Origin of the sequence: Leptospira wolffii serovar Khorat str. Khorat-H2, assembly GCF_000306115.2 — a bacterium.
GTDB lineage: Bacteria > Spirochaetota > Leptospiria > Leptospirales > Leptospiraceae > Leptospira_B > Leptospira_B wolffii.
On record NZ_AKWX02000007.1, the window covers coordinates 1 to 57,671 of the forward strand.

Annotated in this window: 51 protein-coding genes (1 of these 51 running past the window's edge); 18 read left to right on the forward strand and 33 right to left on the reverse strand. The window is 45.8% G+C overall.

The window, feature by feature from the left end; genetic code table 11:
* The first annotated feature begins 971 nt into the window (after positions 1-971).
* On the forward strand, positions 972-1,733 hold the full coding sequence (locus LEP1GSC061_RS04305) for a sterol desaturase family protein (protein WP_016544814.1): 762 nt from the start codon (positions 972-974) through the stop codon (positions 1,731-1,733).
* Positions 1,734-1,920: 187 nt separating this feature from the next.
* Here the strand turns inward: LEP1GSC061_RS04305 and LEP1GSC061_RS04310 are convergent, their stop codons facing one another.
* A complete protein-coding gene (locus LEP1GSC061_RS04310; protein ID WP_052006493.1) occupies positions 1,921-3,528 on the reverse strand; it encodes an FAD-dependent oxidoreductase in 1,608 nt (535 codons plus the stop codon).
* Between the two features lie 141 nt (positions 3,529-3,669).
* Between LEP1GSC061_RS04310 and LEP1GSC061_RS04315 the strand changes: the two genes are divergently transcribed.
* Positions 3,670-4,230, forward strand: a complete 561-nt coding sequence (locus tag LEP1GSC061_RS04315) for a TetR/AcrR family transcriptional regulator (protein ID WP_016544523.1) — start codon at positions 3,670-3,672, stop codon at positions 4,228-4,230.
* Positions 4,231-4,291: 61 nt separating this feature from the next.
* Here LEP1GSC061_RS04315 and LEP1GSC061_RS04320 read toward each other — a convergent pair whose 3' ends face one another.
* Positions 4,292-5,149, reverse strand: a complete 858-nt coding sequence (locus tag LEP1GSC061_RS04320; protein ID WP_016544544.1) for a metal-dependent hydrolase — start codon at positions 5,147-5,149, stop codon at positions 4,292-4,294.
* 444 nt (positions 5,150-5,593) lie between these two features.
* Between LEP1GSC061_RS04320 and LEP1GSC061_RS04325 the strand changes: the two genes are divergently transcribed.
* The 4 genes from LEP1GSC061_RS04325 to LEP1GSC061_RS04340 all read left to right on the forward strand — a co-directional run bounded on the left by LEP1GSC061_RS04325 (position 5,594) and on the right by LEP1GSC061_RS04340 (position 9,072).
* A complete protein-coding gene (locus LEP1GSC061_RS04325) occupies positions 5,594-6,001 on the forward strand; it encodes a GFA family protein (protein ID WP_016544360.1) in 408 nt (135 codons plus the stop codon).
* Between the two features lie 75 nt (positions 6,002-6,076).
* Complete coding sequence (locus LEP1GSC061_RS04330) at positions 6,077-7,168, forward strand: serine hydrolase domain-containing protein (RefSeq protein WP_016544443.1); 1,092 nt, start codon at positions 6,077-6,079, stop codon at positions 7,166-7,168.
* Positions 7,168-7,494 (forward strand): hypothetical protein, encoded by a 327-nt coding sequence (locus tag LEP1GSC061_RS04335; RefSeq protein ID WP_016545055.1) that lies wholly within the window; start codon positions 7,168-7,170, stop codon positions 7,492-7,494. The genes LEP1GSC061_RS04330 and LEP1GSC061_RS04335 overlap by 1 nt, the downstream gene beginning before the upstream one ends.
* 81 nt (positions 7,495-7,575) lie before the next feature.
* Positions 7,576-9,072: an ABC-F family ATP-binding cassette domain-containing protein gene (locus LEP1GSC061_RS04340; RefSeq protein WP_016544987.1), complete on the forward strand. Its 1,497-nt coding sequence runs from the start codon at positions 7,576-7,578 to the stop codon at positions 9,070-9,072.
* Here LEP1GSC061_RS04340 and LEP1GSC061_RS04345 read toward each other — a convergent pair.
* The 3 genes from LEP1GSC061_RS04345 to LEP1GSC061_RS04355 all read right to left on the reverse strand — a co-directional run bounded on the left by LEP1GSC061_RS04345 (position 9,069) and on the right by LEP1GSC061_RS04355 (position 10,850).
* Entirely contained in the window at positions 9,069-9,491 is a 423-nt protein-coding gene (locus LEP1GSC061_RS04345; protein ID WP_016544248.1) for an acyl-CoA thioesterase, read from the reverse strand. The two genes, LEP1GSC061_RS04340 and LEP1GSC061_RS04345, sit on opposite strands and share 4 nt — an antisense overlap.
* A 187-nt stretch (positions 9,492-9,678) precedes the next feature.
* Complete coding sequence (locus LEP1GSC061_RS04350) at positions 9,679-10,137, reverse strand: DMT family transporter (protein WP_040508058.1); 459 nt, start codon at positions 10,135-10,137, stop codon at positions 9,679-9,681.
* A gap of 62 nt (positions 10,138-10,199) precedes the next feature.
* Positions 10,200-10,850 carry a TetR/AcrR family transcriptional regulator gene (locus tag LEP1GSC061_RS04355; protein ID WP_016544549.1) on the reverse strand — a complete coding sequence of 217 codons (651 nt, stop codon included), beginning with the start codon at positions 10,848-10,850 and terminating at the stop codon, positions 10,200-10,202.
* Between the two features lie 150 nt (positions 10,851-11,000).
* On the opposite strand from LEP1GSC061_RS04355, the gene LEP1GSC061_RS04360 reads away from it, so the two are divergent.
* Entirely contained in the window at positions 11,001-12,386 is a 1,386-nt protein-coding gene (locus LEP1GSC061_RS04360; protein WP_016544855.1) for a flavin-containing monooxygenase, read from the forward strand.
* Positions 12,387-12,468: 82 nt separating this feature from the next.
* Here LEP1GSC061_RS04360 and LEP1GSC061_RS04365 read toward each other — a convergent pair whose 3' ends face one another.
* From LEP1GSC061_RS04365 to LEP1GSC061_RS04375, 3 genes are all read right to left on the reverse strand, one after another.
* Positions 12,469-13,128: an START domain-containing protein gene (locus LEP1GSC061_RS04365; RefSeq protein ID WP_016544575.1), complete on the reverse strand. Its 660-nt coding sequence runs from the start codon at positions 13,126-13,128 to the stop codon at positions 12,469-12,471.
* 63 nt (positions 13,129-13,191) lie between these two features.
* On the reverse strand, positions 13,192-16,173 hold the full coding sequence (locus LEP1GSC061_RS04370; RefSeq protein WP_016544647.1) for a SpoIIE family protein phosphatase: 2,982 nt from the start codon (positions 16,171-16,173) through the stop codon (positions 13,192-13,194).
* Between the two features lie 292 nt (positions 16,174-16,465).
* The gene (locus LEP1GSC061_RS04375; protein WP_016544470.1) at positions 16,466-17,317 is read right to left on the reverse strand and encodes an NmrA family NAD(P)-binding protein; all 852 of its coding nucleotides are present in this window, start codon (positions 17,315-17,317) and stop codon (positions 16,466-16,468) included.
* Positions 17,318-17,447: 130 nt separating this feature from the next.
* Between LEP1GSC061_RS04375 and LEP1GSC061_RS04380 the strand changes: the two genes are divergently transcribed.
* Positions 17,448-18,359: an AraC family transcriptional regulator gene (locus LEP1GSC061_RS04380; protein ID WP_016544609.1), complete on the forward strand. Its 912-nt coding sequence runs from the start codon at positions 17,448-17,450 to the stop codon at positions 18,357-18,359.
* A gap of 65 nt (positions 18,360-18,424) precedes the next feature.
* Positions 18,425-21,583 (forward strand): SpoIIE family protein phosphatase, encoded by a 3,159-nt coding sequence (locus LEP1GSC061_RS04385; RefSeq protein WP_016545048.1) that lies wholly within the window; start codon positions 18,425-18,427, stop codon positions 21,581-21,583.
* Between the two features lie 26 nt (positions 21,584-21,609).
* Here the strand turns inward: LEP1GSC061_RS04385 and LEP1GSC061_RS04390 are convergent, their stop codons facing one another.
* The 3 genes from LEP1GSC061_RS04390 to LEP1GSC061_RS04400 form a co-directional block, all read right to left on the reverse strand.
* A complete protein-coding gene (locus LEP1GSC061_RS04390; protein ID WP_016544342.1) occupies positions 21,610-22,371 on the reverse strand; it encodes an ABC transporter permease in 762 nt (253 codons plus the stop codon).
* Positions 22,368-23,309 carry an ABC transporter ATP-binding protein gene (locus LEP1GSC061_RS04395; RefSeq protein ID WP_016544946.1) on the reverse strand — a complete coding sequence of 314 codons (942 nt, stop codon included), beginning with the start codon at positions 23,307-23,309 and terminating at the stop codon, positions 22,368-22,370. The genes LEP1GSC061_RS04390 and LEP1GSC061_RS04395 overlap by 4 nt, the downstream gene beginning before the upstream one ends.
* Before the next feature lie 146 nt (positions 23,310-23,455).
* Positions 23,456-23,785 carry a DUF2834 domain-containing protein gene (locus LEP1GSC061_RS04400; RefSeq protein ID WP_016544729.1) on the reverse strand — a complete coding sequence of 110 codons (330 nt, stop codon included), beginning with the start codon at positions 23,783-23,785 and terminating at the stop codon, positions 23,456-23,458.
* Positions 23,786-24,061: 276 nt separating this feature from the next.
* On the opposite strand from LEP1GSC061_RS04400, the gene LEP1GSC061_RS04405 reads away from it, so the two are divergent.
* Both LEP1GSC061_RS04405 and LEP1GSC061_RS04410 read left to right on the forward strand, forming a co-directional pair.
* Complete coding sequence (locus LEP1GSC061_RS04405) at positions 24,062-27,232, forward strand: fibronectin type III domain-containing protein (RefSeq protein ID WP_016544235.1); 3,171 nt, start codon at positions 24,062-24,064, stop codon at positions 27,230-27,232.
* A gap of 152 nt (positions 27,233-27,384) precedes the next feature.
* Positions 27,385-28,827 carry a RecQ family ATP-dependent DNA helicase gene (locus tag LEP1GSC061_RS04410; RefSeq protein WP_040508153.1) on the forward strand — a complete coding sequence of 481 codons (1,443 nt, stop codon included), beginning with the start codon at positions 27,385-27,387 and terminating at the stop codon, positions 28,825-28,827.
* Here the strand turns inward: LEP1GSC061_RS04410 and LEP1GSC061_RS04415 are convergent.
* Positions 28,824-30,827, reverse strand: coding sequence for a sensor histidine kinase (locus tag LEP1GSC061_RS04415; RefSeq protein WP_016545047.1), 2,004 nt, complete (start codon positions 30,825-30,827; stop codon positions 28,824-28,826). The two genes, LEP1GSC061_RS04410 and LEP1GSC061_RS04415, sit on opposite strands and share 4 nt — an antisense overlap.
* A 112-nt stretch (positions 30,828-30,939) precedes the next feature.
* Complete coding sequence (locus tag LEP1GSC061_RS04425) at positions 30,940-31,914, reverse strand: LA_2444/LA_4059 family outer membrane protein (protein WP_016544731.1); 975 nt, start codon at positions 31,912-31,914, stop codon at positions 30,940-30,942.
* Positions 31,915-32,130: 216 nt separating this feature from the next.
* Here LEP1GSC061_RS04425 and LEP1GSC061_RS04430 point away from each other — a divergent pair, with 216 nt between their 5' ends.
* Positions 32,131-32,577, forward strand: coding sequence for an LA_3696 family protein (locus LEP1GSC061_RS04430; protein ID WP_016545011.1), 447 nt, complete (start codon positions 32,131-32,133; stop codon positions 32,575-32,577).
* Between the two features lie 76 nt (positions 32,578-32,653).
* The gene (locus LEP1GSC061_RS04435) at positions 32,654-33,616 is read left to right on the forward strand and encodes an NAD-dependent epimerase/dehydratase family protein (RefSeq protein WP_016544411.1); all 963 of its coding nucleotides are present in this window, start codon (positions 32,654-32,656) and stop codon (positions 33,614-33,616) included.
* A gap of 10 nt (positions 33,617-33,626) precedes the next feature.
* On the opposite strand, the gene LEP1GSC061_RS04440 is transcribed toward LEP1GSC061_RS04435, so the two are convergent.
* Entirely contained in the window at positions 33,627-33,962 is a 336-nt protein-coding gene (locus tag LEP1GSC061_RS04440) for an ArsR/SmtB family transcription factor (RefSeq protein ID WP_016544310.1), read from the reverse strand.
* Positions 33,963-34,135: 173 nt separating this feature from the next.
* Between LEP1GSC061_RS04440 and LEP1GSC061_RS04445 the strand changes: the two genes are divergently transcribed.
* Positions 34,136-35,494: a hypothetical protein gene (locus LEP1GSC061_RS04445; protein ID WP_016544416.1), complete on the forward strand. Its 1,359-nt coding sequence runs from the start codon at positions 34,136-34,138 to the stop codon at positions 35,492-35,494.
* 108 nt (positions 35,495-35,602) lie between these two features.
* Here the strand turns inward: LEP1GSC061_RS04445 and LEP1GSC061_RS04450 are convergent, their stop codons facing one another.
* Entirely contained in the window at positions 35,603-36,211 is a 609-nt protein-coding gene (locus tag LEP1GSC061_RS04450) for a beta-class carbonic anhydrase (protein ID WP_016544464.1), read from the reverse strand.
* Between the two features lie 584 nt (positions 36,212-36,795).
* On the opposite strand from LEP1GSC061_RS04450, the gene LEP1GSC061_RS04455 reads away from it, so the two are divergent.
* From LEP1GSC061_RS04455 to LEP1GSC061_RS04470, 4 genes are read left to right on the forward strand one after another with little or no spacing between them, the layout of a single operon-like run.
* Positions 36,796-37,950: a cytochrome-c peroxidase gene (locus LEP1GSC061_RS04455; protein ID WP_016544289.1), complete on the forward strand. Its 1,155-nt coding sequence runs from the start codon at positions 36,796-36,798 to the stop codon at positions 37,948-37,950.
* A gap of 35 nt (positions 37,951-37,985) precedes the next feature.
* Complete coding sequence (locus tag LEP1GSC061_RS04460; protein WP_016545090.1) at positions 37,986-39,074, forward strand: metallophosphoesterase family protein; 1,089 nt, start codon at positions 37,986-37,988, stop codon at positions 39,072-39,074.
* A gap of 9 nt (positions 39,075-39,083) precedes the next feature.
* Positions 39,084-39,524 carry a c-type cytochrome gene (locus LEP1GSC061_RS04465; protein ID WP_016544981.1) on the forward strand — a complete coding sequence of 147 codons (441 nt, stop codon included), beginning with the start codon at positions 39,084-39,086 and terminating at the stop codon, positions 39,522-39,524.
* A gap of 10 nt (positions 39,525-39,534) precedes the next feature.
* Complete coding sequence (locus LEP1GSC061_RS04470; RefSeq protein WP_016544394.1) at positions 39,535-40,023, forward strand: hypothetical protein; 489 nt, start codon at positions 39,535-39,537, stop codon at positions 40,021-40,023.
* A 108-nt stretch (positions 40,024-40,131) separates the two neighbouring features.
* Here LEP1GSC061_RS04470 and LEP1GSC061_RS04475 read toward each other — a convergent pair whose 3' ends face one another.
* The 18 genes from LEP1GSC061_RS04475 to LEP1GSC061_RS04560 form a co-directional block, all read right to left on the reverse strand.
* Positions 40,132-40,806, reverse strand: coding sequence for a methionine ABC transporter permease (locus LEP1GSC061_RS04475; protein ID WP_016544292.1), 675 nt, complete (start codon positions 40,804-40,806; stop codon positions 40,132-40,134).
* Positions 40,803-41,843 carry a methionine ABC transporter ATP-binding protein gene (locus LEP1GSC061_RS04480; RefSeq protein ID WP_016544589.1) on the reverse strand — a complete coding sequence of 347 codons (1,041 nt, stop codon included), beginning with the start codon at positions 41,841-41,843 and terminating at the stop codon, positions 40,803-40,805. The genes LEP1GSC061_RS04475 and LEP1GSC061_RS04480 overlap by 4 nt, the downstream gene beginning before the upstream one ends.
* On the reverse strand, positions 41,822-42,649 hold the full coding sequence (locus tag LEP1GSC061_RS04485) for a MetQ/NlpA family ABC transporter substrate-binding protein (RefSeq protein ID WP_016545025.1): 828 nt from the start codon (positions 42,647-42,649) through the stop codon (positions 41,822-41,824). The genes LEP1GSC061_RS04480 and LEP1GSC061_RS04485 overlap by 22 nt, the downstream gene beginning before the upstream one ends.
* 23 nt (positions 42,650-42,672) lie before the next feature.
* Positions 42,673-43,884, reverse strand: a complete 1,212-nt coding sequence (locus LEP1GSC061_RS04490; RefSeq protein ID WP_156844496.1) for a YeeE/YedE family protein — start codon at positions 43,882-43,884, stop codon at positions 42,673-42,675.
* A gap of 9 nt (positions 43,885-43,893) precedes the next feature.
* The gene (locus LEP1GSC061_RS04495) at positions 43,894-44,847 is read right to left on the reverse strand and encodes a sulfurtransferase (protein ID WP_016544357.1); all 954 of its coding nucleotides are present in this window, start codon (positions 44,845-44,847) and stop codon (positions 43,894-43,896) included.
* Positions 44,848-44,883: 36 nt separating this feature from the next.
* On the reverse strand, positions 44,884-45,594 hold the full coding sequence (locus LEP1GSC061_RS04500; RefSeq protein ID WP_016544505.1) for a helix-turn-helix domain-containing protein: 711 nt from the start codon (positions 45,592-45,594) through the stop codon (positions 44,884-44,886).
* A 242-nt stretch (positions 45,595-45,836) separates the two neighbouring features.
* Entirely contained in the window at positions 45,837-46,718 is an 882-nt protein-coding gene (locus LEP1GSC061_RS04505) for a hypothetical protein (protein WP_016544661.1), read from the reverse strand.
* A gap of 4 nt (positions 46,719-46,722) precedes the next feature.
* Positions 46,723-48,132, reverse strand: coding sequence for an MBOAT family O-acyltransferase (locus LEP1GSC061_RS04510; RefSeq protein ID WP_016544318.1), 1,410 nt, complete (start codon positions 48,130-48,132; stop codon positions 46,723-46,725).
* A 76-nt stretch (positions 48,133-48,208) separates the two neighbouring features.
* Positions 48,209-49,456 (reverse strand): adenylate/guanylate cyclase domain-containing protein, encoded by a 1,248-nt coding sequence (locus LEP1GSC061_RS04515; RefSeq protein ID WP_016544878.1) that lies wholly within the window; start codon positions 49,454-49,456, stop codon positions 48,209-48,211.
* A gap of 75 nt (positions 49,457-49,531) precedes the next feature.
* Positions 49,532-50,608 (reverse strand): ATP-grasp domain-containing protein, encoded by a 1,077-nt coding sequence (locus LEP1GSC061_RS04520; RefSeq protein ID WP_016544700.1) that lies wholly within the window; start codon positions 50,606-50,608, stop codon positions 49,532-49,534.
* 5 nt (positions 50,609-50,613) lie between these two features.
* Entirely contained in the window at positions 50,614-51,162 is a 549-nt protein-coding gene (locus tag LEP1GSC061_RS04525; RefSeq protein ID WP_016545089.1) for a hypothetical protein, read from the reverse strand.
* An 86-nt stretch (positions 51,163-51,248) separates the two neighbouring features.
* Positions 51,249-52,403, reverse strand: coding sequence for a Fic family protein (locus tag LEP1GSC061_RS04530; protein WP_198014240.1), 1,155 nt, complete (start codon positions 52,401-52,403; stop codon positions 51,249-51,251).
* A 71-nt stretch (positions 52,404-52,474) separates the two neighbouring features.
* Positions 52,475-53,239 carry a phosphate ABC transporter ATP-binding protein PstB gene (pstB, locus tag LEP1GSC061_RS04535; RefSeq protein WP_016544270.1) on the reverse strand — a complete coding sequence of 255 codons (765 nt, stop codon included), beginning with the start codon at positions 53,237-53,239 and terminating at the stop codon, positions 52,475-52,477.
* 37 nt (positions 53,240-53,276) lie between these two features.
* Positions 53,277-54,221, reverse strand: a complete 945-nt coding sequence (gene pstA, locus LEP1GSC061_RS04540; RefSeq protein ID WP_016544366.1) for a phosphate ABC transporter permease PstA — start codon at positions 54,219-54,221, stop codon at positions 53,277-53,279.
* 31 nt (positions 54,222-54,252) lie between these two features.
* On the reverse strand, positions 54,253-55,311 hold the full coding sequence (gene pstC, locus LEP1GSC061_RS04545; protein WP_016544514.1) for a phosphate ABC transporter permease subunit PstC: 1,059 nt from the start codon (positions 55,309-55,311) through the stop codon (positions 54,253-54,255).
* A gap of 74 nt (positions 55,312-55,385) precedes the next feature.
* Positions 55,386-56,225 (reverse strand): phosphate ABC transporter substrate-binding protein, encoded by an 840-nt coding sequence (locus LEP1GSC061_RS04550; protein WP_016544391.1) that lies wholly within the window; start codon positions 56,223-56,225, stop codon positions 55,386-55,388.
* Positions 56,226-56,398: 173 nt separating this feature from the next.
* The gene (locus LEP1GSC061_RS04555) at positions 56,399-56,854 is read right to left on the reverse strand and encodes an LA_3150 family lipoprotein (RefSeq protein WP_016545073.1); all 456 of its coding nucleotides are present in this window, start codon (positions 56,852-56,854) and stop codon (positions 56,399-56,401) included.
* A 21-nt stretch (positions 56,855-56,875) separates the two neighbouring features.
* Positions 56,876-57,671: the final stretch of a hypothetical protein gene (locus LEP1GSC061_RS04560; RefSeq protein WP_016544939.1), read on the reverse strand. It continues 884 nt past the right edge of the window; 796 of the gene's 1,680 nt are visible here — the last part of the coding sequence; its start codon lies beyond the right edge, outside the window; it ends in the stop codon at positions 56,876-56,878.

The following is a 57,671-nucleotide window of genomic DNA, read 5'->3' on the forward strand; positions in this document are numbered from 1 at the left end:
GATGACTTCACTTTGTTCAGTCAGCCATTCGGCTCATCGCTTCCTATGGGGCGCGATGAGTGAAATTGGTAACAACGCCAAAAGGGCATCGCAAGATGCCCCGCATGAACATCCATATTGATGATCAGCAAACAAGTGTGATTCATTCGCAAGTTATAGTGTTTGTAGGAGAAATTCTACTTAAAAGCCAGGACTTAACCTCCTGGCTTTTTTATTTTCCTAGCTGATTACTTTACCGCTAACGTGTCTGAGCTGTAGAAACGGTCGGCAGGACGGTCACATTTACTACTCCGATGATCTGTCCGACATGAAGACCGGGGAATGCAGTGTATAACATAGAAGGCGAAAGTTGGACGATAACTCGTCCATTTCCTGTAACGGTGCCGGTTATATTGAAAGTTTGATCGTAGATCGTATTTGCAGGACAACCATCTGAATAAATATAAGTTCCATCTAAGAAAGTAAGCGGAACTCCGTCGCTCGTTAAATCTGCGAGAAAGCTTGCATCGGGGCAGCCACCCGGATGATCCACTGAGATCGTAAATTGATCACTGGCGCCTTTGGAAAATTGTAAGGTATTTGTCGAAAAATTCACCCAACTGATCGGCTCGACGTTTAATGGGGGCAGCCCATCCGATCCTATTAGTAATGACAGGAGAGGAGATCGATCCGACTCACTCTTCGATCTTTTTTCGTTTGAATCGAAAAGCAAATAGGTCCCACAGTGGAATTGCAAGGCTATCAGTAAGACGGAGAAGTATATCGGTATTCGCTTCATTTTTTTTCTTAATTGGACAATATGTATAGCATGTTTTTCTTATTAAGGGAAAGCCAATTTTTTAGTTCCCATTCGAATCTGTTCTATTAGTCCGACTCACTCCGTTGTAAAGGAGTGAATCTTATGTTTGGCGAGTCGAAAATAACTAGTTGCCTTCCCGAATTCAGTCATCCTAACATGATAAAAATATCCTATGAATTCCTTGGGAGAGATCATCCTACAAACAATGGAGGAAATGACCTTGTTCCAGGCATTCTTCCTTTTTCTCATTGAGAATCTTCTGATTCTGGGATTTTCCGTTTGGATCGGAAATCTTTTGGTCCGTAAATTCCAAGATCGTCGAATCTCCCCGAAGCCTTTTCGAATCGAATTTCAGGAAATTCTTTGGGCAAGCTCGACTTTGCTTTTAAATACCGCGGTCACTGTTGCCGGTCTTTATCTTTGGCGATACGGCTTGATTACTTTTCGAAACGATCTAGGTCCCATGGTCTTATTCGATACCCTGGTTCTATTTATGGCTATGGATGCTTTGATGTATTTTCTGCACCGGATAGCACATATTTCCTGGATCTATCCTCTTGCCCATAAAACCCATCATCGATATGAAAATCCCCGTCCTTTAACCCTTTTCGTTTTGAATCCGTTCGAGGCTTTAGGATTTGGAATCCTATGGCTTTCGGTGATTAGCCTTTACGACTCTTCTTGGATCGGAATGTCGATCTACCTGGTCTTGAATGTAGTATTCGGTACTTTGGGTCATTTGGGGGTGGAACCGTTTCCGGATTCTTGGCTTCGATTGCCCATATTTAGATTCCTGACTACAAGTACCTTTCATGCCCGGCATCACCAATTTCCGGATTCTAATTTCGGTTTCTACACGTCTATTTGGGATATTTGCTTCGGGACTCTTTATTTCGGATACGAGCAATCGTTCGGTAAACTTCCGGAAACATAATAAATAGAATTGGAAAGTTTTAGTTGGAAAAGGAAGATGTTATATTAAGTAAATATTATGCGTTAGGGATACGTAGGGCTTTAGTCCCGGAGGGATGAGGGCTTTGCCCGAACCCGTAGTAGCCCGGGCCCGGCAATCGCCGGGCAACGCCCCCTTTCCTAACTTTTTCACATTGGATGGACTTCCATTAGTTTTCTTTTAAGCCTGCCCCTTGGGCTAAGGCCGTCGAAAGAACAGAATACGCTTCCCCGGGACAATCTAAAGATCGCCAAGCGATATAGCCGTCCGGTCGGACTAAAACCGCTCCTTTCGGTCCGATTCCGAAGCTTTTTCGAAAGCTTTCCTCTTCGGAAAGAAGCAGATCTTTTCCTACTTGGTAGCAATCGATTTTTATTTCGGATTCGGAGGAAAGTCGTTCGGATAGATTTTTCCATTCCGAATTTTCGGTAAGTAACACCCAATCCTTCTGGAATAGATCCAAGGTGGATCTGTCGTTCTCGATCCGAATGTGAGGAGCACGCGTCCCGGGCTGACCGGCCCATTCTTCCGGTCTTAACGCGGGAGGAAGTTCTGCGACACCTTGTTTAATCCCCGAAGATCGATACAATTGTCCGAACTCCATCGCACGACTATCTAGGATGGGAACTGCACGGTCTTCTTCGGTCGAATATGCCTTATAATCGTTCTTGGCAAAGATTTGCTTATATCGAAGCCATGCGATAGGCCTTCTTTCTTCATCATAAGTTTCTAATATGCTTGGTTTAGACTTTCCGGAGAGAACCGATTCCAACTTCCATGCGAGATTATGAGCGTCTTCGATTCCCGTATTGGCTCCGTATCCTCCTCGATTCGGGGGAAGGGTATGTGCCGCGTCTCCAGCGATGAAAATTCTTCCTACGGAAAAGGAATCCGCTATCAACGCGCTTACTTCCCATCGACCCGTGATTACGATTTCGATCGGAATATCGGAACGACCCACGGCTTTCGCGATGTCCGATTCCATGGTAGCGATATCCCTCTCCTTATCGTCCGGATAGAATAAAACCCAGCGACCATCATTATAGGTGGTTAAGAAAGCGCTGAATCCCGGTTGATCGATCGTGAATTGGAAGAATCCTTTCTCCAGATATTCGTTTAATGGAGCCTTAAATAGAACGCTTCTGCCGGTGGTTAAGTATCCTTTTCCTTGGCGACCGATCTTCAATGCTTCTCGGATCGGACTCCTGTGTCCGTCGGCGGCTATCATATAATTCGCTTGGATTTTATACTCGTTTCCTTCTTTGTCCCTGACGAACGCGGTTACCCGATCCAAGTCCTGTTCGAATCTTAGCAATTCGGTACTGAATCTTAAATCTGCGCCGAACTCCCGAGCCTTTTGTTGCAGCATTGGCTCCAACCGATCTTGTGCAATCGCGGATGCTCCGCAGGGAGAATATTCTATATTCGTATCCTCTTCCGAAACGGGGGACCAGGATTGTTCTTCAAACCATTCTCCGGCTAAACTTTCCACTCGGATCCTACGCACGCTTTTTTTCGATCCATGGACTTGCGGAATACTATCAGCTAATCCGACGGACCGAAAGAGTTCCAAGGTCCTTGGTGTGAATCCTATTGCCCGAGGATGGGGAGAGCTTCCTGCATGCTTTTCGATCAGAATGACCGAAATTCCTTTTTGGGCCAGGAATAATGCCGCGGAGGAACCTACGAGTCCTCCTCCCACCACGAGTACGGAACAGTTTTCCGTCCTTTCTCCGGATCCTTTCGAATCCGGCTGCTTATCTTGTTGTAATATCATATAATCCCTCTTTAGAATATTTAAGTTACTTAAATATTTTTCGAAGTAAAGTTTATATTTAATCAACTAAAAAATTTAACTAATTAAAAAATTTGCAAAAAAATGGAAGTTCCTGGATTCTGTCAGAAAGGACGGGGATTTATGGGATTAAGAGAAGAAAAGAAGGCTAAAACCAAGAAACGGATCTCCGATTTAGCCACCGGTCTGTTTATAGAAAAAGGATTCGCCAATGTGACCGTTGCTGAAATCGCCCAAAAGGCGGAAGTGTCCGTTCCGACACTATTCAATTATTTTCCCACTAAGGAATCGTTCGTGTTCGACGAGGACGAAGAGAGGGAGAAGAATTTTATAGAAGCGGTCCTACATAGAAAAAAGGGGACATCCGTTTTGGAAGCCCTGTTGGAACATTCGTTGAAGAGTTCCGCATTCAAGCACGAGTATATGGAAAACTCACGTTCTTTTCGAAATCTTGTACAATCGACTCCGGAGCTTTCCGCGTACGAGAGACAATCGTCCATGCGTTATGAGAAATCCTTGGCGGATGTGATACAAAAAGAAGCGTCCAAAAAATTACAAAGGGTCCAGGCCGAAGCGATTGCCCGTTTTCTTCTAGACGCATTTCACCGAGCGATCGATTCTCCAAATCCCAAGGCGACCTTGATTTCTCTTTTTAAACTTATCCAGGAGGGCTGGAAGGAATAAGTAAGCTTAAGAATCGCCTCCTTCCTGAAAGGAAAAGAGGCGATTGCAATAGGATCTCAAATTATACGTAGGAAGAAACGATACCGGAGAATTTATCGATCAAAGCATGATCGTCCTGATCGTTCGGATGAAAACCGGGAATATAATATTCTAAAATATAGAAAATCACCGCCCAGGCAAATCCGGGAGATCCGAAAAAGAAACGAACGTCTCTAATAATCTGTTTCGGATTGGGGATACCGAAATAGAATACGGCTCGGATCGTTCCTGCCATTGCGAGAAGTCCCAGCAATTGCACGGCTATCGTCATTCCTAAAATGCGGGTAAAATATCCTCCCCCGGAAGCCTTATATACGTCGTAAGCGACGGCCTTATGCTCCAATTCTTCCAAGGCATGCCATTCGATGACTTTCCAACTTGTGGAATCGATCCATGCCACTTTGTTTTCGGGAAGAGAAAGTAGGAATCTTCCGAGTGTGGCGGTGAAATGTTCGGCTGCCGCAGTGACCGCGAGAGCCAATTTTTTTCCCCAGACGGGAAAGAGTTTTAGGATCTTCTTTTCTAGAATATCGAAGAATAGCCAACAGAACATTTTCTCATGACTCCTGAAGTCTAAACCGATCTCCACGAGTCTTGCATTCATCTTATCGTGCACGTTTCCGTGAACGGCTTCTTGTCCGGCGAAGGCCTTGATTTCGTTTCTTAGATTTTGATCCTCTATATCGTTTTGAAACGCTTTAACCGAACGTATAAAGAATCGTTCTCCTTCCGGAAATAGCACGCTCAGACTGGAAAGGAAAGCCGTGAAGAAGGGTATATTTTTGCCGAAGCCTCTTTCTTTTGCGATATCTTCCAGAGGAAACTTAGGCTTACGTACTTGCGGTTGGACTCGTCCTATAGCGGTTGCTTTTTGGCTCATGAGTTTCTCCCAATTAAAATGATTCGGTGGTTACCGATTTATTTTCCTCCATCCTTTGGATTCATCACTGCTCATAAGGAAGTTGCGTCTATATCTTGGAAAGTCTTGCCCTTTCGATCCTGACTTTGGGAACGACGGACATTCGTTAATTGTAGCATTTGCTACAATTGCGAGTCAATCCAAATATATCGGAATTTTCGTATACCCCTTTCGTTTGAACAAACGTTTACCCGGAGCGAACGATGCTCGGGATATTCGGCTCGTTAGGATCCTATCCTGCAGATACGGAGTTTTAATAAGGAACGGATGGTTCTCTTCGTCGGGAAAGAATTTACTCATTCGATTTCTAAATATGACAGAATTTGTCAGGTATTCCGTGAGAGAATGATCTTCATGGAAATTGCGAGATCCCCGAGAGGCCGGAATTCGCGGAGGAAAGAATTTATGAGTCTGAAGAAATACAACGGAAGTTGCCATTGCGGCGCTGTGAAATACGAAGCGGAATTGGATCTGAGTACCGGAACCGGTAGATGCAATTGTTCCTTTTGCAGAAAAACGAGAAATTGGTCCATTATCCTAAAACCGGAAGCGTTTCGATTATTGAGAGGAGAGGGCCAATTGGGAAGCTACCAATTCAATACGATGAGTAGCAAACACCATTTCTGCAAGAACTGCGGGGTCCGTACATTCTCCGAAGGACATATTAAAGAGATAGGCGGAGATTTCGTTAGCGTAGCCGTTTCCACTCTGGACAATCTGGATCCCGAGGAACTGATCGAGGCTCCCGTTTGGTATTCCGACGGATTAAACAATAATTGGATGAACCAACCGGTGGAGATCAGACATTTATAAATGTATTTAAAATTTCACAATCGCTTCGGAAATTTTGGGATCTCTTTTATCTGATTTGATTTCCGAATATTCACTATGCGTTTCGTTTTCTGCGTCTGCCTTTTCTTCTTGGTCGCCTGCGGAGGGAATCCTTTACCTTATTCGGCTCGAATTCTTGTCCCCTCCGAGGATTCCAAGATAAGAACCTTAGGCGTCTGGGCTACCGAAGAACTATATAGGTCTAGTTCGGGAAAGACCAGAACGAACGCGATATTCGTATCTCAAAAAGGACGAGTCTTACTCGAGGCTTATGCTTCCGAGTTCGGTCCTAATAGCCTCCATCCTTTGTGGTCCGTTTCCAAATTCCTAATGAACGGAGCCTTGGGACAGGCGGTTCGAGAAGGAAGAATCTCTCTCCAGGATCCGGTGACCGATCATTTAGCCGAATCGAAGGAACTCTTAAATAAGAATCTGAAGGTTAAGGACCTTTTGTTCTTCGCCTCCGGAATCGACTGGAAGGAGAGATACGAATGGATGCCTTTCCAATCGGACATTCTGGAAATATTATACGGTTCGGGAAGAACGGATATTGGGGGCTATGTTTCTTCTTTGGGATTTTCAGAATCTCCTGGGCTCCGTGTCTCTTATTCCAGCGGGGACTCTAATTTGCTTTCGGCGATTTTGACGAGAACATCGGGCAAGGATTATCCTCACAAATTTTTGCACTCCGTAGGAATCGAATCTTTCGTTTGGGAAAGAGACGGAAAAGGAATACCGATTTCTTCTTCTTATCTGTATTTATCCGCAAGAGATCTCGCGAAGCTGGGAGAATTTTATAAGAATGAAATGCGGGGAAATCCTTCCGGAGTCTTTCCCGGGGATTGGATCGATCGAACTTTTATCTCGTTGGAGGAAAAAAGTCCCAAATATCTGAATTGGATTCCTTTCCCGAGTATGGGAGGGCATGTGTATTTAAATCGGTATCGCTTCGATTCTTCTAGACCTTTCCATCCTTCCTTGAGCGGAAAAGCTTTCTTCGCTTCGGGACATTGGGGTCAGTTCTTAGTCGTGGATCCGGAAAAGGATCTGATCGTAGTCCGACTCGGAAACGACAGAGGAAAGAGATTCCCGATGGGAGAATTTCTGGATCGGTTGGTCTCTATTTTGGAAGAGCGGGGAAATTTGTGATGAAATTCCTGAAGAGATTCCTGTTATTCTTTGCGATTCTTATCCTTCTAACTTCGATCGGGCTTTATTCCGTCTATCGTCTCCGCATTCTTCCGGATCGAGTTGCGGGAATCTACTCCTCTTTCGCCGCAAAAGAAGGCTGCTCCTGTGTATTCGTAGTTCGGGCTCCGGAGGAGTATTGCAAGGATTACGTGCGTCGATTCTTCCAACCGGACGTTTGGATTCTGGAGAAGGATTCTATACAGATCGAGTTTCGCAGTTTCTTTTCCACATTCGTTTCGAAGGCCTCCTTCGAAGAGTCCCAAGGTTGTAGGCTTCTCCCTTAGGAAGCGCTCGCTTACCGATTTTAGATGAAATCCTAAGCCTCTTTGGAATTCTGGCCTTAATCGTATTCCGAGAGTTTTATAATGATCAAGATTTCCAATCTTCATAAAAGATATAATTCCAAGGTTTTATTCGAAGACTTGAGTCTCAGCCTGAACCGAGGGGAAAAGTTGGGTCTTGTAGGAAGAAACGGACACGGAAAGTCCACCGTCTTCCAGATGATCCTGGGAAACGTGGAACCGGACTCCGGGACTATTACCGTTCCAAAGGGATACAAGATCGGCCATTTACAACAGCATCTTAAATTTACGATGCCTACGGTTTTGGAAGAATGTGCTCTCGGCCTTCCCGAGGGAGAGGAATACGAGACCTGGCAGGTGGAGAAAGTTCTTTCGGGACTAGGATTTTCCGAAGCGGATATGCAAAGACATCCGGACGAATTTTCCGGAGGCTACCAGATTCGGATGAATCTGGCGAAACTTTTGGTTTCCGGACCGGATCTCCTCATGTTGGACGAGCCGAATAACTATCTGGATATCGTTACCATTCGTTGGTTGGAGGAATTCTTACGAGAATGGGAAGGCGAGATCGTATTAGTAACTCATGATAGAAGTTTTATGGATAGCGTGGTCACTCATACCGCGGCCATCCACAGAACGAAGGCGATCAAGGTCCAGGGCGATACGGATAAACTCTATAACCAGATCAATCAGGCGGAGGAAATCTACGAAAGGACCCGCCAGAACGAGGCCAAGAAAAGGAAGCAAGAAGAGGTCTTTATCGCTCGATTCAAGGCCAAGGCGAGTTTCGCAAGCCGGGCTCAATCCAGGGTAAAGAAGTTGGAGAAGCAAGGCGAAATGAAGGCCTTGGATAAGATCCACGATTTGGAATTATACTTTAATTCCGCTCCGTTTGCCGCTAACCAGATGCTTTCCGTAGAGAATCTTTCCTTTTCGTATAACGGAAAGGAGCCCTTCCTCATTCGGGATTTCAATCTAAGCGTAGGAAGGAGGGACAGGATTTGCATCATCGGTAAGAACGGAAAGGGCAAGTCCACTCTTCTCAAACTTCTTGCGGGAGAGCTGGAGCCTAGTACAGGAAGAATACAAAAACATCCGGCCTTGAAAGAAGGTTATTTCGGTCAGACCAATAAGTTGAATATGAATGAGGAGAATACGGTAACCGAGGAGATCATGAGTGCGGATAAATCCTGCACGGAATGGCAGGCGCGGACGATCGCAGGCGGCCTAATGTTCTCCGACGACCAAAGCTTGAAAAAGATCAAGGTTCTTTCGGGAGGAGAGAAGAGTAGGGTCCTGCTCGGAAAAATCCTAGTAACTCCTTGCCATCTTTTGTATCTGGATGAGCCTACCAACCACTTGGATATGCAATCCTGCGATTCTCTTATCGAAGCGATAGACGAATTCGAAGGTTCGGTGATCATGGTGACCCACAACGAGATGCACTTAAAAGCGGTGGCGACCAAACTCATCGTATTCGATAACGATACGATTCGGATCTTCGACGGTTCCTACGACGACTTTCTAAACGACGTAGGTTGGTCCGACGAAGAATATTAAGCGAGCTGTGTCTTCATCTTATCGGAAAATTCCGTGGTGATCTTCCATGGTCTTTTTTTCCGAAAATCGAATAGGATACAGGAAGAAACCGATTCACAGGCGACTTTACCGTCCGATTTGCGGATCATTTTCTGGAAGGCTTTGCATCTTGCTCCTTGAAAGTCTCCGTATTGGGTCAATACGATTACTGTTTCCGGATATCTAATCTCCACCTTGTAATCCGTTTCCGAGCGAAGGATCATAGGACCGATACCTTCCTCCCTCATTCTTTCATAGCCGTAACCGGCTTCTTTCAAAGCGGTCATTCTTCCTTCATGTAAGAATACTTGAAAATTACCCACGTTCAGATGTCCGTTCGGATCGCACTGACTCCAAAGAACTGGGAGCTCTAATTTAAATTCTCGAAAAGTAGAATCCATTATGCTCTCCTAATTAGTAAATAAGAATGGGATATAGTTACAGGAAGAAACCCGATTGCTTCGGGTAAAGAAAAATATATTGTTTTATATCAAGTTAATAATTTGTAGGAACTACCAACTATCCGATTCCGTCGCAGCTTCGAATTAGAATGAACCGGTAATCTTTCCCGATTACCGGAGGAGAGAATTATCCGTCCTTTCTTACTAACCAGGCCCCGAAGATTAAAAGACCCAGCCCTAAAAGCTTTTGCAAGGATATGGGTTTTTCGGGAAAACCTAAGACACCCAATTTTTCGAGAAAGACGGAAGTTAACACCTGACCGACTAAGAACAAAGCGATCCAGCTAGTCGCTCCCAGTTTAGGCGCAAAAATCAAAGCGGAGGTGACGACTAATGCACCTAAAATTCCTCCCGTCCAAATCCACCAGGGTTGAGTTTGCCAGGCCTGGGAAAAGGAGCCGGCTCCTTTCCATTCTCCCAAGAGAAACGCTACGAAGCCTAACGCAATTGTTCCAACTAGAAAGGAAATCGTAGAGGCAAGCCATGGACTTTGGATGCTTCTCCCTAATAGGGAATTGATTCCGGGTTGGACGGACATGGCTAGACCGGATAATACCGCGAAGAATATAGGAAGAATCAGATTCATGGATCTCAATCTGGATCCGGGGGAATTTCTGGCGAGTCTTTCCCTACGATAGCCTCGGGATCTTATTTAGCCTTGGCCCAGGAAGAAAAATAGGCGACTACCGCGTTTGTGGCCTGTTCACGTATGGTTTTGGAAATTCTGTTTTCCTTATAGTATCCTCTCTTCATACATGCGAATGCTATCTCCACTCCGAGAGTCGCCACATCCGGTTTTTTGGGAAGATATAAAGGTTTCTTTAAGTTTTCCAACTGGGTTCTGACACCCGCTCCTATATTATCGATCGTGATTTCCTGGGCAAGATACGCGTTCCTACTAAACGGTCCTCCCAGTACGAGCATACTCGCGACCGGAGTGGAGTCGTAATAATCCGAGGCAGAATTTATGAGAATACCCACTAATTTCCTCCAGGGAACATTCTTATCTTTGGAACCTTTCTCCCCAAGAATCTCTCCCACCTTACCTAGGTGGGTTTCTGCGAGCTTTGTGAATAGCGCATACTTATCCGGAAAAAACTGATAGATACTAGCCCTAGGAACTCCCGAAGCCTTAGCGATTTCGGGAATGGAGGTCTCTTCCGGCCCGATCTTTTCCAATATTCTTTCCGCGGATGATAGCACCAGAGCCATTCTCTGCTGGGATCTTTCCTGCAAAGGGCTACGCATTGCTCTAACTTTCCCGTTTTTGGAAGCTTGGGAAGGGTTTAATTCTAACATCCGTTATTTATCTCCGATAACAGAATCTTTTTCCGATTAGAAATTTTCTTGCCTCTAAATCCGACAAAAGTAAGATCTTTCGAAAATCTGACATTTGTCGGTTTTGGAAAAAGTTTCAACGATTTAATAGGAAGGGAATGGTACATTCGTATGAAAGCGAATAAAAGGGTTTGCGTAGTAGGTGCGGGGCCGAGTGGGATCGCCGCTGCAAAGAATTGTGTGGAATACGGGCTGGATGTGGTCGTATTCGAGAAAAACGATAAGGTGGGTGGTAACTGGGTATTTAATTCCAAAACGGGTCATTCGAGCGTGTACGAGAACACGCATATCATCAGTTCCAAGGTCTGGTCCGAGTATGAGGATTTTCCCATGCCGGCCGACTATCCAGAGTATCCTAATCATAAGCAGCTACAAGCGTATTTCGAATCGTATGCGAAACATTTCGGAGTATATGATAAGATCCGATTCCATCACGCTATTCAAAAGATTACTAGAACCGAAGAGGGGGATTGGAAGGTAGAATTCAAGAACGACGCAGGAAAGCTTAAAGTAGAAAATTTTGATATTCTTATGGTAGCGAACGGACACCACTGGTTTCCCAAGTATCCGGAATACGAGGGAAAATTCACCGGTAAGTTCATTCATTCCCACGATTTCAAGGGAGTGACCGAAGAATGGAGAGGTAAGGACGTTCTAATCATCGGGGGAGGAAATTCCGCCTGCGATGTGGCGGTCGAGTCCGCGAGACTCGCGAAAAGCGTTAAGCTTTCGATGAGAAGCGCTCAATGGTTCTTTCCTAAGTTTCTTTTTGGGATGCCTTCCGACGTATTCGCAGCGTCGACTCCTTCCTGGATTCCCGCTAAGATCAAGCAATATACTCTTACTAAGCTATTGCATTTACTCCAGGGTTCCTACAAGAATTACGGTCTCCCCGTGAACAAGACTCTCGCTCTGAGCCATCACCCGACTCTGAACTCGGATCTTTTGGATTTCATTCGGCACGGACGCATTCATCCTAGGCCCGCGATTAAATCCCTGCATGGTAAGGAAGTGGAATTCGTAAACGGGGTTCGGGAACATTTCGATATCATCTGCGCCTGTACGGGTTTTTGGACGGTTTTTCCTTTCTTCGATAAATCGTTTATCGATTACCAATACGTGGAAAAAATCCCTTTATACCGCAAGATGATGCATCCGAAATACCAGAATCTTTATTTCATAGGACTGTTCCAACCGGTAGGTTGTATATGGCCTATGGCCGACTACCAGGCCAAGTTGGCTTGTATGGAAATATTAGGAAAATATAAAAGACCTAAGGATATCGAGGCAGCGATCGATTATGAGATCAAGCATCCTCATTTCAGCTTTGGAGGAGGTCAAAGACACGCAGTGGAAGTGGATTATCACGCATTCCGCAAGGAGTTGGCAGGCGAACTTTTGCAGGCCGGAATCGACATAGGCAAGCCTCCCGGCGGAAAAAAATCCCTGTATAAGGATTTTTCCAAGCAGGACGCTAAGCTTGCCTTAGCTCGCTAAGTTCTTTTTCGTATCGGAGGATTTCGATCCTTCGATACGTTCGCACTTTTTCTGGTTTCAATGATTTGTCTCCGATTGGTTTTTAATCGGAGATTTCTTTTAACCAGGCTACTTTGATGTCCTTTTTCCTTCCCTCATCCACCGCCTTTCTCAAATTTACCAGAGTGTTATATGGATTCTTTCCGGTGTAGACGTTGATGATCGAATCGGGAATATTGCCTCCGGGTTCCAGATGACCTTGGAATTCGATTTTTACGGTTCCTTCCTTTGTAGGAACAAGCGTCCATTGGGATTGGAAATCCGCCATTCGAACCGTACCGGATGGAGGCTCTTTCGGATAGGCGTCCGTTTTTGCCAATCGGATATAGATCGCCTTGGTTTTGGGATCCTGTTCGAGCTTACGAGTGATCACTATGTCCCGGTCGTTGACCGGCCAAGGGGCCTGGTTGCGGGTATATATGATCGAGCTTTTCTCGGTTCCGCTTAAGACGGTGATTTCCTTACATTGAGTATAAATGTAGGAACAGCTTTCCGGATCGGATAAAATCGCCACAATCTGGGAAAGGCTTGCGGCGATTTCCGTAACTCCTAAGAATTCCTTGATCCGGGATCCGGGGAACTCCCTTACATATACGACGACTTCGTGCCCGCTCCTATTTTCCTCCCAGCCCGATTTTTCGCCGAAAGCGGAGGATTGGAGGACAAGCAATAGTAGAATGACGGAACAAACGGCTCGAATCAAGATAGGACCTCCCGACTCCCGAGAAGCGAAGAGCTTCTCGAGAATACCGTTATAGAAATCCGATCATTCGGTCTCCAGAAGTTTTTTCAGTTTTATGAGATTCTTATTTTCCGGATCTATGTCTTCCAAGGTCTTTGTGAACTGGATTGCTTCCTGTTTATTTCCGAGTAATCGGTTTAGATCGGAGAGATGAACCAAATTTTGGACATTCATTGGTTGGAGCTTATTCACCATCATGGCCGCCTCTAAGGATTGGGTCAGGTTTCCTAATCTCTTTTCCGCTACGGATAGGTAATACCATAATTCCGCGGTGTCAGGATCGAAAGCCAAGTATTTGCTCAACACTTGAACAGCTAACGGATAGTCTTTCTCTTTAAAACTCAAGAGGCCCAAGAGTTTGTTCAATTTTTGGTAGGAAGGATCGCTGGTATAAGCGTCGAGCAGTACTCCGATCGCCTTTTGGACCTCTCCGCTTTTATAAAGATCCTTACCTTCCTTGTATAGGCTCTTGATGGTGATTAGGTCGGCCGTATCTTTCCGATCAGAAACGGTCTCGATCGGTGCTAGGACTTCGGATTCCTGATAACCGATCCTCATGATGGATAAGTCGTCGATGATCTCTCCTATTTTTCGTATATTCTCCTCTATCTTCTGAGGATCTCCCCCGGATCTTTCCACGACGTTCAAGAAGATCCTCTCGTCCTCGTTAATGATCCTCTTACCTTCCGTATTCGGTAGCAGCAGATCGTCTCTTCCGTCCGAGGCGAGTATGACGATATCTCCCGGCTTGAGCTGGAATTTCTGGACCTTAAATTCGTATTCCGAATCCAGACCTAGTTTTCTCAATTCCAGATCGGATTCTATAAAGGACGCTTTCCCGTCCCTGTATAGAACGGAGAACGGGTGCTCTGCGTTCCAGTAATACATTTCGCCGGACTCGTCGTCTATGAGTAGAATTGTGGCAGAGATCACCATGCTTCCGTCAAAGCTCTTGAAGACCGAGTGCACTTCGTGATATACGTCCGTTAGCCATTCTTCCGGAGTCTTGTTCAGAATTCTCTTATTGGCCGCAGATCTAGCCATGATGGAATTCATCACCACTCCCATGACTAGGGAACCTCCCGCTCCTTGCATGGATTTTCCCATAGCGTCCCCGTTCATGGCCATGGTATACTTTCTATTTTTTTCCTGATTACCTAAACGTAGGTTCCCCGTTAGGCAGATATCTCCTCCCAGTTCTCCTTGCTTGTTTCTGAATTCGAAATATTTTTTCTGGCGTATGATGAAGCTCGTATGCACGTTTGCAGATTTATTCGCATTATAGAACAGGGGTTTTGCCAGAAGAGAAGTGAGAAAGTAGTCCCCGTCCTGCTGAATTTTGAGTTGTTGGACCTCCTGCATCTTCTCCTGAACTTCTTTGGTCCTTTCTCTGACCTTTTCCTCCAGATTGTCCGCGTGATCCTGTAGTTCCTCTCTAGCGCTTCTGATGGAATCCACCATGGAGTTGAAGGAAAGGGAAAGGAAGCCGACTTCGTCCATAGTCTTGATAGGTACGTTTACGTTCAGATCTCCGTGATTTACCTTTTCCACACCGGATAAAAGTCGATTGAGGGGGGTTACCAAACTCACTCGGAGTAGAATAGGGAACGCTATTAGAATAAATACGGTAGTTCCGAGCGCGATCAACACCAACCATCGGACGACGGCATGGATCGTTTCCCTGAATTCCCTATAACCGAATCCTACCTCGTAGCGAGTGGAACCGATTAGGAAATCGTAATGTGTATAGAATTTGTCGGCCATTCTATACAGTCTAGTTTCCAAGGGGAGTTCCGTTTTTTTCAGGTCTTCTTTGGAAATATCCTCGATTTCGGTTCCCGATTTATCTTTGAATTTCTTTTTATTGCGCTCGATTATCTCGTGCAATTCCTGCTTCTTATAGATCGCTTCCCCTTTTTTTAAGGAAGTTTTATCCAAGGAACGGTCTGCGGAATATAGGATTTCGTAGGAATGATCGAACATCCCCGGTCCGGATTTTCTGGAGAGGACGTATTGCACTCCTGCGGGATAGTCGGAGTTGCCGTTTTGGATGGCTGCTTTCACTGCTGCGGTTTTTACGATGCTTTCCCTTTCGTCGGCTTTATCGATCGCAAATACGGTGATGTAGCTGATCGCACCTAAGGCCAAAATTACGATTACCACCGCACTGGAAAGGATCTTCACTAGAAAGCTCGTGGGTTCGGGAGAATGATTCAAATAAGCTCTTTGGATCAGGAATAGATTCGTAGTGGCGAGAATGAAATATACCACCGCGAACGTGTCGTAAGAAATGGCGCCGGACTTGTTTAAAACGTTATTATAAGCGTTCGCAACGTTCACTATTACCGTTATGAGGAATGCACTTAAGGCGATGGATTCCTTTCCTTTCGGCAGAAGCAGCTTAATCAACCCGACGGGTACGGATAGAATAGAACGCATGGGAACGCGGATCCAAGCCGGAGAATCGGAGAATGCGTCTCTCCAACGAGTCCAGACGCCCGAGTAAGTGGAGAAATGGATGATTTTTCGGATTAAAACCACCACGCTGATCGCAAAACAGAGAAGAATCGCAAGACTGGCTTCCTTTCCGAAATCGAAACTGAATTGATGCGCGGTAAAGGAGTAGACCTTCTCCGTATTATAAGTCTTCAGAATGAAGTGAATCCATGCGGCAAGTCCTATGAATGAACTCAACGCGATTACGATTTTGGATTCCTTCTTATGTATATTGCGGGGAAAATTGTAGCAAAATCCTATAAAGCCGACGATTCCGAAGATCATGAAAACCGTCAGGTATCTATGGTAGGCGGCCAAGGGATCGAAAAGCGAATACGAAATGAAATATCCCACGAACATGATTCCGTAGACGATATACATTAATATTAAATAATATGTGGGAACCGTTTTGTTCTTTTTGAAGATTAGGAATCCGGAAAGAACAACGGTTAATATGAATAGGGATAGAACTCCCGTTGCGTGATGGGAGAACAGGAAGGAGTCGAGCATACCGGAGAAGTAGCTTCGAAAAATTCAAACAAAAGTCAAGAGGATTACTATTCTTCGTTTCTTTAGCTTTATCAAGACTTGCTGGATTGTAGATTTAAGCGATTTTATTTCGATCAAATGGTCGAGAACCATGTAGCGGACGTTAAATTGTGTAATATATGGTTCACTGCAAAAAAAAACTTAGAACGATTCCGGAAAGAGAAAGGATTTGTTAGGCCATTAGGGTTAGAGAAGAAGGTCGTAAACAATGTTAGGTGCATCGGGAGCGGAGATGCCCGCTCCCTAAGACGATTTAATTCACCCAAACGCCCTTATGATCTTGCACATATTGGTCGAAGCTGATCGGCTCTTTCCCGGTGAGTTCCTGGACGGAAGCGAATATCGGCGCCGAGTGTCCTTCTTTCAGAGCGTTTGCAATGAATGCCATGAATCCCGCGTAGTCTTCCGATAAGCCCGCGCCTATCAATCCTGCTTGGAAATCTTGCGGTGTGATATCCACATAGTCCACTTTTAGGCCGGTGGCCTTGGATATTTTGGCGGCGACTTCCGCATGAGTGAGGGCCTCTTTTCCGGTGATCGTAATTCCTTTGCCGTTGGAAGAGTCGCTCAGTAAAACCGCAACCGCGGAAGAAGCGATGTCTCTCGCGTCTATGAAGCTGGTTTTTCCTTCTCCTCCCGGGAAATATATTTTATGGTCTTTTAATATTCCGGAAAGCCAATAGGTCTGGAAGTTTTGCATGAACCAATTCGGCCGCAAAATCGTATAATTCAGCCCCGATTTTTCTATAGCGATCTCCAATTTGCGGAAGGGGGCCTCTTCCGGAGCATACTCTACGCCCATAGCCGACATGAGCACGAATTTTCCCAGCTTTACGGCTTTAGCCTTTTCCAGCCATGGACTTAGAATTTCATACTGGTTCGTGTAACCTGCAGGCGAAACGAAAAAGGCTCTGTCCACCTTTTCCAATATCTCCACCCCTTCGTTCGGTTTTTGGGCATCCGAGAATACCCAATGCAAATTTTGCGCCTTCTTCCCTTTTTCTGGATGTCTGCTCCCCGCATAAACCTCGTGTCCATCCGCTAATAGTTTTTCCAGAACCAACCCGGAAACCAAGCCCGTTCCTCCGTATACGAAAATCTTCATGATGATATCTCCTTCAATGAATCAGAGGATAGCACGGAGGAGTATTTTATGCTATGTCTCGGAATCTAAAAGGCATATCCAATCGTATAATTAGATAGACTTTTGGATAATGCGGGTTAGGGTTAGAAGAATGGACCTTTTATCCGAGATCTTAGATTCCGCCGGTTGGAAGACGGACTTACTCGCTCGAACTTCCGTTTATAAGGCATGGGGCCTGCGTTTCCCTTGCGAAAGAAGCGGAGGGTTTCATATTATTTCCCAAGGGTCCTGTTTCGTCAGGTATGAAGGGAAATGCGTTCCTTTGGAAAAAGGGGACGTAGTTTTTATCTCCAAGGGATTGGATCACGAACTGGTCTCCTCTCCGAAGGAAAAGGTGGTGGATATTCAAAAATTCAAGGAGATTGCATCTAAAGATTCCAAATCTCCTAAATCACCCATTACCACCTTCGTTTCCGTGCGTTATGAGGTGCTCGATTTCCCCCAACATCCGTTCTTCCTGGAATTGCCCGAATTCATTTTGGTTCGATCTTCCGAAATTCCGGCGCATCATCCTTTACATACTTCCATGTTGCTGATTTCTCAAGAGGTGGATTCCGGGATCGGATCCGATTTGATTTTACAGAGACTGACGGACATTCTATTATACTACGTGATCCGACATTGGTTGAATATGAATACGAACGCTTCTCCAGGATGGTTGAACGCGTTCAAGGACGAAAAGACTCTGTCCGCCCTGGAATCCATGCACAAGAAAATCTCCTATCCATGGACTTTGGATAAATTGGCCTTAGCCGTAGGAATCTCCCGGGCCTCTTTGGCCAATCGATTCCGGGACATTTTAGGCTGCACACCCATGGATTATCTGGCAAGGCTCAGGATCGACAAAGGGAAGCTCCTACTCTTGGAACAAAATTCCACATTGGAAGAAGTGGCTCGGACCGTAGGATATTCCTCCGCATTCTCTTTCTCTAAGGCCTATAAGAGAATTTACGGCGTCTCTCCTCGGAACGAGGAAACTTCCGCTATTCGGATCGGAGCTTGATTCGACTCCAACTTTCTCCTTGACGGAACCGAATAGGCGGGGATTGATCTTAGGCTTCTCGGCGTATGGGACAGTTCTATTTTAATTTTTATTTCTTCGGCTCTTTGCTTGCCTGTTTATTTTCCATTTACGTTACATTCTTCTTTCTGACGATCAAAGATAGAAGCAAGGCGGCGTTCCATTTGGGATTGTCTACCCTTGCGATGACTCTATTTCATTTGGCCTATATCATCGCGTTTATTTCCTTCGAAGAATGGACCATCATGCACAGATGGCTCGCCATTCCTTCTCCCATGATGGGATTTATACAATGTTTCATATTCTTCTTTTACTTTCCCACGGAGAGAAAGGTCAAATTCGGATTAACGGTTTATTATATTCTATACGCCGGACTCGCTCTTGTGACCGGCATATTCGTTTATAATACCTTACATTCCATACATCGTTTCAATATAGGCAGCAGCTATTGGGATTTCGAAACGCATCGTTTTTATAGGATCTTTTCGCTGATTATTCTGCTCTATAATTTCGCGTTTCTTGCCTCCGCCACATGGAGAGCGATCGTGGAAAAAGGAAAAGAGAGAAGGTGGATCATCTATATCGCCATAGCGTATTCCACCATCACCATCGTTCCAGGTATCCTGAACGTGATGAGCCGAGACGGATCCGTTTCCAGAAAGGTCTTCCAGCATACCACGGATATCGCTCTTGTCGTAGGCCTCTTTCTTGTTTTGATCGTCTACGCCAACGCGACTAAGGAGAGGACGACCATATTGAGTCGGATCGTTTCCGTAACCATGGCGACTTTCTTTTTGGCGTTTCAGTTGGTCGGTTACGCTATCTTGACCGGTTACGATTCTTCCTACGATTCTATCCAAACCCAGGCCGCGGAACTCGCCGTAAAGGACGGAAAAATTCCGAAAGCATTCGCTTATATGGTTTCCTATGATCCTAAGTCGAATCGTTTTCGGTTGGAAAAGGGAGAGAAGGACCCTAGATTCGATTCGGAAGACAGATTGGAGATTTCCTTCTTTCATATTACGAATCGTCTTTACGGTTCGGAAAATCTGAGCGGAAAGGAGAGATGGGCTAGGGTTCAAGCCGAGCTTGAGGATTCTCCTCCCGAATTTTACGCATACAAGGAAGGAATACGACGTTTTCTATTGTCCGCCGGAAATTCTTCCGTATCGGACGAGGATCTGAGGATTTTTTTCCGGCACCTAAATGAAAAATCGAATATTACGAAAAATAGATTCTTGAATCTACCTTCCAAGACGGATGCCGGCGCGGTATTAAAACTTTTACACTCCGAAGAGGTCGGCCTTTCCGGCGTTCTAGATAAGGTTCGTGAAAGAGTGGAAAAGGACTTACAGTCGGGAAAATCGGAGAAGGAAATCCGATCCACATTGATTTCCGCTCTTTCTCCCATCCGAGAACCGGGGGAGAGAATGTATCGCGGAGCCAAGTTCAATTCTTCGGAAGAAAAAACTCCCAGCTTCTATGTTTCCTATATCGTTCCTGATTTGAAAAGCGGTAAGATCTACGAAGTGGGCTTTACCTACAGATCTCTTAGGGAATTCATCCACGAGCCTTCGTCGGTTCTCGTAGTTTGCCTCTTAGTAGTAATGCTGACTATAAGTCTGGGCTTTCGTTTCTTCTTCCAAAATGCGTTCGTAAAACCCATGGAGGAGGTGGTCGTAGGATTAACGGAGGTGAATTCCGGAAATTTGGAATATAGGCTAACCCCGAGAGTCGAGGATGAGATCGGTTTTATCGCTCGATCTTTCAATCGTATGGCGCGTTCCATTCAGGCTGCTAGAAAAAGATTGGAGCAGTATGCGAACGAACTCGAGGAGAAAGTGAAGGAAAGAACTAGAGAGCTCGAAAACAGTTTAGTGGAAATCAAAGAGCTTAAGCAACAACAGGACGGGGATTATTTTCTCACTTCTCTTTTAACTAAGGCCTTGGGAGCCAATAGGGCGGAGCAGGATAACGTAAAGGTGGACTTTCTTCTGGAACAAAAGAAAAAGTTCGTCTTTCGAAAATACGAGGACGAGATCGGAGGAGACCTGAATATCTCCAACCGCATCCGCTTGCAAAACCGATCTTATACCGTTTTTCTGAACGGAGATGCGATGGGAAAATCCATGCAGGGCGCAGGGGGCGCCTTGGTCCTCGGAGCGGTATTCGAATCGATCATAGAAAGAACCAAAGCTCTCGATTCCATCAAGAGCCAATCTCCCGAACGATGGTTAAAGAACGCATTCATAGAATTGCATAAAGTATTCGAAAGTTTCAACGGCTCCATGCTCGTTTCTTCCGTCATGGGGCTTGTGGACGATTCCGTAGGCATATTATATTATATGAATGCGGAGCATCCTTGGACAATTCTTTATCGGGACGGGGTGGCGAGTTTTATAGAAAGCGATTTCATGTTCCGCAAATTGGGAACGACCGGAATGGACGGATCAATATATGTCCGCACTTTTCAGTTGGAACCCGAGGACGTGATCATCGTAGGTTCGGACGGAAGGGACGACATTGTGGTCGGCACGGATTCCGACGGAGACAGAATCATCAACGACGACGAAATGCTTTTTCTTCGTACCGTGGAAGAAGCGGAAGGGGATTTGCAAAGAATTTACAATATCACCCTGAAAAAAGGAGTCTTAAGCGACGATCTGTCTTTGATCCGTCTTTCCTATAAGAAGAGCGATCCGGAAAACCCGGTCCCTGTGGATAAGCGCAAGAGAGTGAAGGAACTCCTACGCATGGCGAAAGAAAGCTCCAAGAGTAAGGATGTAAACGAAGCGATCTCCTACTTGCAAGAGGCCGAATCCTTGGATAGTCGCATTCCCGAGGTGAAGAAGAATTTCGTCCGCCTATTCTTAAAATTGAAGGATTACGCGAAGGCCGCCAGATATGCCGAGGACTATATAGGTATTCGTCCTATCGACAACGATCTGCTCTATATCGCTTCCTTTGCGGCAAGAAAATCGGGAGAGCTCAGAAAAGCGTTGGATTTCGGGGAACGATTGAGGCTTCGGGAACCGGAGCATTTTAAGAATCTTATGAACTTAGCCAGGATCTATACCGCACTAAAGAATTATCCGATTGCAATGAGTCTTCTTAGGCAGGCGCTTAAATCGGATCCGCAAAATGAAGTAGTTCGAAGAAGTATCGCCGTACTACAAAAATATTCCGGCGATACTCCTTTAGAATAAATTTCGGAGGGACCTAAGCCCCCGATTTATTTTTTGATATGATATCCGGTGCGAAACATCCAAGCGATGGTGAACATACAGGCGCTTAAGAAAACTACGATCATGGCCAGGCTGATTTCCAAGCTGACGTCCGATATTTCATAAAAGCTCCAACGGAATCCGCTGACCAAATATAAGATCGGATTGAAGAGGGTGATCGTTCTCCAAAAAGGAGGAAGCATGCTCGCGGAATAGAAACTTCCTCCTAAGAAGACAAGGGGAGTGATCACTAACATCGGAATTACTTGCAATTTTTCGAAATTATCGGCCCAGATCCCTATGATAAAACCGAATAAGCTGAAAGAAACGCAGGTCAATACCAGAAAGAAAACCATCAAAAACGGATGAGCTATATGAATCGGTACGAAAAGCGAAGCGGTTGCGAGCATGATCAGTCCCAATATTAAGGACTTTGTTGCGGCGGCTCCTACGAATCCTATCACCGCTTCGAAACTGGAAACCGGGGCGGATAGAATTTCATAGATCGTTCCCGTGAATTTAGGAAAGTAGATCCCGAACGACGCGTTGGAAATACTTTCCGTCAATAACGAAAGCATAATCAAACCCGGAACGATAAAGGAGCCGTAAGCGACTCCGTTCACTTCCTGGATTCTGGATCCTATGGCGGAACCGAACACGACGAAATATAAGGATGTGGAAATCACGGGAGAGGCGATACTCTGCATCAAGGTGCGTCTCGTTCTCGCCATTTCGAAAAAATAAATCGATCTAATCGCTTGAAAGTTCATTTGGATTCCTTTACTAACTGAACGAAAATTTCTTCCAGGGAACTCTGGTTAGTGCTAAGGTCCTTGAAACCGATTCCTGCCTGTTGGATATCCTCCAAGAAGGACGCGATTCCGGTCCGTTTGTCCTGTATATCGTAGGTGTACAGTAGTTGCTTGCCTTCGTTCGCAAGATCCAACTCGTATTTTTTCAAAGTTTCCGGAACGGAAAGAATAGGCTGGGAAAGATCCAGGATCACCTGCTTCTTGCCTAATTTGTGCATGAGTTCCTTTTTCTCTTCTACGAGAATCAATTCTCCCTTGTTCATAATACCGACTCTGTCCGCGATCTCCTCCGCCTCTTCTATATAATGAGTGGTAAGAATAACGGTGACTCCTTGGTCTCTTAAGGACCTAACGATATTCCACATATCTTTCCGGAGTTCCACGTCCACTCCCGCCGTAGGTTCATCTAAGAACAGAACGGAAGGCTCGTGGGACAATGCCTTGGCGATCAGGACCCTACGTTTCATCCCTCCGGAAAGAGTGATGATCGTACTGTCTTTCTTGTCCCAAAGGGAAAGGGATCTGAGTACTTTTTCGATATATTGCGGGTTCGGGGCCTTACCGAATAACCCTCGGCTGAAATTCACGGTGGCTAAAACGGATTCGAAAGAATGCACGGTGAGTTCCTGAGGAACGAGTCCGATCATAGATCGGGTCTTTCTAAAATCTTTGATGATATCGAATCCGCCCACGGACACGGATCCCGTACTCGGGGTCACGATGCCGCAGATAATAGAGATCAAGGATGTCTTTCCGGCGCCGTTCGGGCCTAGAAGAGCTATAATCTCTCCCGTCTTAATATCCAAATTGATTTTCTTTAAGGCCTCGAAGCCGTTGGAATAGGATTTGGAAAGGTCTCGTATGGAAACTATGGATGCTTGGGAATCGTTTTGCATAAAAATCCAAGATAATGCCTCTGTTTAAGGACGAAGGCAGAATGTCTAAAATATCAATCCTATCGTCCCTATCCAGCATCATTTGATTGGTAGAAAAATTGTTTCCGAAAAATTAAAAACGGAAGTCGGTCGAAAAATGCGGCTTTTTATGCGATTTTATCTCTCTGTTTTTCCCGTAGAATGATATAGAAGACCAAACCCGCGGCGACTCCGGGCACTACTCCCAGAACTAAAGCGATCCATCCGTTTTTAATTCCCTTTACCTTAGCTTCGTACAATACCCATATCGCTAATGCGCACCAGGTGAAGATGACGTCTAACGCGTATCCCGAAGAGAAAGGATTTACGAATCCTCCTCCGAACGCTCCGACCAGATCGAAGTTTTCCGATAGAGGAGGTGTAACGAGGTAGGCCAGGGAAATCGTAAACAAGGTTGCGATGCTAAGTAAGATCCATTTAGTTAGGTTCCAATTCATATTCTTCTCCTTTTGAAAAGATTCGATATCGCAAAACGAATGTTTGCTTCTTAGATCGAATCTGTAGGGAACGCTACAGTGATATAAATAGCAAGCCCTTCTTACTTCTTTTTATCCTAACTGGGATATGTGAAAAGGTTCCCGTTTTTCCGTTTTTCACGAAAAAAAATCCCGATTCTAATGAATTTTTGGCTCAGCAATAACGTTTTCGGGCTATATCCCCTGAATTCAAAATAAAGCACGTTAAGTGAAATACTAGATTTGGAGGATATTTCTATGCGCGTTTCGCTATGTCGATTCGGGTTGGCCGTGGCGTTCGTTTCCGTCTTGGCCGGTTGCTCTTGGTTAAAACAGATTCCGGGTTTCGGAAATGGCGGGTCCCATTTGGCTTCCCTTTCCATAAAAGAGGCGGGAATTTTTGCAGGTAGTGGTAGCTCCGGTCCGTCCGGAAACACGATCTCTTCTTCGGACGGGCTCTTTTCCGTTTTCATTCCCTCCGGGGCGATGGACGAGGAAAAGACTTTCGAAATCACGAAGTACGTTCCTAATACGGACGCTCTCCCCACCGGATATTTTCCTACGACTCCGTTGTATGAAATCACTCCGTCTTATAAGTTCAAAAAGGACGTTACCATAACCATCACATTGGATTCGGATAAGGTAAACTCCCTGAATCTAAGTCGCAAGAAGTCCCAAGGTTTCGTATTGAGTCAAACTCCGGAAGAGGATAATTCGGGAAGAATTATCGGAGGATGGAATGCGAGCCACACTTCGGTAAGCGGTGATAAGGTGACATTGCGCACTCGCACCTTCTCCGTATTCGGTGCCGGAACTCCTCCCGCGGGAAACAACGCGCCTAATATCCTCGGAGCATTCTATTATTTTAAACCGAATTGTTCCTACCTTCCTTATATGGTTCGGACTCGGATCATAGAGCCGGACGGTGATTCCATGCAGGTATATCTGCTTACCGGAAGTGCGGGAGGAACGGCAGTCGCGATTCCTATGGCTCCGGAATCCGGAAATTGGTACAGCGCGAATATTCCGTACGAGTCCATGATTATGGGCGGAGTACAGATGCAAGTTCTTGCGGTGGATTCTTACGGAAACAACTCCAGTCATCCTACCGGGGGACTCTTCAATTATCCGGCGGATGCGCAGAATTTTACTTACACGACAGGATACAAGACGGACCAAGATAACGACGGTTATCTGGATGCTTGGGAAGTGGACAACGGATTCAATCCGAATAGCGCGGCTTCTCCGAATGCGGCGGTCTTTCCGGATACGGACGGGGACGGCATTCCTAATATCGCCGACAAAACTCCTAACGGAGAGGTGAATCCTCCCATCGATAGCTTGACTTTGATTCCGGGCACTTTGCGTATGGACGTCGGGGAGAATGTGACGTTTGCCGTTACCGCTTCTTTCGCAGGTCAACCTAGATTCGTTGCTCCTACATTGAATGTTACTGGAAATTCGGTGAACGGATCTCCGGTAGGAACTCTTACCGGTTCTACTTTGCACGCGAACGCTCCGGGGCTCGCGGGAGTTACCGCAACCATAGGTAACCTGAATACCACAACCAGGGTGACCGTTGTGGATTCCGTCGCACCGAGCGGTATCACGGATTTGAGCGCTACTGCTATGACTTTCACTCAGATTCGACTGCGTTGGACTGCTCCCGGAAACGATAGTGCCGCAGGAAGGGCCGCCGCTTATGAGATCCGTCGTTCTACGTCCGCGATTACGACTAACTTACAGTGCGATGCGGCTCCGGCAATAGCGCATACTCTGATTCCTAAAAATGCGGGTTTACCGGAAGTATTGGATATTAACGGTCATTCTCCGAATACAAGTTATTACTATTGTATCCGTGCATTCGATTGGAACGGCAATAGAAGCTCTTGGACCGGTACCGTTCAGGCTACCACTCCGGCGACTCCGGATCTTTCCCGTCCGGGAAATATCACCAATCTAAGCGTTACCGTAGTGAACGATACCGTAGTGGATCTGTCTTGGACTGCGGTAGGCGATGATGGGAATGTCGGAATCGCAGCAGCCTACGATATTCGTAAGTCTACGAATGTGATCAACACCGACAACGATTGTGATGGTGCAGTTTCGATTCAGAATGCTATTTTCGGGATCGCTTCCGGGACCACTATTAACTTTAGAGTAAGCGATCTCTCCGAAGACACCAGATATTATTTCTGTGTTAGGGCATATGACGAGGTCAGCAATCGAAGCAGTTGGAATGGAACCGTTTCCGCAAGAACCCGTATGGGGAATAAGGCACCCGTAGTGGATGCGGGCCCCGATCAATTGAATCGGATGATTTCCCAAGTGGTGAATTTGAACGGAACCGCTTCTTCGGATCCTGACAAAGGAATCTGTACTGCGAACCAATCCAACTACATTTACCAATGGAGATTCGTCTCTCGTCCGTTGGGATCGGCTCTTTTGGATACGAACATCACGAATCGTAACCAATTATCCGCTTCCTTCGTTCCGGATGTGGTTGGTCAATATATGTTGGAACTTTCCTTTACGGACGATCCCGGAACCTGTTTCGGAGGAGCCCGATTGGGAATAGATACTGTGGTGATCAACGCTTTGGATTTGGATAGTATCAATCCGGATCCCGTTTCCAGCAGATCTGCCGCTCCGATTTCCTTGGATCAGATTCAAGTAAGTTGGTACAATGTAGGGGATGACGGAATGGTAGGTACGGTCTCCAATTACAAAATCGGGGTTTCCCTCTCGCCGATATCCACGACCGCGGAATGCGACGCCGCTCCGGATGTGCGTTATCCGAATCTGAATAATTACGTTCCTGGACAGGCTGTGAGCTTTATCGTAGGCGGACTATTACAGAATACGGTTTATAATTTCTGTATCATCGCTTACGACGACGTAGGAAATAAGAGTTCTTGGACCGGACCTTTAAGCGCCAAAACTTTGGAAGGAATTTCCGGTTGGGGAACATTTACGAGCTGGAGTTCTTGCAGCGTGAAGTGCGGTTGGGGTAACCAAACAAGATCCAGAATCTGTTTGGATCCTACGCAAGGATGTGCCGGATCCGCAGTGGAAACACAGAACTGTAACAATCACAGTTGCGGAGCCTATTCGAATGCGGTATTCAATAACGGAACGAACCCTAGCGCTTCTTGTCCTGCCGGATATCATAGAACGAATTCCGGAACCTTTAGCGGGATATATAGAAGGGTCGTTTACGATTATTGGGGAGAAGGCTGGGCCTGCGGAATTCTAGTAAGACAGGATCAGAGTTTCTATTCATGGGATTATACTTCTGCGGATTTGACTTCCACTTCCGCTACGTATTATTACCCGACCAATAATCCGCCGCCGGTGGAGAATTATTGCATTCAGCATACCGTGCAAAGCAATCGATACACGAGTATCTACTGCGCGGAGACTCCCTAAATAAGGATTAGATAAAAATAGATTCTACCTTGGATTGGGCCTCGTCTTTCTCGAAATAGCGGGAAGGGCGGGGCTTTTTTCATCGTATCTTCTTGTTAGAAGGAAATTTCGAAATCGCTTCCCATTTCAAAGAGCCCGGGAATCCTGGATTCATGTCTTCCCTTGCGGAATGTAAAACTCTTTTCGGAATTTCCGCCTTCCGAGGTTCTCAGGAAAATATCATAACCCGCACTATGGAGGGAAAACACTCGCTTGTGATCATGCCCACGGGTATGGGAAAATCCGTATGTTACCAGATTCCCGCGTTATTATCCGAAGGGTTGACGATCGTGATTTCGCCTCTCATCGCTCTAATGCAGGACCAGGTGGACAAGTTGAAGCGTTTCGGAATCGACGCAGAGTTCGTCAATTCCTCCTTATCGGCAGAGGAAAGGGTTCTGCGTTATGAAAATTTAAAGCAGGGAAATTATAAGATACTATACGTATCTCCGGAGAGATTCCGTAAATCCGCCTTTTTGGAAATATTCCAAAATCGTAAAGTTTCCCTCTTGGCCGTGGACGAAGCCCATTGCGTCAGCCAATGGGGGCACGATTTCCGTCCCGATTACTCCAAAATTTCCGAATTTCGTAAAATTCTAAAATTTCCCACTACGATGGCTTTGACCGCTACCGCCACAAAGGAGATCCGGAGCGACATCCTACGACAGATCGGAATTTCCGAATCCGAAACGGAAATTTTCGACGAAGGGATATGCAGGCCGAATTTGTATTTGGAGGCCAGAAGTTTTCCCGATCCTGTTTCCAAGAGAAAAGAGATCCTTTCCTTGTTGAAGGGAGAAAGAAAGAACACCATAGTCTATTTCAATTTGATCAAAAATCTGGAAAGTTTCGGAGAAGCCTTGGATCTAGAAAAGATTCCGTATCGGATTTACCATGGACAATTGCCTCCGGAAAAGAGAAAGAGAATCCAGGAATCCTTTTTGAAATCCAAGGATCAACTCTTACTCGCGACGAATGCGTTCGGGATGGGTGTGGATAAACCGGATATCCGAAGAGTGATTCACGCGGAACTGCCTTCTTCTTTGGAGTCCTATTATCAGGAAATCGGTAGAGCGGGACGGGACGGAGAACCTTCCGAATGTTTGCTTTTCTATAATCAGGACGATCTTGCTGTACTGATGGATTTTATCGAATGGCAAAATCCGGACTCGGCCTTTTTTTCCAGAGTATACCAGACTATGAAACATACGGGAGAAGCTCTTTCCTCTTTGAGTTACGAAGACCTGCAAGCCAGAGTCGTGCATAAGAATCGAGGGGATCATAGATTGCAGACGGTTCTGAATCTATTCGATCGCCACGGAGTGACAAGCGGAGAGACGGAGAGGGGGAATTTGAGATTACGGAATATTCTTCCTGAAACTCTTTCGGATCCGAAACTCTTGGAAGATAAAAAGAAGGCCGCTCAAAATCGATTGTACAAGATGCTGATGTATCTGAAAAGCGAAGTCTGTCGTAGGGAATTCGTATACGAATATTTCGACGCAAAATTCACCCGTTGCGATAATTGCGATATTTGTAATGGATCTCCGGATTAGGATCTAAGGTCTCCCGCCTGGGGTTGCGGTATGGTAAATCTAAACAACGTTCCTTTTTGGATCTCCGATTCTACGCTGATTTCTCCGTGGTAGGCCTTGATGATACTATACACCAAAGGCAACCCGAGGCCCGTTCCGGTTTCGTTCATGGTGCCCAACCGGGTGGATTTCACTTCGGTGGAGAATAAATTCGGAATCATTTCCTTTGGAATTCCGACACCGGTGTCTTTAACCACGAATTCCACGGCGTCCGGACGAGAGTAGAATTCGATCTGAACCGAATCTCCTTCTCTGGAAAACTTAATCGCATTGGATAATAGGTTAATGAAGATTTCTGCGAGAAGGGAACGGTCCACATTCATTCTAGCGTCGCTCGGAATTCGGTTCTCGATACGGATATTCTTGGACTGAGCCTGGCTCCAAAGCTTGGAGACGACCCTTTCCACTTCCGGATACACATAGATCATGCTGTTTTCCAGATGGAATGAGCCGGAACGAAGACGGTTCAGATCCAAAAGAGTGGAGATCATTTCCAAGGATTGTGCGGAAGTTTGTTCCGCTCTGTCCATCCATTCCAGGATGGATTTGTCGTCCAATTTATCGTAGTCGTTTTTGATGAGTTGCAAAACGCCTATTACAGTCGCAATGGGGGACCGAAGGTCGTGTGTGACTAGGGAAATGAAAGTGTCCTTAAGGGAATTCGCATCTTCGGCGGCGATCTTGGCTTCCGCCAATTCCTTCGTTCTTTCCGTCACCTTATTCTCCAGGGATTTTTGCAATTCCTCCAATCTTACGAATGCGTTGGAAAAGCGCATGGATAGCATTACTGTCTGGGAGAATAGGAAAGCGAGAAGCCCCCAGTTCGCAAGGTAGCTCGTCTTTATTATAAGAGTTTGATTTAGAATATCGTTAATCGTCGTGAAGAATAGGATGAGGGCCCCGATGGTAAAAAGTAAGGACCCTTCTCTTTTGCGAAACAGACATCGAATCATGACCGCCGCGAAATACAATGTGGAGGCTCCCAGGCAGAGCTGGAAGATTCGTATCAGATTCATGTAAATCGTAGAAGGAAGCGCGATTACTATCGCCGCAAATATCGCCCCTATCCATAGAAATATTCTATCGAAGATCGGAGAGAATTCCTGGGGAAAAACGGAATGCAGAAACCTGGAAAATAGAGGGAGAGAAACGACCGTAGTCAAAAGGTCCAGCTTATGGATCAGTATCCAATACACATCCGGGAAAGTTTCGTATATGAAAACGGAACCGGTGAAGAATCCCCTCAGGCTCACATCTATGCAGAAAAGTCCGAACCAGATCGCGGATTTGTCCACTCTTCGCATTGCGAAAAGTATTAAATGATAAAGCCCCATAAGAAAGGTGGAGCCGAATACCATCCAACCCAGCGAGGCTTCCCATTTTTTGGATTCGAATACGGAAAGTGCCGGGCCTATGAATAGGGACTTTCGAATTCCTCCGGTTATATGATAAAAATTGGATACTTGGAATCGAAGATCCAGTTTGTCCGTTCCTTCCGGAAGGAAAACGATCGGATGTTTGTAGGAAGGCAGCATTTCCTTTTTGCTCGTTCCCACTTTTCCGTTCTCGTGTAGGAGTATTCCGTTTGCATACAACTTGTAAGCGGTGGAAATATCGCCTAACTGTAAAGCCAGCGGGGGCAGATTTCGATCGAGTAGAATGAGGATACGATAAGTTCCTACACCTTCTCCTCCGTGTTCCTTGGCTCCTGTCCGAAATCGATTCCAGGAATCCGGAACCGAAATAGTTCCGCTTCCTTCTCCTAAAGAGACTGTATTCGGATCCGTTAGTCCGTCCGTAAATTCCCATTCTCCGTCCAAGGGAACGGAGGGAAAATTGTTGGAGTTCCAACCTCGTAAATCCAGAATTCCTTGTTTTACTTCGGGAGAATAAGAATCTTCGGAGGATAGGCAACCTCCGAAGGTAAGAATGAGAAAAAAGATGATTCCCGGAAATCTCATTGACTTAGTCCAGTTCAGTCTATCGAACCGGGATACTCTGTATAGAAGATTTTCGAAGGAAGGACAACTCGGAAATGTGTTCGTTGTGGGTCATACAAGGGAACCTTTCGCCTTAAAACAGGACGGAAAAACCCAGAAAGAACCCCTTTAGTATCTCGTAGTTTCCGCTTTTAGAAGCGTTCGAAATCGTCCAGATACTTGGATTCGAAAAATCTAGTTTCGCATTGATTTGGTCGAAATGCAGATAGCTGAAATAGGAGGAGATTTGATTGTATCCGATTTGAAATTTCATATTTTCATGAAATTGATACTGCAAGGATACTTCCGCCTCGAATCCTCTATAGATGCCTCTGGTTCCCGCACTACCGTTGGTTAATGTGATGGAAGAGGGAGAGAAGGTAGGATTCCGAAAAAACCTGGTTCCTTCCGTATAAAAGCCGTCCAATCCGAACGCGAAAGTGATATTCTCATAGAATCGATATCTGCTTTGAAAAGAGGCCTGGGGGCCGTAGGTGTAAAAATATTCCTGGAAGGCGCCGTCTAACAGATAATAGCCGTAAGTATATTTATTTATATTACGAATCCCTCCGCCAAGATATAGATTCCAGTCTTTCGTTACGGATAGAATCTTGTAACCGTTGATTTCGAATTCGGATCTTGCTACAGGTGCATAATAGAATCTTTCCGCCGATATCCCTCTTGTATCGGTGCGAATTACGTTCGAATTGGGGTTGACTAACTCTACTTCGTAGTAACCGGTCTCGATTCTGTAATTCTTTTCATAATTCTCATAGCTGAGTACTGCGGGAACGAGTACTTTTCGGTTTTGTTGTAAATGCTCGGTTTGAACGCTACTATTCGGGTTCGTTCTTTCCGAGTATGAAGTATAATTATAGGGAACGAATTGGTAGGTTTGTCTCTTTAATAAAAGCTCGAATCTTTGTTTCGGATTCCTTTCTTCCCTCTTGGAATCATCCTCCGCATATATATCCGCAGAAAAAAGAAATGTTAAGACGCAAACATTTCCCGCTATAGAACGTAACTTCTGAAAAGAAGATGATACTAAATTTGCATTCGGTCGAAACATAAGTAAAAATAGATTTTAAATACTTTAAATTCTATGAGAGTCAAGGAATTTACATTCCGAACATTACTGATGGAATAGGAATTCCGGAATAAGTTTTCGAAAATTTCTTAGAAGAATATTATAAAAAACGTAACCATAATCCTTTCCCCAGGACCCGGCCCTTTTTAGGAGATGCGATTTTCGATTGATCGCTTCTTCATTAGGAGGTTTTATTCTATGTCATACGATCCGGAAACTATTACTGTCGTCCCGAAATCTCTCCGCGATTCTCTGGGAGAGGAAGGGACAGCTTCTTTAGTGGATCTTTTGAATCGAGTTCATGCGGTAGGTAAAAAGAATATGAAAGAATCCATAAACGATAAATTCGAAAAAAGACTGATGGAAGAAACGGGCAAACTCTGGGTGGCAATCGCCGAATTGCGAGCAGAGATGCAGGCAGGCTTTGCCGGAATCCATGAAAAATTGTCGGAGGTATACCGTGAAATCTCGCGATTGTATGCGGGACAGGCCAAATTGCAGGAGAGTATTGCGGATCTCCGTAAATCCATGGTCTCCCAAACCAAATGGATCTTGTCCTGCATGCTGGAATCGGCTTTCTTTTTCTTGCGGTCGCAAAATACTTCTAATTCTTTTCCAGGATTATTTATTTCTCTTACGATTTAGGAAGACGAAATCGATGGGATTGTAAATTCTTCTACTGTGGCGACTCCCGTAAGATGCAGTTTCCATAGGAGAATATATGAAGATTTTTGTCACCGGTGCTTCCGGCTTTGTGGGAGGAGCGATCGCTCGACATCTGCAAAGGAAGCATCAGGTAAAAGTTCTTTCTCGTACGGAAAAAACGGATGTTTCTTTGCGTTCCCAAGGATTGGAAATAGTCAGAGGGGACCTTTCTTCGATTCGTCCCGAGGATCTAAAAGGAACGGAGATTATAATACACTGCGCCGCTTTCGTCGGTCCCTGGGGGACTCGCAAAGATTTTTGGGATGGGAACGTGGAAGGAACTTCTCATCTGATTTCCGTGGCCAAGGAAGCGGGAGTGAAAAGATTCATCCATATGGGAACGGAAGCCGCATTGTTCTACGGCCAGGACATGATCGATATCGACGAGTCTTATCCTTACCCGAAGCACACTCCGTATCTTTATAGCGAAACCAAGGCGGAAGCGGAAAGGAGAGTGGTCGCCGCCAATTCTCCCGGTTTCGAAACGATCGTTCTGCGCCCCCGTTTGGTTTGGGGGCCAGGAGATACTTCCGTTCTTCCAGTGGTCAAAAAGATGGTGCAAGAGGGAAAATTCCTCTGGATAGACGGTGGCAGAGCCAAGACTTCCGTCACTTGCATTCCCAATCTAGTGCATGCGACGGAGCTTGCGCTTACGAAAGGCAAGGCCGGACAAATCTATTTCATCACGGACGACGAGGTGCAGACTGTCCGTTCCTTTTTAACGGCCATGCTTGGCACCCAAGGACTCATTCTTCCTACAAAGTCAGTTCCGGGATTCATTGCGAGCGCTCTCGCTTATTTAGTGGAAGGTATCTGGAGAATTTTAGGAATTCTTAAAGAACCTCCCATGATGCGGTTTCCTATCGATATCATGGGAAGAGAATGCACCATTCGTATAGATAAGGCCAAGTCGGAATTGGGTTATTTGCCCCAGGTCAGCGTGGCCCAAGGGTTGGATTTGATGAGAAGCTCGAAATAACAGGAAAGGATCAGGGCTTGTGTTGGGCTTCCGATTCTTCTAGTCTGGCGCTTCTTAAAATCGTCTCTAAAAGACCCGGAAATTTTTTCTCCAAGTCTTCGCTTCTTATGGTTAGAAACTTTTGTGTTCCTTCCAAGCGGGTATGTGTGATTCCCGCTTCTCTCAATTTAGAGATATGATAGGAGATATTCGTTTTGGGAGCGTAGATCAGAAACGTGGAGCAATTCGCTTCTCCTAGTTCCGATAGTTTCAATAGAATTTTACGACGGATCGGATCGCTTACTGCTTCGAAGATCGAGGAAAGCTCGATCTGGTCCGGGCCCGGATGGGGTGGAATTTTGGACATGTGCTTTTTTTCGACAATTCCTCCTATTAGTTCAATAATATTTGAACAAAAGATTGACAAGCACTTTCTAAGTTTTGAAGTTCAAAAAGTATTGAACTATATAGCAAAGCTTCCCTAAGGCTTCTTACAGGTGATTCCTGCATGAAGAGAAGGGGCTTTGTAGGAGGATTGCCTTGGACGCGACGAAAACATTCCATCATGCTCTGAAAGTATTTTCTATCCTGAGTCTTTCCGCTTTCGGTTTTTCCGAAGTGCTTGGAGACGAGGTAAAATTGAAGTCTGGAAAGATTCTTAAAAACCTGAAAATGGAAAAGGAAGCGGAAGATTCCTATATTTTCAGTTTAGAGGATTCGATTCCGGTCCGTATTCGCAAATCCGATATAGAAGCGATTACTAAATCGGAGGAGCTCGCTCCCGGCGATAAAATCGCTACGATTCCCGGTCCCGGACCGAAGAAACATTTCGATTTGATTTGGACCCAATCCCTAACCAACGATATCTTCATCAACGGGAACAGTTTATTCGGAAACGGATACGCACGTAGAAACGATGTATCGTATTCCAGCGTTCCCGGATCTCTTATTTTGGATACGTCGGCAAATATCCAAACTCCTCTGGAAGGATTGACTCTTACCGTAAGGGATTCTTCTCCTCTAACTTCGAGAACCAATCGAGACGTGGACGGCGTGTACCAATCCAGACCTTACGGTCCCGGAGTAGACGCGGAAACCGCTATCCAGGATTCGAATACGTATCGTAAGAGAAAAGAGCCTACGGGACTCAGAGAACTTGTTGCTACCGTAGTGAATTATAAATGGTCTACATCTAGGATAGGAGATTGGAATGTATCTTGGATTTACGTCTCCAGTAGTCAGCCTAGCTTCGCTTTGGGACTGATCGGAGTAGGTTGGGCTTTGCCAGTATTCAAATATGTGAATCCTACTTACGCGTATAATATTCGCTATACTTCCGAAAGGATCGGCGGTTCGAGCATAGGAGGAGAGAAGGACCAGGAATCCGGATATCCTACGAACGGGTTTAACGGAAGCATGTTCCACCGTTTCTCCATGCACCACGAGTACGAGATAACTAAGGATTTCAGGGTCCAGCCAGGAGTGGATTTCGGTTATCAGTATTACAACGATAATATAGATAAACGGTCCGGCTTTAAGAATATAGATTACAAGGTAGTCGTGCGGTATCTCGCCTTCTTTCTTTCGGTTACCGACGTGTATCGGCCGAATACTTATATGATAGATAATAACTATTATTATCCGAATTCGGTGGGGGCTCAGAATATAGGAACGGTTCCGGGAGCCACTTGGGTGCAACCGCTGACTTCCAATTCCGGAGACGGTCTAACCGCGGATCCTTCCAAGGGCTACGGGCTCACGAATAGTTATATGCTGAATGCGATAGAGAATTCGAATCTGGATCCTAACCTCAAGCAAGCGTTAGTGAATCATCATTTGGAGCAGAAGATTCCTTTGCATAGTATCATCTGGTCTTTCGGTTATTCCGTCCGCATATGAAACTTTTTTCGTTCTGAACAAAAGAGATTCCGCACACGGCATCCGATTGAGGGGATGGGATACCGTGTGCGGAATTTAGAGTGGAGAAGATTCTAATCGATTTTCAAATTAGGTCGCTCTTCCGATTTTCGTGGCTTCTCCCACTTCCACGAGTTTTCCGGTTTTGACGTCGTAATAATATCCGTAGATGGGAATATCTTTCGGAATCAAAGGATGATTTCTGATTCTTTTCACATCGTCGATCACGCTTTTCTCCAAATCTTCGAAAGTCAGGAATGGAATGTATTTTGCCTCGTCAGAACCTCCCGATTCTTCCAAGTTTCTCCATCCGTTCGCGTCTACTGTGGCGGTCTTCAGGCTTTTCGCGAGAAGGTTGCGTATGATCGGATCCGTAAATAGCTGCATACCGCAATCCGAATGATGGATTACGAAAAATTCTTTGGTGCCTAAAAGTTTATACGAAATGATCAAGGAGCGGATTGCGTCGTCGCTCGCTCTTCCTCCTGCGTTTCGGATAACGTGTGCGTCCCCTTCGGAGAGTCCCGCGTATTTTGCGGGATCTAGTCTTGCATCCATGCAGGTGAGAATTGTGAAACTCCTGCCCGGGGGGAGGGGCAATTCCCCTTTTTTCCCGAATTCAGAGACGTACTTTTGGTTGGCCTCGATCACTTCCTTATGAACTTTGCTTGATTCTTTCTGTAAAATGCTGTTTGACATGCCGGAAATTATATCCGTAATAACGGATTTTCATCTCTAATAATGGAAGAACAGTGAGAAATTACAGGGATTCGCATGATCCATTGTGCATTCGTATAATGGATTTGCGGGACGGATGACCCTTGGCGGAACTCTTAGGGAGTGTGTTCGGTTTGGATTTGGGGATTAGAGCATAGGATCGTTGTCGAAGTATTCATGGACGGAATTGTATATAAATAAATCATAATATTCTTTTTGAGGGTTGGATGTCGAATTGGAAGCGTTTGCTTTTTGAAAGTCGAATGAGTAGTCCTTCCAGGTTGTGTAGCGTTTTCTGTTATAAGGGATACACATGTATAATGTAGGAGCTGTTCGATTTAAGAATAAAACGGATTCTTATTTGTGGACGGGGAGACTTATTGGCAGTAGATTTAGGATAACGTATATATTCATATGTTATATATAGCGAATGTTTTATATGTTTCATGCTGTTATTTTAATTTTTTATAAAATTTTCTTTAAACTAACATTTTTTGCATCTCCTCTATTGACTTGCGTTGCTATAAGAATTATTCTAAATTTAGAACTCTTATCGTGTTACTATTATGCAAGTGCCAAGACTGTATCGGATTTTATCGGTTTTATTTTGTATCCTGCTTGCGGAGTTCATTTTACTTGCTTGCGATAAGCAAAAGAAAGAAGGCGCTGCCGCGGAATTTATTTATGAATCCACCGGAATATTAGGTCTTCCCGATCTTCCCATTCCTAAGAACAATCCTCAGTCCAAGGATAAGATTCTTTTGGGCGCAAAATTATATTCGGATACTCGGTTTAGTGCGGATGGAACGGTTTCTTGCGCTACTTGTCACAAACCGGATCTTGCATTTACGGATAGACTTAAGGTCTCGAAAGGAATCAAAAATCTTACAGGAACTAGAAACGCTCCCTCTGTTTTGAATGCAGCATTCTATAAGACACAATTTTGGGATGGACGAAGGGGAGATTTGGAGGGGCAGTCCAAGGATCCTTTACTGAATCCCGTGGAACACGGCTTATCCAGTCATGAAGATCTGCTCAAAATAGTCCGTTCCGACGAGGATTACGTTTATAGATTCCGTACCGTATTCGGAATCGAAAAGGATTCCATCGATATCGATCGGGTGGCAATGGCAATCGCTTCTTTCGAGAGAACGATTATCTCGGGAGATTCTTCCTTCGATAGATACCGTTATGGAAACGATCCCAAGGCTCTTTCCGATTCGGCCATCCGAGGTCTGGACGTGTATCTAGGCAAGGGACGTTGCCAGGACTGTCATATGATCGGAGAGAAGAATGCGATCTTTACCGACGATAAATTCCATAATCTGGGAGTCGGCTTCAAGCGTATCCAACCGAAATTGGAGGAGATCCTACGCAAACGTTCGGAGTCTCCGGGAGCGACCTCGAGTTCCGACGAGGAGATTCTTACGAACTTGGAATCTTCGGAACTCGGGAGATTTTCCGTGACGGGGCAGAACGAGGACCTTGGTGCCTTCAAGACTCCCTCACTACGTAATATCGCTCTCACTGCTCCTTATATGCACGACGGAAGTCTCACGAGTTTGGAGCAGGTAATCGCATTATACGATAAGGGAGGAGAATCGAATCCCTTTTTGGCGAGCGGGATTCGACCTCTCGGCCTAAGCGCCGGAGAGAAGGCCGATCTCGTCGCTTTTTTGAAGTCCTTAACCAGTTCGCGTCTACCGAGTCTGCCTAAATAAGGAAAGGTCCGAACGAAAATCGGAGGAGTGGGGAAATGAAAGAGGGAAAATTCAGCAGAGGGGATTTTTTGAGGGGAGCGGGAGGTTTATTCGCGGCAAGCATCGTGCCCATGAGCCTCGTAGAGATCGCCTGCGGGGGCGGACGAGGAAAGGGTACTCATGAGAAATTTACCTTTGCCTTCATCTCCGATCCTCACCTAACGCATATTAAAGGAAATAATTTCGTTCGAAATTTCGATAGCGGGCTTTTAAAGGCGATCGAAACGGTGAATCTCATGTTTCCTCGTCCCGATTTCGCGGTATTCGGCGGGGATCTGGCACAGCTTGGAAAAAGGGAGGAGCTGGATCACGGGATGGAGCTTCTTTCCAAGTTGAAAGTTCCCGTGAAATATGTGATAGGGGAACACGACTATTATTTGGATTTGGGAGCGTATTGGCAGGATAAGATCAGCAAGTTGAACTATTCCTTCGATCATAAAGGCGTCCACTTCGTGGTCCTGAATAGTATTCTTACCTACGATACTTGGATCAATAGATGGAAGACTCCTGCAGAAAGGATGAACGAGATGGCCCGCTTGGATAACCCCAACGGATCTCCTTTTATGGTGGGCGAAGAACAAATCTCCTGGTTGGAAAAGGATTTGGAAGCGTTGAAGAGCGGAACGCCGTTGATCATCCTGTCCCATTCTCCTCTTTATAAGATTTATAAGCCTTGGAATTTTTGGACGGACGATGCGGAAAAAATCCAGTCCGTTCTTCGAAGGTTCGATAACGTCACCGTTTTTCACGGACATGTGCATCAGGTTCTATATAACCAAATCAAGAATATCAGCTTTTACGCATTGATGTCCACGGCTTGGCCTTGGCCTTATCCGGAAAGTTACAAACAGGAACCTAATTATATTCCTAAGATGACCGTATTCATGAATCGTCAGGATCCTTTTCATGAAAGGGACGGCACTGGTTGGGCGTTCGTGAACATGGACAATGCCAGGGAAGAGATGCATTATAAACTTTGGGAAAATCAGGATCGGGTGGTGAAATACGACGATTCTCAGGGGCATCCGGTGGATTCCACCTACCAGAAATTGGAGTCTAGGATTCTTCCCCAGACACATTATTAGGAGATTCTTATGAATGATTTAAACGGATTCGATAAGAAAAGGAATATCGGTAAAACGATTCGACTGGCATTTCCCGTATTCCTTCTTGCGGTAAGCGTCTCCTTGGTTTTCGGGGATGATTGGAATAAAGGCAACGAGGAAAAATGGAACGCGGCCTTTATGGAAACCGTGAAGACGGGAGAAAAACTTTTTCACGGACCCGAGTTGGGAGGAAATACGGTGCAATGCGCGATGTGCCATCCCAATGCGACCAACACTCATCCGGAGACTTATCCTAAATTCCAAAAGCAGATCGGAAAGGTTTCCACTTTAAGGGAAATGATCAATTGGTGCATCGAAAACCCTCTCCAAGGGAAACGCCTGGCCTACGACGATCCTAAGATGATCGCGTTGGAAGCATACATTCTTTACGAAAGAAGGAACACTCCTTTAGTTCCGGGAAAACATTGAGGAGGAATCTATGTCCGGGCGAAAATTCAGTAAAGCGGAAAGAATCGGGATTTATATATTGATTTTTCTGATCTCCTGCGGAGGAGAGATCGGAAATCAGCGGAGTAAATCGGATTTACAGAAGGGACTCTCTCTTTTCGGCACTGTGGAAGGTATGGAATGCGGAGTTCCCGTTAAAATACGGGAAGCAGGTCCCGACGGAAACGTTGAGCTGCTCTATGTTCCGTTTAACGCAAGGGTAAAGTTGAAAGAGGATATCCGCAATTACGTGCATTATGCACAAGAAGGAAAATACCATAGGGAATACGTGGGTTGGGTGATGCGGAATTCCACAAATCCTCAGGACGCGGAAAGATTATACCAGTTCTCCTTATTGGCGAATTTGTCGTCTTCCCGTTGGTACGACGGAAAGACGGGAGAGATCGTGCCTTTGGAGGGTATTCTACGGTATAAAAAATCCGGAGGAGAATGGATTTCTTTGGGAGCCTTCGACCATTAGGTTTTTTGAATCTGCAATGATTTCCGCGAATCGAACGGTTCATGAATCGGCTTCCGGAAGTTACCACAGTCATTTGATCCGCAGATTCTGCGGATTCTTTTTATCCGCTTAATGGCGCACTCGTTTGTCGCTTCTTTTTCTGAGTAGATCTCCTACCCATTGGAAAGTCTGCACTAATACCACGAGAACGAGAACAGTGGAGAACATGATATCGTCCTCGTATCTGTAATATCCGAAACGTATGGCCAGATCTCCTATGCCTCCGCCTCCTACGATCCCCGCCATCGCCGAATATCCCAAAAGACTGATCGTAGTTACGGTAACGCCGGAGAGAATTCCCGGTAAGGCCTCGGGGATCAAAACTTCCTTTATGATGAGCGTTAGACTCGCTCCTGTGGAAACGGCTGCTTCCAATACTCCTTCAGGAATTTCTCTCAAAGCGGTTTCTACGAGTCTTGCGAGAAACGGAATCGCAGCCACAGAAAGGGGAACGGAGGCAGCCAAGGGGCCGATCGTGGTTCCGGTCAAAAATTGCGTGATCGGAATCAATGCAACGAGAAGAATTACGAACGGTATGGAGCGAATCAGATTCGCGGCGCCGCCTAGAATCGCGTTTAGGATTCTGTTCTTAAGAAATAAGCCTTTATCAGTCAGGTAGATCAGAAAGCCCAAAGGGATTCCTAATAAGAGCGCCGCTCCGAGGGAAATTCCCAGCATGAGAAAAGTCTGTGCGAACGCGGATCCTAAATCCGGTAGGAGTTCCTGCCATTTTTCCAAACTCATTGGAAAATTTCCTCCACTTCCGCTCCGTATCGTACGAATGCGGAACGGATCGTTTCCGTGCTTCCGTCGTCCTTATCCGTCTCCAAATAAAAGACCCCTATCGGTCGACCTGATATGTACTCGATTTTGCTGTGTAGAATGTTCGGCACTATATTCGTAGCTCGGATTACTTTGCCGAGAATGGGTTCCTTGGCGGTTTCGTTTCTAAGCACGACCCTTAATAGTCTACCTTTAGCGTGAGAAAGCGTTTCGGCCGGAATGGAAGCGGCAAGGACTCCGCCTGTTAACTTTTTCGTAATTTGCTCTGTCGGATCCGCAAACAATGAATAGGCGGATCCTACCTCTACAACTCTTCCTTTTTCCATAACCGCTACGGAGTCGCAGATCTCTCGAACAACCTCCATTTCGTGGGTCACAATCAGGATTGTAATGGAAAATTTGCGATGGATATCCTTTAGAAGTGCGAGAATGGAGCGAGTGGTTTCCGGATCTAGGGCGGATGTAGGTTCATCGCAGAGCAGCAGATGGGGATGGTTGGCGATGGCCCTTGCGATACCCACCCTTTGTCTTTGCCCTCCGCTCAATTGATTGGGATAGGATTCTTCTTTTTCCTCCAGGCCGATAAGACCTAGGAGTTCCTTCACTCTTTCTCGGATCTTCTTCTTATCCCATCCCGCGGCCTTCAAGGGGAGGGCTATATTATCGAATACTTTACGATTCGAGATCAGGTGGGATTGTTGGAATACCATCCCGACTCCGGAGCGGTGTTTTTTCAGTTCTTTGCCTTTTAAGAAGGAAACGTCCCGACCTTCGAAATAGATTTCGCCCGAATCGGGTATTTCCAGAAGATTAGCGAATCGAAGTAGGGTGCTCTTTCCGGCTCCGGTGCTTCCGATGACTCCGAAGATATCGCCTTTACCGATTTTTAAGCAGACGTTCTCTACGGCGGGAGAAACCGATTTCGGAAACGCCTTAGAGACGTTCCGAAATTCTAATATAGTTTCCGAACTTTCGTTTAATTCTTCTTTCCGAACCATTCCGGTTTTTGGAATCCTTTGAATTCTTTGTCGATGACGGCTTCGAATTCCGGAGATTTTACCGCGGCGACGATATCTTTCGCGAATACGGAGTCCTTTTCGTCTTCTCGAACCACTATGATATTCTTATGCTCTTCCGCAAGTGTTTCAAGGATCACGGCCTTGGTCAGATCCAAACCGGAAGCGATCGCAAAGTTTCCGTTGATGGCTGAGAAATCAGTGCTTTCCAAGGACCTAGGGAGTTGGGCCGCTTCCAAAGGTAGGAATTGGATCTGCTTTTTGTTCTCCGTTATATCGCTCAAGGAAGCTTTGGTAGGAATCGCATCCGGATTCACTTTAATGAAACCTAATTCTTGGAATAGTTTCAATGCCCTAAGTTGGTTGGTCGGATCGTTCGGCAGAGCGATTGACGCCTTTTCTTTGATATCCTTAGGATTCTTGGTCTTTCCGGCGAATACGGACATAGGTGCCGTAGGAACATTTACGATTGCCGCTAATTTTAAACCTTTATCAGCCGTGAATTTTTTGAGATAAGGAACATGCTGGAAAAGATTCGCGTCGATGTCACCTGAGGAGAGGGCTAGGTTCGGTTGGATATAATCGCTGAATTGGACAATCTCCAGGCTATATCCTTTCTTTTCCAAAGCGGGGAAGACCGCTTTCTTCAGCAAATCTCCGTACGGTCCGGGACAGATTCCTATCTTAAGAGATTTTCTGTCTCCGGGTAATTTAGGGGCTTCTTTCTTTCCACATCCCAAGAATAGGGAAGAAAGAATTAAAAATACTGCAAATACTTTGGTTCTCATGGAATTATACCTCTGTTTTGTTCCTACGATTTTGTTTTCAATAATGCCAATCCGGAAAGTATCCCCGGAATGAGTCCGGCTGCGAATACGAAACCGGAAAGGGATTGCGCGGACACACCCGAGAAGAATGTTCCGAAAGTACAACCCACTGAGACCATGGCCCCCCATCCTAGTAAAATCCCACCCGATAAGGAGAATAGGGACTTTACGAAGGGGGCTTCTCCGATATTCAGTCGGAATTGTCCGGCTCCGATCGCGGATCCGAAGGAGCCTAAGATCAGACTCAACGTAAAGACCGCGTTGATCGTAAAGAGATGCGAGACTTCTCCTGTGGTCGCACATCCCGCTATAGAGTCCAGTCCTTCTAAGCGAGTCGGAATCACTCCTAGTAGATTTCCGAAATCCCTACTCAACCTACCTATCTCGGAAGTTACCCCTATGGGGCGGACTCTGAAATAGTAAAGTAAGGAAACGATTCCTACACCGATTCCTCCCACCCATGCCGGCCATCGTCTTTCGAGTAAATTGGCAGGAAAGGGTGCATAGTAGAATGCATTCTTGGATCCGGATCCCTTGCGCGCGACCCAGACTGCCAGAAAGAAAAAAATTCCTAGACACACTAACAGGGAGCCTGCGTAGCCGAAATGTTTCGGCAACCAGACGATCGGAGCTTCCGCCACCCATTCTAAGTAGAAGAAATTCCAGGAAAGGAAACCCAGAATGAAGCCTATTCCGCTCCCTAATAAGGCGAACCAGGAACCTAAGGAACCTTCTCCGATCCGATACAAATGACCGCTAATACAAGATCCGGAGAAGGACATGCCCAATCCGAAGGCAAATCCGCCCAAAAGAAGATGGATATGCACCGGAGAGATGAACGCGTTAGGCGGAAGATATCCCGTTTCTGGAGAAGGAATCCAAGCCCCGAAAATGGCGCCGTATCCGATCGTAGATACCGTGAGAGCCGAAAGAATAGAGAGTATTCCTTCGGTTTCCTTTCGAAGTATGAAATCCTTGAAATTACAGAAAAAGCAGAATCGCGATCTCTGCATGATAAACCCCAAGGCTCCTCCAGTAAGGGCACTGAAGGAGTAGTCTTTACCGTAGCCTTCCCGGATATGGAGAAGATACGAGAAGGAAAGAATCGAAAAAGCGATCAGGCCGAAACCGTAATATCCTAATCGTTTCTTTCTTTCTTCTTGGGACACGTTAGTTTCGATCAATAGGGGAGACATTCTCCTCCTTCATTTACCGGTCCAAACGGTGCCTGACGGATTGTCTATGGGAACTCCTACTGCGTTGCCGTATTCTGTCCAGGATCCGTCGTATTGTCTTGCATCGTACCCCAATAGTTTGGAGAGAACGAACCAGGAGTGGCTGGACCTTTCGCCGATTCTGCAATATACGATCACCGGTTTGGAGCCGTCGATTCCCGCTTCCGAATAGAGTTTCTTTAATTCCGCCACGGACTTGAAGGTTCCGTCCTCTTGATTCACCGCTTTTGCCCAAGGAAGATTGATCGCACCGGGAATATGCCCTGCACGAATGGAAAGCTCTTGGATTCCTTGAGGAGCGAAGATCTTGCCGCTGTATTCGTCGGGAGAACGGATATCTAGAATGGAGAATTTATTCTTGGACTCCACGGCTTTCAAAACGTCCGGAAGTTTGGCTCTGAGTTTCTTATTCTCTACCGCGACCTTATAAGAAGAAGGGGAAGGATTCGGAGTGTCAGAAGATAGAGGTCTTTTTTCCAATTCCCATTTCTTTCTTCCTCCGTTAAGAATTCGCACATCCTTGTGACCGTAATAATTGAAGATCCAGGCTCCCCAGGCTGCGAACCAGTTATTATTGTCCCCGTAAAGAATGATCGTCGAGTCGTTTGAGATTCCCGCCTTGGAAGCGAGTTCTTGGAACTTTTCTTTCCCGACTATATCCCGTTTGGGCTGGTCTACAAGATCGGTATGCCAACGGAAATTTACGGCACCCTTGATATGCCCTTTCTCGTAGACTCCCGGATCCACGCTGACTTCGATCAGGCGAACCTTAGGGTTTTCCAGGTTTTTACTCAGCCATTCAGTATCTACGACGGCGTCCTCGGGAGCCGCCCAGATGCTCGTGGCCGCGATAAGGAGTAGGCTGAAAGCCGACGCCGTTAAAAGAATCTTTTTCATACGATTCACCTCTTTTACATACTTCATGAATTTATAATTTTTCCGTTCCGTGCGCTCAATGGATCAACCTCCCAAATTCCGTCCGTTTCTCTCGGTAGTTCGATCCGGATCCGTTAAGCTTTTGGAATAGGTCATTACGAGATAGAAAAACGAGGTAATCTTTCCCGGGTTATGATAAGAATGGGCGATGTCCGCCTCGAAAAAGAACGAATCTCCTTTTTCCAACCGAAAAAGTTTACGCCCGACGGATACATCCAACTTGCCCTCGGTTATAACAAGATTCTCTAATGTTCCGGGGGGATGGGCCACCGCTTTCTCGGTATATCCGGGGGCTATCTTGAGTTCGTAGAATTCCGCGGATTTATGCGTGTCGAATGGAAATAGGGCCCTGGATACGAACTTCCCGTCGCCGGAGGATAGGAATTTCGCATCCTCGAGTTTCAGAATCTGAGCGGTTTTATTTTCTTCCGCGGTTAATAGGCTGGAAAAGGAAACGTTCATCGCTCGGGAGATTCTCCAAAGCACGTTAATCGTCGGGACTGATTTGCCTTTTTCGATAAGACTAAGCATGGAACGACTCACACCCGATATGGCGGAAAGTTTTTCCAAGGAAAGGCCGGATCTGGATCTGAGTTCGAAAAGGTTCCTACCCACGGAAGTGGATAGTCCCTCTTCTTCTTGGAAGTCGGAATCTTCCGACGCTCTTACGTATTCTGCCCCGGGCTTTCTCGCGCTTCCGTTCGTATGTGGGGAGGTTTCTGCGGATTTCCCCATATCAATCTTCCATACGGAAAATGAATATTTGGGTGAGAATCGTTCGGAAATCGCTCCAAACTGTATTCTTATATATTCTCGATATATCCGTCATAACGGATATAAATTCCGATATTTCGGAAGGCTGTCAAACCGCTAAAAGAGGCGCTGGATCGAAATCACGCGATTCTGCACAAAATATTAAACGTTTGTAGGATATCCTGCACGAAACGAAGGAGCTATTATGCGGGGGTTCTAAACGATTATTTTAAGGATTCTGCATATTCCTTTAGTTCCGCGAAGAATCGATTGGCCTCGGGGTAAGTTAGATGCAAAGCGTCGCTATCCTCATACGGGCCTTTCTTTGCGAAATACCAGATATATTCGGATTCGGGAAAATTCTCGCGGAAAGTTTCTCTGGTCCTTGTCTCTTTGGGAGAGGAGAGTATTTTGGGGTGCATGGGAATTTCGAAGAAGATAGGACGAACTCCTCTTTTACTCAGTACGTCCAGGAAACTACGAACCGATTCGACCCTTTCCTTTAATTTGCTTTGCTCTACGGGAGCTCCGTACCAACGGATCGTTTCCTCCAAATGTTCCGCCTTCAATTTTTTTTCCGCATCGGTATTTGTGGGAGAAGGCGACGTTGTCGTCGGATTACCCATTTTTAACCAGGGTAAATGAGAGGGGAGATCCAAGAAAAGCCCTGCAAGGAAATTGAAAGGTTGGTTCTCGGAAAGAAGGATGGGCAATTTTCTATGGGTGAAAACGAAGAATTCTTCCGTATTCTCCTCGGCAAACTTGGAATTCTCTTTTACGGAAAGTTGATTGACTTCGATGAGTACGAATTTGGGAGAAAGATCGGATTTTGCCAGAAGGGATAGTCCGGTGAGAGCTCCTTCTCCCACTAGGGAAAGATTGAACCAACGGGAATTCTTATCCGGTATCATTCTATCCGACATGGAGGATCCGGTAAGAATATACTCCGCATTTTTTCCTTCGGTTAGAAACGCTTCCGCTCGCATGCGATTGTGCTGCCACCAGCTTTGCTTGGGGATCCGGGAGGGAGTTGCGAATCCCAACAATAGGGAATAACCTCCCAGGAAGATGAAGAAGAATAAAATTAATCTTAAGTAAAATTTCATAATGCTAAAACTGAAAATAGATAAAGGAAGCCGAAGGCCCTTTGTTCAGGAAAATCAGGAAAAGTAATACCGCATATCCCGCCGAAGAAACCCATTCGTTCGTTTTCTCCGAGTATTTTTCCTTATGCCAACCGTAAGCATGGTATAAAAACACCGGAATGGAGAAGAAGATCAGAAAAGAGAGCAACTCCCAATCCGGAGCCACTTTCCAATTGGATCCTATCAGACCGAGATATTTAACCGCAACCTCGAAGTTGGGAAGACGGAAAAGCAACCATAGAACGGAAACGGATAGGAAAACCAGAGTCGCCCTGAGGTAGGAAACTATGCGAGTTGCAGGAAGAGAGAACGGAAGATTCTGCTCCAAAAATCTTTCCAAAAGAAGCAAGAGTCCGTGACCGATCCCCCAAACCATATACCTCCATTCCGCTCCGTGCCACAAGCCGCCCAAGGCCATAACAAGAAAGAGATTTAAATAGGTCCGAAAGTTTCCTTTTCGATTTCCGCCCAAAGGGATATAGAGATAATCCCTCAGCCATGTGGATAAGGAAATATGCCATCTTCTCCAAAACTCGGAAAAGCTGGAGGATATATAAGGAAAATTGAAATTGATAGGAAGTTTATAGCCGAAGAGAAGCGCCGTGCCTATCGCTATCAGAGAATATCCCGCAAAATCGGCGAAGATCTGGGCGGAATATCCTAAGATTAAAAGCAGTAATACCCAGGAAGAATGGTGTGCGTTATACGGGAAATCTATCACGAAAGTTAAGTCGTTCAGATTGTCCGCGAGTACGGATTTTAAAAAGTAACCTAAAATTAGGGTCTTTGTAGCCTCTATCCAGGGGATATCCCGAAACTCTTTGGATCGGATCTGAGGGAAGAATTCCTTTGCCTTGACGATGGGACCGGCCACTAATTGGGGAAAGAAATTGATGTATAAGGAAGATTTCAGCAGAAGATTCGGATACGAAGCGCGTTCTTTCATGATATCCGGGCCTATACGATAGAAATCCACCACCATGCTGATACCGTGGAAGGTATAAAAGGAAATCCCGATAGGCAAAGGGATAAGGAAAATCCAATGGAGTCCCGCGTTTCCCGAACTTCCGAGGAAGGTCTTGGCGAATAACCCGCTATATTTAAAGAAAAATAATACGCTTAGGTTCAGAACGATCCCGAGCGCCAGAACCAGTTTCTTTTTTGCGAAATCCGGAGTCTGGATCAGATACACTATACTCGCATTCCAGAATATGGAAAAGAGCAGTAGTATCAATAACCAAGGGTCGGAATACGCATAAAAATAGAAACTCGCTCCTACGACGATTAGGAGTTGGAATCTTTTCAGAAAGGGAAGATAATAGAGAAAAAAAGTGACGCTAAGGAAAATCAGAAATCCGAGGCTATTGAAATTCATGGGCAGAAAAACTGGTTGGTTTAAGTTCTTCGCCCGGACCAATCGGTCAAGGATCTATGATTTTCCCCGCAAAATTCTAGACGGAAACTGCTGTTTGATTTTGGTCAATTCCTCCGGATCTTAGGCCCTTCACTAGAAACATCTCGATTTCACCTTTATTCTTTGCTTTGATTAAACCCCTGGATTCGCAAAGAAATTGGTCCCGGACCAAATGGAAGGTCTGCTTAGAGATGTTCACTTCTCCCGGAAGACCGGAGCTTTCCATTCTGCTCGCCGTATTGACCGTGTCTCCCCAAATGTCATAGGCGAATTTCTCCGTCCCGATGACTCCTGCGACGACGCTACCGGTGTGAATCCCCAATCTTAGCTCCCATGTAGGAAGACCTAACCTGGTTCTCTCTTCCTTATGTCTTTTCATGAATTCCTGGAATTCGAGGCCGCAAAGTACCGCGTCGATCGCATGAGTATGATTCGGTTCCGGAAGTCCTCCGGCCGCCATATAGGCGTCTCCGATCGTTTTGATCTTTTCCATGTGATATTTTCCCGCGATTTTATCGAATTCCGCGAAGAAGAAATGTAATTCTCCTACGAGTTCTTCCGGACTCATCTTCTCCGCAATATTCGTGAATCCCGCCATGTCCGTAAAAAGTACCGTTACGCTATCGTATCTCTTCGGCTTTACCGTATCGTTTCTCTTTAATTCGTCCGCGATCTGTTCGGGCAGAATATTCCGTAGCAGGTTATCTGATTTTTTTCTCTCTATGTTCAGATTTCGACTTAGAATAAATATCAGTATTCCCGTAAGAATTTGCACGAAGATATAGTTTCCTCCGAGGTCCATATACATCGCGTTTCTATTCGCATGGGGCACGATAAAGTTCGGATGGATGAATTCTACGAAATACAGAAATCCGGTGACAAATGCGTAGAGTCCGTATATAACGAAAACGTTATGATTTCTGAGGAGAATAGTAGCTATTACCAGGGCGGGAATGAAATAGTAGTGATTTCCTCCCTGGGATCCCGCGTTCAAAAACCAAAGGGAGGAAAGATAAAAAAGAATCGTAAGATTCAGTGGCCAGAACAGGGCATAGTAAACGCTTTTGACTCGGGAATAATAATACATCGCTAAAAGTGCGATTCCCGAGATTAGATTCAAGGCTATGATACGATAATAATATTCCTGGTCTTCCAGAAAAACGGATCCTACTATGTTTAAGCTTCCGTTAACGAAGGAGATGGCATTGAAGAGCCTATGCTCCAGAGAGTTTTTTTTAGGATCTCCGAATATTAGATAGATCAGCTGAAAAAAACGATGCTTCATACTTTCCTCCGGGCTTAAACTGCTAACATATGGAACCGTTTTGGAAGAATAGGAAACAAATTTTCCACTCGATTTTCAGGAAGAAATCCGGGAGACCCCTCGATTTTCACGATAAAATCGGAAGATCGCCCCAAATATGTCCAGGAATCCGGCTCTTCTTCCCGTTGAGCCTCTTGCGATCCGAAACAATAAGCCCCACTGTCTGAAGAGGATCGCGTATCTTTCCTGGATGGAGAAACGAGGATCGTATATGTTTGTGGATTCGGAAGTTACACCGTTCAGTTCCACGATATGTAAATCTTCTCCTTTTAGAAATTTCCCCAAGGAGGAGAATCTAACGTCGTAGCGCCCGAATTGGAATCCTGGAAACCGGGAGGAGATTTGGTCGATTTTCTCTTCTAGCTCGGGGGTGATCCACTCGGACCCGTCTAGGAATAAGGTTCCTTGGCAATGATTGCCCGCTTCCGCGAGTCGGATTTTTTCTCCCGGCGGAGGAATTTGGTTCCAGACGGAGGAGAATCGTTTTTTAAATACTTCCTTTTGGATTCTGAATCTAGGATGAGAATCCACTAAAGTCGATAGACTCGAATGGCCGTCTCCGATCAGAAAGGGAAATACTTTTCTAGTGATGGAGAATATTCTTCCAGTTCGTTCTCCAGGCAATCTATAATAGAAAATACCGGCTTCGAATGGGCCCGGATGAAATTCCTGTATGATCGAGTCCACATAAGAATTTTCTAATTCTCTCCGTAAAGAAGTTTCATCATCGATTCTTTTGACCCCTTGTCCTCTCTGTCCTGCGTCCGGTTTCAAAATCACCGGAAAATTCAGGCCGTTTTCCTGCATTCTTCGGAGAACCTCCTCCGGATTTTTCCGGGATCGTGGAACGGAAAGATATTGCAGAACGTATTTGTGATCCAAATGATCCAGGATATCCGATTTGGACTCTCCGATTAATCCTCCCAAAGGAATACGATCATTTACGGATGCGATGGATCCGAATCCCAGCGAACTTACGCATCCCCGACGAATCGATCTAATAGATTGGAATGCGATATACGGTATAAGGGGGAGGTATAGAAGCCAATTAGGCCAAAACTCCATAGAATCAAATTTTTCTAATAAATCCTTTTCGGTTTGAGCCTCTAACATGGACTTTATATCACCGGGTCCCAGGCAGTGAAGGAATTTACGGATATATGATGCCTCAGAGTGGACACGGCGAATCCGAAACTTTCCGGAAGATCGTCGAATCCTAAGTCGTGCTGTAATGCCACTTTCAGGATGGCTTCATGGTGGACCGTGTGTTCCCTAACGTATAATAACTCCCTTTCCCAGGAAGAGTCCGAAATCTCCTCCGTACCGGAAGCAGGATCAGAGATATGAGCCACTGTTATTTCCTTATCCCCGATCTTGTCTTTCAGTTCGTAGGCGAGTTCCTCCAAGCGAATAGAGGCCGCACTATTGGAGGATTCGAAGATAGGATTTCTGGCTCTGCGATCGTAGGAGATCCTACCCGTTTCCCAACCGTTTAGAAGCGCTTCGCCGACTTCCAGACAATGCCGTATCTGTTTCCCGATCGTAGCACCGGACAATAAGGGGAGGGGGCGAGAATAATTTCGATCGGGGATTCTTCGGGCCAGGTCCGCCAAACGAAGGAATGTCGCCTCGAGGGAGGATTGGACTGCGGGTTTTGCTGCGATCATCGGAAAAAGGATTCGATCCCGGACATGACTTGGTTACACTTTGGGTGGCGATTTCACCGCAAAAATTTCCTCCAAATGGAAGTCTGTCATAGGAGAGGAGAATAATGAGTGCTGCGTCCGCCCGCGCTCTCCTTTTTTAAGATCCCCTTGGAAATCAAGTCTTGGATATCTCTCGACGCGGTATCTTGGGAGGAATGTGTGAGTTTGGCGTATTTGGAGGAAGTGAGAGGATCATTTGTTCCTTCTAAAGCCCACTTTAAGACTTTGATTTGTCTCTGGTTCAGGGATACTCCGGAGTATTTATGCCAGAAAGCGCTTTTCTTTAGTATTAGTTCGACCGTTTCTTCGGCGAATTGTATGGACCTGCCTAGACAATCCAAGTACCATGAGATCCATCGGGTGATGTCCAGATTCGCTTTTTGGGAAAACTCCAAGATTTCATAATATTGCTTTCTTTCCTTTTGGATTCCGGAACTCATGCTATAAAATTTGGGCAAACCTTCTTCGGATCGAGTTAGGAGCATATCGGAAATTGCCCGAGCGATTCGCCCGTTTCCGTCTTCAAAGGGATGTATCGTTAAAAACCAAAAATGGGAAACGGCGGATTTCAGAATGGAATCCATTTCGGTTTCCTGTCGAAACCAGGTCAGGAATCTTTTCATTTCCTTGGGAACGCTTTTGGCCTTAGGGGCCTCGTAATGCACGACTTCTCTCCCCATCTTACCGGAAACGACTAACATAGGATCCGATCCCGGTTTGCGCCAATCTGCGACGGTGATCTTTTTTAATCCGCTTCTTCCAGATGGGAATAATGCGGAATGCCAAGAGAATAGACGTTCTTCGGTAAGAGGATGGGAATGATTTTCGGTGGCGTCTAATGCCATTTCAACGATCCCGTCGATTTCGCGTTCTTCTTCCGGAATTGCCGCGCTTTCTATCCCTAGGTGTCGAGCGATGGAAGAGCGTACTTGTTCCGGGTCCAGAGATTCTCCCTCGATGGCGAAGGAACGAACGATTTCTTCCTGTAAGGCTCTTATTCGAGTGTCCGATTGTTGTTCGAATCCTATGCTCCGCATTTGGCCCGAAAAAATCCCTTGTTTATGTCGGATAGAACTTAGATGAGCGGAAATCACCTTCTCATTCCAGGTAAATTCCGGCCATGTTGGGATCTGATAAATATAGCGGGTCACCGGCAAAAGCTCCGTTTGCCTAAGGATGGTCCTATTCTCCGCAAAAGTCAATTATTCTCCGCAAAATATGCGGAGAATAGGGGTCCTATTCTCCGCAAAAAACGGAAAGAGAAGGCGGTCCCTTAACCGAATTTGCCGGAAATATAGTCTTCGGTTTCCTTCTTAGAAGGATCGTGGAACATTTTCTTAGTGGAATCGAATTCCACCAAACGCCCCATATAAAAGAAGCCGGTATAATCGCTGACTCGAGCCGCTTGCTGCATGTTATGGGTCACGATCACGATCGTGTAGGAGTCCTTGAATTCGGAGATGAATTCCTCCACCTTCTTGGTGGAGATTGGATCCAAAGCGGAGCAGGGTTCGTCCATGAGAATGACTTCCGGATTCATGGCGATAGCTCTTGCAATACAAAGCCTTTGCTGTTGTCCTCCGGAGAGTCCGAGAGCGCTATCATTCAGTCTGTCCTTGACTTCTTTCCAGAGAGCGGCCTTGCGAAGGCTTTCCTCCACGACATGATTCATCTCGTCTTTGGGCATGCCTCCGTTCAATTTCAGACCGTAGGCGATATTCTCATAGATGGATTTGGGAAAGGGGAAAGACTTTTGGAATACCATTCCCACTCTCTTTCTCAATTCCACTACGTTCATTAGAGGATCGTAAACATTGATTCCGTCAATTTCCAGTTTTCCATTTACCTTGGTTCCGTCGATCACATCGTTCATCCGGTTGATGGATCTGAGGAATGTGGATTTACCGCAACCGGAAGGTCCGATGAAGGCGGTTACCTTCTTGGCTTGGATCTCCAGGGAAATGTCGTGGAGCGCCTGACTTTCTCCGTAGAAGAAATTAAAATGGCGGGCTTTGATCTTTATCTTTGTATCTTTCACTTGCGATTAACTCCTCGCAGTTCTTAAAAAGGTCGGTTTAAACATGAGCTCTGCCTCGAGCCTTTCTGATTTTATAACGTAGGTAAGTGGCGAAGAAACTCATTCCGAAGGTAAGAACGAGTAGGACCACGGTTGTCGCATATTGCTTAGGCATCGCCGCATCCACATCCGGAGACTGGGTGGAGAGAACGAATAGATGGTATCCCAATTGCATGAATTGATCGGATAAATGAGTGGGTAGTTCGGGTAAAGAATACACCACTCCTACGAAAAGAATGGGGGCCACTTCTCCAGCTCCTCTTCCTATGGCAAGAATGGCTCCCGTAAGAATTCCGGTAACCGAGTTGGGAAGAACCAATTTCCAAATCGTCTGCCATTTGGTGGCACCCAATGCCAAGCTGGATTCTCTCATTTCTCTGGGAATACTTTTCATCGTTTCTTCCACGGAGATGATCACTACAGGAAGAGTGAGAATGGCTAGAGTCGCCGCGGCCCAGATAAGCGCGGGTTTTCCCCAAACGGCCGATGTGTTTCCTGCGGCAAAATCGATTCCTTTACCTATGAATTGGATGAAGAATCCCACTCCGAAAAGACCGAACACGATGGAAGGAACTCCCGCCAAAGTGTTGATGGCGAAACGAACGGTCATGGTGAACCTGGAATCCCTGGAAGTGTATTCCGAAAGAAATATGCCGGTTGCTGTTCCGATCGGAATGCTAAAAAGGATCATTATGAAAACGAGGTATACTGTCCCGTATATCGCGGGAAAGATCCCTCCCTCTAAGTTATTGTTCCGAGGGGCTTCGGTCAGGAATTCCCAGGACACGCCGGAAAGACCCTTGTAGAGTATGTTTCCCAGCATAAACAATACAGCGAAGAGTATGATTCCGGTCGCAAGCATCGGAAGACCCACCGCAAGAATAGAGAAGAGTTTATCTTTGATGACTCTTTTGCGTTTAAGTTTGACTTTTTTCCATTTCAAGGTTGTATACCGAGTCTATACGAAGAGTTCATTAAGATCCGTGGAATTTCTTCATCAGCTTCTTCTTTACGTATAATTCCGTAAAAGCGTTTAAAGAAAACGTAAATAGAAAGAGAAGAACTCCGAGGAAGAATAGAATATTATAATGTTCAGAACCCCAGATCACTTCGCCCATCTCCGCGCCGATGGTCGCGGCAAAAGTACGGCTGGGATCGAAGATTCCGAAGGACATAAGGGGAGCGTTACCGGTTGCCATGAGGGCGATCATGGTCTCTCCGAAGGCTCTACCCACTCCTAAAAGAACCGCGGCAAAAACCCCGGGCAGGGCGGCAGGTAACATGACACGATAGGCGGTTTGCCATTCGGTGGCCCCGAGTGCTAGGGCAGCCTGTCTATAGGATTGGGGGACGGTGCTGAGTGCGTCTTCGGCCACCGTGAAAATGATCGGAGTGACTGCGATAGCGAGACCGATTCCTCCGGTTAATGCGTTTAACCGAAAATCCAAATCAAAGGTGGCTTTTACAAGAGTCGCCACATCCATCAGACAGAAAAATCCGATGACTACCGACGGAAAATTGGCCAACATTTCTATCGCTGGTTTAACGATTTCGCGAACCCTTCTGGGTGCGAAAAATGTAATATTTAAGGCCGCGAGAATGGCCAGAGGAGCTCCGATCAGAATGGCAATAAGAGTGGTCTTGGCTGTTCCTACGATAAGAGGAAGAATACCGAATTTAGGAACCGAAGATACCGGTTGCCAGATCTTACTGAATAGATTTTCGAATAAGGACAGTTTTTCTGGCTCAGGTTCCTTGGAGGAGGAACTGAGAGGAGTTAATTCCAGAGTGTCTCCGTCCGGATTGTACTCGCTGGGAGCCGATTCTCCGCCGACGCTTTGTTCTGCAACTACAGGATTCGATTTATCGGAGAAGAAGAGGGAGGATGCTTCGCGAAACACGAAGAAAAAGATGAGTAGAATCAGTAATATGGATATCGCGGCGATTCCTTTGACCAAGGACTCGGCGACCGTGTCGATTCTTCGCCTGCTGGGCCTTAGTAGATACTTCAGCAGAGGATCAATTTTGCTCATTGAAAATATTCCGAATCACAGAGTTAGAGAAACGGCTCCGATTGGGAAGTCCCTTTCAGAGCCGAGTCCAAGAATTATTTCTTTTTTAACGGGAAGTAGCCGACTTCTTTTACGACCTTCTGACCGTCTTTTCCGATGACCCAATCCACGAACTTTTTGGTCTCGTCTTTCGGAGCCTCTCTCAGATAGAAATAAAGATATCTGGAGATAGGGTATTTATTGGAGAGAATATTCGCTTCAGTAGGAAGTTCCGCCTTTCCGTTTTCATCCAAAGAAACCGCCAGGTCTTTCACGCCGGATGCGTAAGCAGCACCGCCGTAACCGATTCCCCATTTATCCTTGGAGATCGCGTTCACGAGTGCGGCGGTTCCGACCATATGCTGAACCGCAGGGTCGAAATCCTGTTTTTCCAATACGTGGTCTTTGAAATATTCGTAAGTTCCGGAATTGTTTTCACGGCTGTAGAGAACGATTTTGTGATCTTCTCCTCCCAGCTCTTTCCAATTCGTGATTTTTCCGGTGAAGACTTTTCTTAGTTGTTCGATGGAGATTTTCGCCAGTGGATTCTTCTTATTCGCGTAAACGGAAAGTCCGTCGATCGCTACTTTGATTTCCACTCCGTTGGAATTATATTTTTCCTTTAACTGTTGGATTTCCGCAGGCTTAAGGGGGCGGGAAGCGGAGCAGATGTCCGTGGTTCCGTTGATCAGGGCCGCGATTCCGGTTCCCGAGCCTCCGCCGGTCACTTGGAACTGGACGGATTTGTCAGGGAAGGATTCCGTCCATTTTTGGACTAGGATAACCATGGTATCCGAACCTTTGATCGTGATCGTCTTTTTCTGTTCCCCGGATACGGAAAGAGAGAAAAGAGCTAAACTTAGAAAGACTAAAAGTCTTAAGCTTATTTTTTTCATCTGTTTGATATTTCTCCTGAAATATTTTTGAATCTTAGATAAGAACCGTTACGAACGGATTTCTCGGATATTACAATCCCGATACACTCTGTTTTATCGCTTTGAAACGGCATTTTAACGCATTCTACGAAAACGGGCCCCTCATCTCGAGGATGAAGGGCGCCTAACTCTATTTAATGTGCGGGAAATCCCACTGCCGTTCTGATTTTGTTACCGCAATCGCCGCTAGCCTGTCCCAGATTGGGGTCGCAGGTATAGCTTTTGAAGTTCACAGGGGTGGCGTTCGTAGGAATTCCGGAGCCCAAAAATCCTAGAGCGCTGCAAGTTGATTTGGAAAGCGCGGACTTCCTGAGTTCCGTATCCAGAGAGTGTCCAAACATTACATAAAGGTAATAGTTGGTCGGAGAAATCGGAGTGTTCGAAGTCCCGAAAACCGTAAAAGTATCGTAACAGGTTCCGGTGTAATCGGTGAAATTACCCGCGACCTCCACCACTACGATGGATTTGTTTCCGTCGTCCGGAGTCCCCACAAGGGCGGTCAATAGTGCTGAGTCCTGGGCCTTGTCCGAAGCGCAGGAAATCGCCAGCAACCCCAGGATCGGAAGTATGAATTTAAGTTTAGATTTCATAAAATTTCTCTTCTTCCTTTGTTAATCTAGTCTGGTATTCAATTGGTCCGGAGTAACTACGCCGGTCCAGAAAGTGGCTTGCAATTGGAAATATACCGTTTGGTTGTTCACGGTCTCATGCTCACGAGTGACAGGATCTACTCCGTATTTCAGTACGGGAATCTGGTAGAATAACTGGGCCTTGAACAGGTGTTTGTCTCCGAATAGATTCAAACCCACCCAGTAGTATTTTTTAAGATCCGTATCTTCGATCTTACCGTTGCGGTTGAAATCTCCTTTTAGGAAATCGTATCTGAAAACGGGCATAATCCAATATTTATCGAATACTTGGATATTGTATCCGACGGTAGCCTGCCATCCGGAAAGACTGTTGGAGGCAGCTCCGCTATAGGCGGTGTAAGCTCCGCTCAGATAAAAGCCGTTCCAGCTCATGGTTCCATCGTAAGTATAACCTCTTAGATCCAGATTTTTCTGGCAATAGCTGGTTTGATAACTGGGAACCGCGCAATCGTAGGTGCTGTTGTCCGCGGTAGTTTGGGTGGTGAGAAGATACTGAGTAGGAGCTCCTCTCGGAATCGCGCCGTCCACCGCGAGAGTAGAGGCGGGTCCCGAACTAAAGCTTACGTTTTTAGTCTGCATGGCCGCGGCTCCAAGGGAGATTTTCAGATCCTTTTGAAAGATTTCCTCTCCTTCCTGCCAGCCGACGTTGCTACCGTTTTCCTTGACTAGTCCGCCTAAAACGTTCCATTGCACTCTCGCAAAGTAAAGGGGAGAATTCAATACAGGTTGGTTGGGCCTTCCGGCTACCGTTAGGTCC

What these genes read in the sequence shown, in the direction of transcription:
- LEP1GSC061_RS04515 (WP_016544878.1), bottom strand. Translation starts at nt 49,456, where the DNA reads ATGAAGCATCGTTTTTTTCAGCTGATCTATCTAATATTCGGAGATCCT.
- LEP1GSC061_RS04510 (WP_016544318.1), bottom strand. Translation starts at nt 48,132, where the DNA reads ATGAATTTCAATAGCCTCGGATTTCTGATTTTCCTTAGCGTCACTTTT.
- LEP1GSC061_RS04430 (WP_016545011.1), top strand. Translation starts at nt 32,131, where the DNA reads ATGTCATACGATCCGGAAACTATTACTGTCGTCCCGAAATCTCTCCGC.
- LEP1GSC061_RS04440 (WP_016544310.1), bottom strand. Translation starts at nt 33,962, where the DNA reads ATGTCCAAAATTCCACCCCATCCGGGCCCGGACCAGATCGAGCTTTCC.
- LEP1GSC061_RS04345 (WP_016544248.1), bottom strand. Translation starts at nt 9,491, where the DNA reads ATGGATTCTACTTTTCGAGAATTTAAATTAGAGCTCCCAGTTCTTTGG.
- LEP1GSC061_RS04485 (WP_016545025.1), bottom strand. Translation starts at nt 42,649, where the DNA reads ATGAGAACCAAAGTATTTGCAGTATTTTTAATTCTTTCTTCCCTATTC.
- LEP1GSC061_RS04390 (WP_016544342.1), bottom strand. Translation starts at nt 22,371, where the DNA reads ATGAACTTTCAAGCGATTAGATCGATTTATTTTTTCGAAATGGCGAGA.
- LEP1GSC061_RS04435 (WP_016544411.1), top strand. Translation starts at nt 32,654, where the DNA reads ATGAAGATTTTTGTCACCGGTGCTTCCGGCTTTGTGGGAGGAGCGATC.
- LEP1GSC061_RS04455 (WP_016544289.1), top strand. Translation starts at nt 36,796, where the DNA reads ATGCAAGTGCCAAGACTGTATCGGATTTTATCGGTTTTATTTTGTATC.
- LEP1GSC061_RS04470 (WP_016544394.1), top strand. Translation starts at nt 39,535, where the DNA reads ATGTCCGGGCGAAAATTCAGTAAAGCGGAAAGAATCGGGATTTATATA.
- LEP1GSC061_RS04480 (WP_016544589.1), bottom strand. Translation starts at nt 41,843, where the DNA reads ATGGTTCGGAAAGAAGAATTAAACGAAAGTTCGGAAACTATATTAGAA.
- LEP1GSC061_RS04490 (WP_156844496.1), bottom strand. Translation starts at nt 43,884, where the DNA reads ATGTCTCCCCTATTGATCGAAACTAACGTGTCCCAAGAAGAAAGAAAG.
- LEP1GSC061_RS04385 (WP_016545048.1), top strand. Translation starts at nt 18,425, where the DNA reads ATGGGACAGTTCTATTTTAATTTTTATTTCTTCGGCTCTTTGCTTGCC.
- LEP1GSC061_RS04450 (WP_016544464.1), bottom strand. Translation starts at nt 36,211, where the DNA reads ATGTCAAACAGCATTTTACAGAAAGAATCAAGCAAAGTTCATAAGGAA.
- LEP1GSC061_RS04370 (WP_016544647.1), bottom strand. Translation starts at nt 16,173, where the DNA reads ATGCTCGACTCCTTCCTGTTCTCCCATCACGCAACGGGAGTTCTATCC.
- LEP1GSC061_RS04375 (WP_016544470.1), bottom strand. Translation starts at nt 17,317, where the DNA reads ATGAAGATTTTCGTATACGGAGGAACGGGCTTGGTTTCCGGGTTGGTT.
- LEP1GSC061_RS04360 (WP_016544855.1), top strand. Translation starts at nt 11,001, where the DNA reads ATGAAAGCGAATAAAAGGGTTTGCGTAGTAGGTGCGGGGCCGAGTGGG.
- LEP1GSC061_RS04340 (WP_016544987.1), top strand. Translation starts at nt 7,576, where the DNA reads ATGATCAAGATTTCCAATCTTCATAAAAGATATAATTCCAAGGTTTTA.
- LEP1GSC061_RS04325 (WP_016544360.1), top strand. Translation starts at nt 5,594, where the DNA reads ATGAGTCTGAAGAAATACAACGGAAGTTGCCATTGCGGCGCTGTGAAA.
- LEP1GSC061_RS04520 (WP_016544700.1), bottom strand. Translation starts at nt 50,608, where the DNA reads ATGTTAGAGGCTCAAACCGAAAAGGATTTATTAGAAAAATTTGATTCT.
- LEP1GSC061_RS04465 (WP_016544981.1), top strand. Translation starts at nt 39,084, where the DNA reads ATGAATGATTTAAACGGATTCGATAAGAAAAGGAATATCGGTAAAACG.
- LEP1GSC061_RS04505 (WP_016544661.1), bottom strand. Translation starts at nt 46,718, where the DNA reads ATGAAATTTTACTTAAGATTAATTTTATTCTTCTTCATCTTCCTGGGA.
- LEP1GSC061_RS04475 (WP_016544292.1), bottom strand. Translation starts at nt 40,806, where the DNA reads ATGAGTTTGGAAAAATGGCAGGAACTCCTACCGGATTTAGGATCCGCG.
- LEP1GSC061_RS04405 (WP_016544235.1), top strand. Translation starts at nt 24,062, where the DNA reads ATGCGCGTTTCGCTATGTCGATTCGGGTTGGCCGTGGCGTTCGTTTCC.
- LEP1GSC061_RS04305 (WP_016544814.1), top strand. Translation starts at nt 972, where the DNA reads ATGAATTCCTTGGGAGAGATCATCCTACAAACAATGGAGGAAATGACC.
- LEP1GSC061_RS04415 (WP_016545047.1), bottom strand. Translation starts at nt 30,827, where the DNA reads ATGAGATTTCCGGGAATCATCTTTTTTCTCATTCTTACCTTCGGAGGT.
- LEP1GSC061_RS04350 (WP_040508058.1), bottom strand. Translation starts at nt 10,137, where the DNA reads ATGAATCTGATTCTTCCTATATTCTTCGCGGTATTATCCGGTCTAGCC.
- LEP1GSC061_RS04380 (WP_016544609.1), top strand. Translation starts at nt 17,448, where the DNA reads ATGGACCTTTTATCCGAGATCTTAGATTCCGCCGGTTGGAAGACGGAC.
- LEP1GSC061_RS04410 (WP_040508153.1), top strand. Translation starts at nt 27,385, where the DNA reads ATGTCTTCCCTTGCGGAATGTAAAACTCTTTTCGGAATTTCCGCCTTC.
- LEP1GSC061_RS04315 (WP_016544523.1), top strand. Translation starts at nt 3,670, where the DNA reads ATGGGATTAAGAGAAGAAAAGAAGGCTAAAACCAAGAAACGGATCTCC.
- LEP1GSC061_RS04425 (WP_016544731.1), bottom strand. Translation starts at nt 31,914, where the DNA reads ATGTTTCGACCGAATGCAAATTTAGTATCATCTTCTTTTCAGAAGTTA.
- LEP1GSC061_RS04320 (WP_016544544.1), bottom strand. Translation starts at nt 5,149, where the DNA reads ATGAGCCAAAAAGCAACCGCTATAGGACGAGTCCAACCGCAAGTACGT.
- LEP1GSC061_RS04500 (WP_016544505.1), bottom strand. Translation starts at nt 45,594, where the DNA reads ATGGGGAAATCCGCAGAAACCTCCCCACATACGAACGGAAGCGCGAGA.
- LEP1GSC061_RS04525 (WP_016545089.1), bottom strand. Translation starts at nt 51,162, where the DNA reads ATGATCGCAGCAAAACCCGCAGTCCAATCCTCCCTCGAGGCGACATTC.
- LEP1GSC061_RS04555 (WP_016545073.1), bottom strand. Translation starts at nt 56,854, where the DNA reads ATGAAATCTAAACTTAAATTCATACTTCCGATCCTGGGGTTGCTGGCG.
- pstC (WP_016544514.1), bottom strand. Translation starts at nt 55,311, where the DNA reads ATGAGCAAAATTGATCCTCTGCTGAAGTATCTACTAAGGCCCAGCAGG.
- LEP1GSC061_RS04355 (WP_016544549.1), bottom strand. Translation starts at nt 10,850, where the DNA reads ATGTTAGAATTAAACCCTTCCCAAGCTTCCAAAAACGGGAAAGTTAGA.
- LEP1GSC061_RS04395 (WP_016544946.1), bottom strand. Translation starts at nt 23,309, where the DNA reads ATGCAAAACGATTCCCAAGCATCCATAGTTTCCATACGAGACCTTTCC.
- LEP1GSC061_RS04460 (WP_016545090.1), top strand. Translation starts at nt 37,986, where the DNA reads ATGAAAGAGGGAAAATTCAGCAGAGGGGATTTTTTGAGGGGAGCGGGA.
- LEP1GSC061_RS04330 (WP_016544443.1), top strand. Translation starts at nt 6,077, where the DNA reads ATGCGTTTCGTTTTCTGCGTCTGCCTTTTCTTCTTGGTCGCCTGCGGA.
- LEP1GSC061_RS04400 (WP_016544729.1), bottom strand. Translation starts at nt 23,785, where the DNA reads ATGAATTGGAACCTAACTAAATGGATCTTACTTAGCATCGCAACCTTG.
- LEP1GSC061_RS04495 (WP_016544357.1), bottom strand. Translation starts at nt 44,847, where the DNA reads ATGAAGTATGTAAAAGAGGTGAATCGTATGAAAAAGATTCTTTTAACG.
- LEP1GSC061_RS04335 (WP_016545055.1), top strand. Translation starts at nt 7,168, where the DNA reads ATGAAATTCCTGAAGAGATTCCTGTTATTCTTTGCGATTCTTATCCTT.
- LEP1GSC061_RS04550 (WP_016544391.1), bottom strand. Translation starts at nt 56,225, where the DNA reads ATGAAAAAAATAAGCTTAAGACTTTTAGTCTTTCTAAGTTTAGCTCTT.
- LEP1GSC061_RS04310 (WP_052006493.1), bottom strand. Translation starts at nt 3,528, where the DNA reads ATGATATTACAACAAGATAAGCAGCCGGATTCGAAAGGATCCGGAGAA.